This is a genomic window from Nonomuraea spiralis, from assembly GCF_014648435.1.
GTDB lineage: Bacteria > Actinomycetota > Actinomycetes > Streptosporangiales > Streptosporangiaceae > Nonomuraea > Nonomuraea spiralis.
Genome location: NZ_BMRC01000006.1, coordinates 450,567 through 508,237, shown reverse-complemented (window position 1 = coordinate 508,237; position 57,671 = coordinate 450,567). Strand labels below are relative to the sequence as shown.

Sequence of the window (57,671 nt, the reverse complement as noted above, 5' to 3'; positions counted from 1 at the left end):
GCCCGACCACACGCACGCCGAGGCCATCCTCACCGGCCTGGCCCGCGGCCTGGCCGTGGTGTCGGAGAAGCCCATGGTCACCACCGCCCGCGACGCCGCCAGGATCGTCGCGGCCGACCCCGGTGGCAGGGTCCGCGTCACCCACAACCTGCGCTACGCCCCACGCCACCAGGCCGTCAAACGGCTGCTCATGGCGGGCGAGATCGGCCGGGTCGTCAGCGTCGAACTCGTCTGGAACGTCGAGACCCTGCACGGCGCCAGCTACTTCCAGCGCTGGAACCGCCGCGCCGAGCTCTCCGGCGGCCTCCAGGTGCACAAGAGCTGCCACCACTTCGACCTGGTCGGCTGGTGGCTGGCCGACGTGCCCGTCCAGGTCTTCGGGTACGGCTCGCGCGCCTACTACGGCGCCGGCAGCCCGCACGCGGCCGACGACCCCTACCGGCGGCGCTGGGCCGAGGAAGGCGTGTCGCTGCCCGACAGCCCCCTCGGTCACATCTACGACACGGAGATCGACATCGAGGACAACTACGCGGCGCTCGTGCGCTACCGTGGCGGCGCTCATCTGTCGTACAGCATCCAGTTCTCCGCCCCGTGGGAGGGCTACCGCCTGGGGATCAACGGCACGCACGGCCGCATCGAGGCCACACTCGAATACGGCAGGCAGGCGTCGGGCCCGCCCGAGCCGATCGTCGTCTTCCCGATGTTCGGCGACCGGCGGGAGCTCGTGGTCGAGGGGGAGGTGGGCGGCCATCTCGGCGCCGACGAACTCCTCGTGCGCGACCTGTTCACCGGGGGCGGCGACGACCCGCTCGGCCTGCGTGCCGGCAGCCTGGACGGAGCCAGGGCCGTGGCCGTCGGCGAGGCCGTCCGGCTGTCGTCGCGTACGGGTCAGCCCGTGGACGTCGAGGCCCTTCTCGCAAGCGGTTGCCCGACATGAGCGCGGCAGATCGAGCGGCCGAATCGGAAACCATGCGCAACCGCTTGCGCTAGCGTTGCACCCATGAAGGAAAGATGTCCATGACCGTCACGCTGGCCGATGTCGCCAAGGCATGCGGCCTGTCGCCGTCCACGGTCTCCCGCGCCCTGTCCGATCCGGGCAGGGTCAGCGCGCAGACCCGGGACAAGGTGGCGCGGGTCGCGCGCGAGATGGGCTACACGCCCAACCGGGTCGCCAGGTCGTTGTCGATGGGACGTACCGGCACGATCGGCCTCATCGTGCCCGACGTGGCCAACCCGTTCTTCCCGCCGATCATCAAGGCGGTCCAGGCCCGCGCCGCGCGCAAGGACCTCGTCGTGGTGCTGGCCGACACCGACGAGCGGGCCGCCGACGAGCTCGACCGGGCCCGGGTGCTGAGCAAGCAGGTCGACGGCCTGATCATGGTCTCGCCCCGCTCGCCGGAGCCGCGCATCGCCGAGATCGGGCGGCTCGGGCCCACCGTGTTCGTCAACCGGCGCGTGCCCGAGCACCCGTCGGTGCTGATCGACAACGCCGACGGCATGCGCCAGGCGGTCGAGCACCTGGTGGCGCTCGGCCACCGGCACATCGGCTACCTGGCCGGGCCCCGGCGCTCGTGGTCCAACCAGCAGCGCCACGCCGCGATCACCGAGGCGTGCGCGCAGCTCGGGGCCGAGCTGGTGACGTTCGGCCCGTTCGAGCCGCAGGTGCAGGCCGGGGTGCAGGCGGCCGACCTGCTCCAGGGCAGCCCGGCCACGGCCGTCATCGCCTACGACGACCTCATCGCGCTCGGCGTCATGGCCCGCATGTCCGAGCGCGGTCTCAGCGTCGGGCGCGACCTGAGCGTCATGGGCATCGACGACAGCCCGCTGTCCGGCATGGCCTACCCGACGCTCACCTCGATCCACGTGCCCGGCGCCGAGGCCGGTGCCACCGCCGTCGACCTGCTGCTCGACGTCCTCGACGGGCTCCACGGTGAGCCCCCGCCGCCGTTGGTGGAGCTGGAGACGTACCTGGTGGTGCGCAGCTCGACCGGGCCGGCGCCGCGCCGGTGATCCCCGGGTTCGGGCCGTTCCTCGACGGCCGCTTCGACGTCACGCACGACCTCCAGGCCCACGTCTACCGGCGTACCGAGCGGCTGTTGTCGCGGTGGGAGGCGGTCAACGACGCGCTGTCCAGCCCGGCCGAGGTCCGCGCCCGGCAGGCGGCCGTCCGCGCCGCCCTCACCACGAGCCTGTACGGCACGTCCCTCCCGCCCTTCGCCGAGGGCGCGGCCCCGCCGGAGGCCGAGCACCTGGGCAGCGTGCGCGCCGGCGACCTCGTCGTCGAACGCATGGTGTTACGCACCGCGCCCGGCGTCCTCGTGCCCGCGAACCTCTGGCGGCCCGCGCGGCGGTCCGAGCCCGCGGGGGCCGTGCTGTTCGTCTGCGGGCACGGCGGGCAGGCCAAGGCGCACCCCACCTACCAGGCCGTCTGCGCCCGCCTGGCCGGGGCGGGGCTGGTCGTCCTCGTCATGGACCCCGTCGGCCAGGGCGAACGCGCCCTCGCCGACCGGGGCGACGGCGGCGTCGCCGAGCACACCGACGCCGGGGTGACCTGCTGGCGGGCCGGACACTCCCTGGCCGCCCACTTCGTGCACGACGCCCGGCGCGGCATCGACTACCTGTGCGCCCGCCCCGACGTCGACCCGGCGCGCGTCGGCATCACCGGCAACAGCGGCGGCGGCGTCCTCACCACGCTCATGATGGCCCTCGAACCCCGGCTGGCCGCCGCCGCGCCCGGCACGTTCGTCACCAGCAGGCGCGCCTACCTGTGGGCCGGGCAGGCCCAGGACGCCGAGCAGATCCTGCCCGGCGGCACCCTGCTGGGCGTCGGCCACGAGGACCTCCTGCTGGCCATGGCCCCGCGCCCGGCCCTGGTGCTGGCGGCCGACTACGACTTCTTCCCGCTGGACGGCACGCTGGAGACGGTGTCCCGCGCCGCCCGCGCGTACGCCCTCCTGGACGCCCCCGACGCGCTGTCCGTCGCCCGCGCCCCGGTGGCCCACGGCTACCACCCGGAGCTGGCCCGCGCCGCGACCGCGTTCCTGGCCCGCCACCTGGGCGGCACCGTCCTGTCCGACGCCGAACCGGAGATCCTTCCCGCCGAGGCCCTGGCCTGCACCCGCGACGGCGTCTTCCACGACCGCCCCGGCACGACGCACGTGCCCGAGCCGCCCGCGCGGCCGGCCACGGTCGAGCAGGTCCAGGCGCTCGTGCACGCCCACCGCGAGCCGCCCGCCGAGTTCTTCCCTCGCTGGTTCGACCGCCCCGAGGCGCCGGTACCCGTACGGCACGTCTTCTGGCGTTCCGAGCGCGACGTGTGGAACGCGGGTGTCCTGGCGGGACCGCCGGACCCGGCCGGCACCCTGGTCATCGCCCTGTTCGAGCACGGCACCGCGTCCCTCCCCGAACGCCAGGAGTGGATCGGCGCGAGACTCGGCAGCGGCCGGGCCGTGCTCGCCCTGGACGTTCGCGGCGTGGGCGCCCTCGCACCGGCCCCCGTCACCGCCCGCCCCGACGGGGCCTACTTCGGCACCACGTACAAGCTCATGACCGACCTGCTCTGGCTCGGCGACAGCCTCGGCGCCGCCCGGATCCACGACGTGCTGCGCGCCTTGGCCTTCGCCCGCCACGAGCGCCTCGGCGCCAGGATCGAGTTGTACGGCGAGGCGGGCCAGGCCGTCTACGCCCGATGGGCCGCCAGACTCGACGACGCGGTGGCGGCCGTCGAGCTGCGCGACCCGGTGGACGGCTGGGAGTCGGTCATCCCCGGCGTCACGGGATGAACAGCGACCCGCTCACCCCGACCGGCTCCCACAGGTCGAGCGCCCGCAGCAGGTTCCTGGCCAGCGCGCGGTGGCCGTACTCGTTGGGGTGGCAGCCGGAACCCATCCAGTGTTCGCCGCCGTCCCAGGTCGCGTGGTGGTCCACCAGCACGTCGGCGTCGAGCGAACGCACCGCCTCGGCGTAGGCGGGCAGGTCGGCCCAGCCGGACTCCGGGGCCCGGTTGGGCGTCTGGAGCACGACCTTCGCGCCCGCCCGCCGTACGCGGGAGATGACCGCGGCGTAGTCGCGGACGAAGGCGGGCAGGCCCGCGGGCCCGGCCGCGCAGTCGTTGAGCCCGAACATCAGCACGACCACGTCGGGCCGGTGGCGCAGCACCGCGCCCTCGACGTCGAGCTCGGAGACCTTCTGACCGCTGACACCGGTGTTGATCACCGCGTCGGCCGGCCGGTTCAGCTCGAAGCGCACCCGCTCGGCGAACAACTGCGTGTAGTCGCGCCAGCCGAAGGTGTGCAGCGCGCCCTGGGTCACGCTGTCGCCCGTGAACAGCCACACCGTGCTCATCCCTTGACCGCCCCGATCAGAATTCCCTTGGCGAAATGACGTTGCAGGAAAGGGTAGACGATCAGGATCGGCACCAACGAGATGACCAGCACGGCCATCTGCAGGGCCTGCTGCGGCGGCGGCAGCTCGCCGGTCAGGGCGGTGTTGTCCACGCCCATCGTGGCGTTGTCGACCACGTAGGTGCGCAGCACGAGCTGCAACGGCCAGTTCGCCGAGTCGTTGAGGTAGAGCATGGCCGAGAAGAAGCTGTTCCAGTACGACACCGCGTAGAACAGGCCCACGACGGCCAGCACCGCCTTCGACAGCGGCAACACCACCCGGCGCAACACCTGGAACTCGCCGGCCCCGTCGATGCGCGCCGAGTCGAGCAGGTCCCTGGGCAGGTCGAGGAAGAACGAGCGCACCACGATCACGTTGAAGCCGTTGATCAGCACCGGCAGGATCAGCGACCAGTACGACTCGAGCAGCCCGAGCTGCTTGACGATCAGGTAGCTCGGGATCATGCCGGGCGAGAACAGCAGCGTGAACAGCACGAGCAGCAGCAACGGCCGGGAGCCGAAACTGCCCGGCCGCGACAGCGAGTACGCCAGCAGCGTCGTGCAGGTCAGGCTGAGCAGCGTGCCGACGACCGTGACGCCCAGCGACACGAACAACGCCCGCGACACCACGCCTCCGGCGAAGATCGCCCGGTAGGCGTCGAGCGTGGGGTGCTCGGGCCACAACACGTACCCGCCGGCCAGGTTGATCTGCACCTGGTCGGCCAGGCTGGTGGCGATCACCGCGACGAACGGCAGGATCACCACCAGACACGCGGCCAGCAGCACGACGCCCTTGAGCGCCCTGATCGGACGGCCCGCCGGCTCCAGCCCGTTGCGCAGCTCCCTGGGACGCGCGTCGCGGCGGCCGGCCGCCCTGGTGATGTGCGCGCTCGTCATCGCGAGTACACGCCCCTCTCGCCGAAGATGTGCGCGATCTTGTTGGCGGCCAGCACCAGCGCCACCCCGATCACGCCCTTGACCAGCCCGACCGCGGCCGACACGCCCCAGTTCCCGCCGGTCACGCCGTTGTTGTACACGTAGGTGTCCAGCACCTCGGAGGCGTCCACGCCCACCGCTCGCTGCTGGAGCTGAATCTGCTCGAACCCGACGGTCAGCACGTCGCCCAGCTTGAGGATGAGCAGCAACACGATGACGCCCCGGATCGCGGGCAGCGTCACGTGCCACATCTGCCGCATCCGGCTCGCCCCGTCGACCGCCGCCGCCTCGTAGAGGGCCAGGTCGACCCGGGACAGCGCGGCCAGGAACAGGATCGTGCCCCAGCCGGTGTCCTTCCAGATCACCTGTGAGGTGATCACGACCTTGAACAGCTCGGGGTCGCCGATCAGGTCGAACCCCTCCATGCCCTTGCTGCGCAGCCAGGCGTTGAGCAGCCCGCCGTTGCCCAGCATGTGCTGGAAGATCGCGACCACGATCACCCACGACATGAAGTGCGGCAGGTACAACACCGACTGCACGACCCGCTTGATCCGCTCCGACAGCAGCGAGTTCAGCAGCAGCGCCAGCGCGATCGGCACCGGGAAGACGAACACGACCTGGAGGAAGGAGATGACCAGCGTGTTCACCAGGGCGTTGACGAACGCCGGGTCGAAGGTGAAGATGCCCTCGAAGTTCCGCAGGCCCACCCACGGCGCCTCGAAGATCCCGATGTAGGGCTGGTAGTCCTGGAAGGCCACCACGTTCCCCAGCAGGGGGACGTAGTGGAACAGGATCACGATCGTCATGCCGGGCACTGCCAGCAGCAACAGGAACCTGTCCCGCCGCCAGCGGCTCTCCTGACGTACGGCAGGCGGCCTTCTGAGCAGCATGCGCACCCTTTCTCAGCTGATGAAACTGGCCGAAGCGACCCTGGCGTACGGCAGGCACTGGGCGATCGCGCCGCCGTCCGGGTAGGGGTCGTGGCGTTCGTAGTCGGGGGAGCCGTGCTCGGCCAGGTGGTCCAGGCGGGCGAGCAGGCCGCCGTAGCGGCGGTCGATCACGTCCCAGCCGAACGGCTTGTTGTCGCCGCACCAGACCCGGCGGTGCAGCTCGCGCAGGCGGCGCACCCCGTCGGCCAGGGCGGGCAGGTCGGCGCCGTCACCGGTGTGCAGCCGGACCTTGGCGGCCAGCACCTCGGCGAGCAGGGCGGGGAAGTCCAGCCGGGCGTCGCCTGGCCTGACCCGCGCGGCCTTCCTCAGCCGGACGGCCAGGTCGTCGTAGTGACCGGCCAGCCAGGGCGGCAGGGCGGAGGTGAGGAAGCCGAGCACCGGGTCGTGCCAGAGCAGCCACTTGGCCGGGTTGCCGCGCCAGGCCACCGGGTCGCCGGAGCCGGGCAGCAGGTCCAGTTCGGCCGCGGCCAGCCAGCCGTCCAAAGTGGCGTCGCACGACCCGGCGAAGTTGGCCGCCAGGTCCGCGTCCGTGCCGCCGTACGCCAGGTCGGTGAAGGACTGGACGGCGGGAAGGGCGGAGAACAGGTCGCACTCGGTGCCGTCGTTGCCCCACATGGTGATGGCCACCTCGGCGAGGCCGGCGTCGCGGGCGGCGGCCATCCCGGCCGACAACGTCGCCAGGGCCTTCGGCAGCGCGGCCCACATGCGGTGATGCGTCCACCCACTGGCCGCGAAGACCGGGTCCTTGCCCAGGCCCTCGCGGTGCCTGCGGATCCACTCGTCGTAGAAGGCGCGCTCGCCGTGCTCGTAGTCCCAGTAGACGAGCTCGACCGGCGCGGGGATGCCGCCCGCGACCCAGGACGGGATCTCGGAGCCGGGGTCGTAGTAGTGGTCGAGGGCCGAGCCGAGCCGGAAGTACATGTCGCTCCAGATCATCGGCCGCAGCCCGCGCTCCTCGCAGATCGCCACCACGCGCTCCAGATGCGCGGACAGGATCTCGAACGAGGGCCGCTCGCCGAAGCGGCGGCGGTACTGGCCCGAGCCGATGCCGTGGGCCTCGTCCATGCCGACGTGCACGCGGCGGCTGCGGAAGCAGGAGGAGACGGTCTCGATCATCCGGCCGATCAGCGCGTAGCCGTCGTCGTCCGCGGCCAGCAACACGCGCTCGGTGTCGCGCAGCGGCCAGAAGCGCGGCCACTGGAGGATCTGTTCCAGGTGACCGAGCGTCTGCACGCACGGGATCACCTCGATGCCCAGCCGGTACGCCTGGTCGTCGATGGCACGCAACTCGTCGGCGGTGTACGCGCCGCGGGCGTAGCCGAACATGGGCTCGCCGGGCAGTTCGTAGACGTCCTCCATGTACAACCAGAGGGTGTCGATGCCCATGAGCGCGCATCTACGCAGGTAGGAGGCGATCGACGCGGGACGCATGACGGCGTTGCGCGACACGTCCAGCATGAGGGCCAGCGATCGGAACGGGCTGGACCCGGCGCTCGGTGACAGGCCGCCCATCGCGACGCCCAGGGCCCGGTAGGCGTCGCGCGGGCGGTCGTAGGTCAGGCGCCAGCCACCCTCCTCCCGCTCGATCGCGTAGCCGGGCGCGTCGCCGGGGACCATCCGGATCCGGGTGGCGTCCGGCCCGTCGCCGAAGCGATGCGGGTACTCGGCGGCGATCTCGGCCAGACCGGGCAGCGGCTCGCCGGAGGAGGTGAGGTGGAGGCGCACGTGGTCTTCCTTAGCTGGTCAGGATCAGGCCGGAATTGGGGATCAGGGTGACCTGGCCGGTGTGGGCCACGCCGTGCGAGTCGGTCCAGGTGCCCGGCGGCAGGGTGACGGTCGCGCTCTGCGTCGAGGACGGGTTCACCAGCGCCTTGCCGAGCTGGTAGTCACGCCGCCAGGCGCCCGAGGCGTCCTGGACGGGCGCGCCCGCCGGGGTGCCGAGGTCGATGTTCAGCTCGGGCCGGTCCAGCCAGACGCCGTACTCGTTGCGCCCGCACAGCGTCAGCATCGTCTGCTGCTCGCGTACCAGCAGGTAGTTGGCGATGATCCAGTCGACCTGCTGCTGACTGGCGTTGGCGAGCGCGGTGGTGGTCGTCTGGTTCACTGTCACGACCGGCTTGACGCCCACGACCGAGCGGTAGAGGGCGAAGGTCTGCGCCCACTCGTCGTCGGTGATGTTGGCGTCGCGGGCGCGGGTGAAGCCGCCCTCGTGCAGCCACAGGTCGACGATCTGTACGGCCTGCGCCGACTGCTGACGCTGCCAGGCGTTGACGCCCAGAGGGCTGATGTTGCCCGCCAGGGCCAGGCCCAGCTTGTGCATCTCCTTCTTCATCCAGCACAGGTAGTCGAGGAAGGCGGCGGCGTAGGCGGGGTCGTCGGTGCCGGAGGCGTACTGCTGGACCCAGGTGCCGTTCTGGTCGTAGTGCCCGGAGGCGGCGGTCCAGTTCCACGGCACCACGTTGTCCATGGCGATCACCTTGTAGCCGAGCGCGGCGGCCGGCTTGACCAGGTTGTCCAGCATGAACTGCCGGGCCGCCGGGTTGGCCATGTCGAGGGTGACGGCCTGGGAGCTGCCCGACTGGAAGACCGGCGTGACCCGGTCCTCCTTGTACATGATCCAGTCGGGGTGGTTGGCCTGGTACCACGACAGGGGACGGTCGGGGCTGTTGTCGCGGATCACCGGCATGTAGCGGCTGGGGACCAGTCCGGCGGGCTGTCCCGTGATGGGGAAGGCGCCCCAGGTGAAGGAGACCTTCCCCTGATACACCGACTTGTCCGGCACCTGGCTGTCGAACACCTGGGCGCGGGCGATGCCGTTCGCGGGCGGGTCCGGCAGCACGAGGGCGGGCCCGCGGGCGGCGTACGCGGTGCCGGGCAGCGCGAGTGTCACGGCGAGGGCGGCCAGCACTAATCGGATCATCAGTTCCTCCCTGATTTCTGCAGCGCGTCCTGGTATTCGGCGCGCGTCTTGTCCCCGCCGCCCGACTTCCAGGCGGCCACGCCCTCGTCCCACGCGGAGACGGGCTTGCGGCCCTGGATGATGTCGGCCTGCAGGTCACGCATCCGCTTGTCGAGCGTGGCGCCCTGGCTCTGGTCGGTGGCCGAGTAGAGGCCCCCGATCGGCCAGGACTCGGCGTTGACGAGGGCGGCCTTCTCGGCCTCGTACTCGTTCCTGGTGATGTCGGGGAAACCGGGCGCGTAGTGCACGACCGGCGAGGCCGCGATGTAGAGGGTGGGCACGGTGGTCTCCGACTTGCCCGCGTCGGTGTGGATCGGGTCGCTGCCCTTGAGCGTGAAGTCCCAGTCCTTGACCCCGTAGACACGCTGGCGGTGCTCGGCGGTGCCGAAGGGCGAGACCAGCCAGTTGAGCACCCGCAGCACCTCTTCGATGCGCTCCTTGGGCGCCTTCTTCAGCCCGGTGATGGAGAAGACGGCCGGGCCGAGGTAGGTGGGCGCGGGGCCGCCGCCGTCGAACTTCGGCGGCTGCAGGGCCTTGAGCTCGGCCTTCGGGTCGGCGGCGCGGGCGGCGATCGCGATGTTGGACCAGGTGGACGCGCCCACGTGGATCTTGGTGGCGCCGCTGGACATCCAGGCGACCTTCTGCGCGCCGGTGGCGGTGAAGGCGTCGGGGTGGAAGACCTGGTCCTTCCACAACCCGGCGACGACCTCCAGGGCCTTCTTCATCTCGGGCTGCTCGTAGTTCTTGGTGAAGCGGCCGCCCTCGACCTTCCAGTTGTTGGCGACGCCGAGCATGGCGCCGACGAACTCCAGCGTGCTGAGCGGCTCGTCGATGGCCCACTTGTTGGCGGAGGGCTCGGTCAGGCCCTTGAGCAGGGCGATGAACTCGGCGCCCGACCGTACGTCCAGGCTCAGGCCCTTGGCGGCGACGATGTCGGCGCGGGCGGAGGCGGCCAGGCGGATCGCCGGCAGGTGGATGGGGATGCCGTAGATGCCGCCGTTGTAGACCGTGGACTGCCAGCTCGTGGTCGGGATGTTGGCGAGGCCGGGGTAGTCCTTGATCTTGTCGCCGGAGAGGAATTCCGATAATTCCTGAAATTTCGCCTCAAGGAGGCCGGGGAGCTGCGGGGTGTTGGCCCGTACCTCCATGGTGTCCGGCAGGTCGCCGCCGGCCATCATGGTCTGGAACTTGTTGACGTAGTCGGCGGTGGGCGCGCCGGTGATCCTCAGCTCGGCGCCGAGGGCCTGGTTGAGCGCCTGCCAGTAGCGGTTGCCGGCCAAGGGGGTGGGCGGGGTGTTCATGGTGCAGAGGGCGTGCACGGTGCCGCCGCGCGCCGGGACCTCGGTGGTGAACTTCACCGGGTCCGCCGGATAGGCGAAGAACGCCGGCAACACGCCGTCGGCCGTGGCCGGCAGATCCGCCTTGAGCCCGGTGAAGGGCACGTGGCGCGGCAACGTCACCTGAGCGTTGGCCCGAGCGCCACTGGTACCGCTGCCCGCGCCACCGCCGCCCGAGCCGCACGCGCCCAGCGCGCCCAGCGCGCCCAGCGCGGCGAGCCCGAGCGCGCCCTGCAGGAGCTGCCGCCTGCCCAGTCGGTTTGCGTCCATACGGTCGCCACGTCCTTTCGTGATCGCCCGCTCGTCGGGGGGTGGGCACACGATCGCAAGCGCTTGCCTATATTGTCAATAGAGGTCTCAGATAGCCCGCTTCTGGGCACAAAGCCGGTTGGCAATCGCTTGCCATCGTTGCGCACACGGCAACACTCGGACAGGACGCGACGCGCTCACACCCCACCCCTGGACCACGGCGCCCCAACCGCCGTGGACCCGCCACGCGCAGTCGCGGTTTCCGGAACGCCGTCCAGAAAAAGGGCTACCGGGCCCGAAAAAAAAGCGCCTCCCGGCCGATCAAGCATCGGCCTGAGGGAGGCGCTGATTTCTTACTGAGATGTTCTCAGCGAACGACCATGAATGCGTCCGGCAAACGAACGACGGCGGCACCGGACTGGGACTCGCCGAACCCCCAGCCCGCGACAACGGAACAGCCGGCGAATTCCAGGACATCGGCCCACGGCCAGTGCCCGGTGCCGCAGTAGAAGCCGCCCTCGCTACGCGCGTCGTCCTCGGAGAGGCAGAGCATTCGGAGATGGTCGCGGAGCGCGGGATGCGTGACCGCGCCAAGCCTTTCCTCCCACGGCTCGCCGGCGGAACGCACGCGGTTCATGTCGTGAATCGACACCAGGTGTTCGGGCCCGCGTTCGGTGAACGTGGCGGCCCGCATCGCGTCGGTCAGAGTGCCGTCGGTGGCGACGCGCAGCAACACGGTCAGCCAGCTGTTCAGCTTCCCGGAGTTCGTGCCGGTCAGGTCGACGCCATGGCGGCCGAGGAGCGGTCCCAACTCCGCGCCGAGCACCAGCGATTCACCGGACTCGGCGACCGAGGAGACGGTCCGCAGGTCCGCGACGAACGCGTCGTCGAACGGCCGGGGGCCCTTGTGCCCGCCGTCGCCCCACGGTCCCGTTCCCGCCAGGAGATCGGCGTCGAAGCAGAACAGCGACTCGCTCAGGTTGAACCGCCATGTCCAAGGGGAGAAGGGATATTCGCCGTCCGAATCCGGAAGGTGTCTCGGCTCCCGGCTTGAAAGCGCGTCGGGGGTGGCCCAGGGATTCGGGAACAGGAACTCGTCGAGGGGGTCCGAGGCGTAATACACGCCGTATCCGGCGGCGGGGTCGGCGGCCGGTTTTCCGTCGAGCAGGATCTCGAAGGCGCCGTCCAGAGCGGCGCCCCACCCGCCGAGGTCCGTCTCGGAAGTCACGATGAGCACTCCTTCATGTCGTGTCGCATGGATTGACCGCTGCTTTTCGGCGCCGGTAAAGCCGCATGACGCGGATCCCGGTTCACAGGAGCACCCACGGCTTCAGGAACGGATCCCACTTCACCGCCACGAGCCCGCCGTACCGCTCGGCCAGCCTGCGGCGCAGAGCCTGGTCCAAGTCGTTCGTCTCAAGGACGATCCGGTTCGTCTCCGCGTCGATCCCCGCGCCGAGGGCGCTGGGCTCCTCACGCAGGCCGAGCCTGTCCTCGAACAGCTGCTTCAGCGCGGCCTGACTGTTCGTGACCCGCCGTACCTCCGGGACGATGTCGTATCTGACCTGCTGTCCCTCGGACCAATACGTCCCCGAGAGCACCGGAGCGGCCAGCGCGCGCCCTCGTGCCGTGACGTAGGGGGCGACGAGCCGGTACCGTCCGCCGTGGGCGATGTACGGGGGAGCGAGGTCGTACGGATTGGCCTCGGCCCGCTGCTCGGCGAGCAACTGCGCCTGGTTGAAGGACTCGATGTCCGCGTACGACCTGAGCAGCACGGGCGAGACGGGCTCGTAGTAGACCTCGGCCGCCTCGTCCGTGGCCGGTTGGACGATCACCCGCAGCTCGCCGGGCAGGAACAGGGGCGCCGCCGTGACGGCGTAGACCAGCAGCAGCATGCAGATCGTCTTTAATCGCATGCGCGCAGAGCTTAACGGGAAGCCGCACCGCCGTAATGATCAAGCGGGATTCCGGGTGTGCTCGTCCCGGAGCTTTGCATGATCAAGCGGGATTCCCGGTGTGCTCGTCCCCGAGCTCTGCGCGCGCTGAGCGACTAGCCGCCCGCTGTCAGGCGATCCGGTAGGCGCGGATGATGGTCTGCTCCACGGTGCCGCCGCCGCCGGTGGCGCGGGCGCGCAGGGACACGAAGCCCGCCGCGGCCGGGTGGCGCAGCCGTACGGCGCCGCCGGTGACCGGTGCCGGCTGCCAGGTGCGGCCGTCGTCGTAGGAGACGTCCACGGACGGCTTCCGTACCGTCCCCGCCGGTCCGCGCACCACCACCGGCACCGCGAACGCCCGCCCGGCGGGCGCGGTCCCGGCCGGGTCCAGCGCGGGCGAGAAGGCGACGACCGGCAGCGGCAGCGCCCCGTCCCGGCCGCCGGCCGAGCGGAACGTCCAGGTGACCGCCGTACGCGTGGAGATCGGCCGCGAACCGCGCTCGGCCTCCACCTCCAGCCGGTACGCCGCCTCCCCGGCGGGCACCCCGAACTTGGCCCCCATGTACGGCTCCTCCGCCACGAGCTCGCCGTCACGGTAGAGGGCGATCCGCGCCCTGGACACCTCCGACAACCCCGGATGCCCGGCCCCGTCGGCGTAGAGCAGCGGGAACGCGGAGATCACGTCACCCTCGCGGGAGATCAGTGGCGTGTCCTCTTCGTCGATCGGCGCGGGGCCGAAGACGCCGCGGTTCCAGATCTCGTCGTACGCGCGTCCCGCCTCGTACCTGGTGGCGGCCGAGTCCAGGAAGCCTCCCCAGGTCGGCCCCATCTCCATATAGCCGTTCTTCCAGCGGATCCCGCCGTCGGTGTTGACGTACTCCGTGTGCCTGAACGGCGGCCGGAAGTCGGTCGAGAACACGATGTTGAAGTACGGCCGGTCCGCGGGCCAGGCGCCGCTCGCGATCTCCGCGTACGTGTCGGGCATCGGCGCGCCGTAGTCCCTGCGGACCGTGGCCAGGTCCTCGCGCCCGACCCGGCGGCTGAAGCCCGTGGGCACCTGTCCCCGGACGAACCACGCCAGCCGGTACGCCTCGGCGCTGCCCGTCAGGTCACCGCCCGGCCCTGGCACCGCCCAGTTCCCCGCGACCGTGGTCAGCAGGTCGTACCGGCCGGACCCGACCTGCGCGGTACGGATGCGCGGCGCGGCGTCGAACAAGGTGGCCGTCACGCTCATGTAGTAGGGGGCGCCGTCGAGCGTACGGCCGCTGTAGATCACATCGGTCAGCAGGTGCCTGGCCGCCGGGTCCGGCGCCGCGATGGACACCGGCCGCGCCTCGGCCGGATCCAGCCGTACGGACCGGTCCCGGTCCAGGCGCAGGCCGGGGTGGACCAGCATGGTGAAGCCCTGGTCGTCGACGGTCTGGCTGTCGATGACGTAGGTGCCCTTGGCCAGCCGCAGCGTGACCTTGCCGCCCGGCGGGACGGTGACCGGGTTCAGGTCCTTCCTGTCGACGTCGGTCCGGTAGACAGTGGTCGTCGCCTCCGCAGCGCCCGTCCGGTCGAGGGTCAGCTCGTAGCTCTCGACCTCCTTGACCACGGCCAGCGGCGTGCTCACCGACGTGCCGCCCTCGGCGGTGGCCTCCAGGTACCCGCCGAGCGGCCCGTCGGGCGCGTCGCCGCGGGTGTCGGCGGTGACGGTCGCCTCCGCCCGGCCGCCGGCGGGCACGGTCAGCGTGCTGGGCGTCACCGTGAACACGGACGCGCCGGCCCGCGGCGACAGGCGCAACGTCACCGGCTCGGGCCCGTCGTTGCGGTAGGCGATCTTCCTGGTGACCGGCTCGTCGTCGTCGTGCGGCCAGGCGACGCGGCCGAAGCTCACGGACGCCGGCGACGTGGTCACCGTCTGGCCGATCGCGCGGGCCACGTCGACCCGGCCGGCGCCCTGGGTGAAGATCCCGGTGTCCGGCTGCGGCCGGGCTGTGGCCGTCAACGCGCCCTTGAGCTGCTCGGGCGTCCAGTCCGGGCGCAGCCCGGCCAGGATCGCGGCCGACCCGGCCACGTGCGGGGTGGCCATGGAGGTGCCGGACATCGCGACGTACGGGCCGTCGCCGGGTGAGTCCTTGCCGCGCGCCGCCGTGATGGCGACACCCGGCGCGGTGAGGTCGGGCTTCAGCGCCGAGTCGCCCGGACGGGGACCGGCGCTGGAGAAGAGGGCCGCCCGGTCCGACCGGTCCACCGCGCCGACCGACAGGGCCGCGTCCGCGGTGGAGGGCGAGGAGACGCTGCCCGGCTTGCCGGTGTTGCCGGCGGCCACGACGAAGAGGATGCCGTACCGCTCGGAAAGCGTCTGGACGGCCTCCTCCAGAGGGTCCAGGCCGGGGGAGTCCGGCGAGCCGAGGCTGAGGTTCGCCACCTTGGCGCCCTGCTCGGCGGCCCACTGCATGCCTGCCAGGATCGCCGAGTCGGCGCACCAGCGCTCGGCGCACACCTTGGCGTCCAGGAGCGTGGCGCCCGGCGCGACGCCGCGGTAGCGCTCGCCGGTCCCGGCGATGGTCGAGGCCACGTGGGTGCCGTGCCCGACGACGTCCGCGTCTGTGTCGGTGCCGGCGAAGTTCCGGCGGGCCACGACCTTGCCGGCCAGGTCGGGATGGGTGTCGTCGATGCCGGTGTCCAGGACGGCGACCTTCACGCCGGCCCCCGTGTAGCCCTTCGCCCAGGCGGTGGGCGCGCCGATCTGCTTGACGCTGGCGTCCAGGGAGAGCGTCGCCCGGCCGTCCAGCCAGACCTTGGCGGTGCCGGCGGACAACGAGTTCCGTAGGTCCGCCCAGGAGCCGGCGGCGGCGTCGTAGCGTACGGCGGCGCCGTTCACGGCGGGCAGGTCGAGGGTCACCGCCATGCCCTTGGCGGCCAGGCCGGGCCGCCGGGCGCCGTCCGGGCCCGCGACGATGAGGGGCAGGGCGCCGGGGCCGTACTCCAGCAGGGTCGTCACGTCGAACAGGCGCGGGTCGAGCCGGCCGCCGGCCAGCAGGGGAGAGGCGTCGCCGGGGACGACGCGCAGCCGGTCGCCGAACTTGCGCGTACTGAAGACGACGTTCTTACGGCCCTTGCCCGGCGAGACGCGCACGGCGTCGGCCGTGACGGTCACCCGGTCGCCCGTGATCAACGTCACGGTACGGGCAGGGCCGCCCGGCGGCGGCGGCGCCGCCGCACTGGGCTGGGTGGCTCCGAGGAGCATGACGGTCAGCGAGATCGCTGTCGTTCTGAAGATCACATTCCCTATTGGCGGGACGCGCGTCCCTTCTTCACGGGCCGACCGGGCGCGGGTGATCGCTCGGACACCACCCCGCCGGCGCCGTGCACGAGGCCGCCGGACGATCGCACGCGGTCAGGCGTGCCCTCCCGCGCGAAAACCCGTGGCGACATCGATGATCGCCCCGAGACAATGGCCGGCATGGAGGAGCTGGAGGTCGTCGTCGCCCACAACGAGCGTGCGACGCTGCGGGTTGGGGACGTGTTCCTGAAGATCGATACCGATCAGACACGTACCGACGTCGAGGTCGAGGCGATGGCCATCGCGCCGATCCCGACTCCGGAGGTCCTGTGGCGCAGGCCGCCCGTGCTCGCGCTCGCCGCCGTCCCCGGGACGGCGCTCGGCCGCCTCGGCGAACCGTCCACCGCGTCACCGGCGGCCTGGGCCGCCGCTGGCGCCGCCATACGGACGTTGCACGACGCGCCCCTGCCGCCCTGGCCCGGCCCGAGCCTCGACGAGATCGCCTCGCGCCTCGACGGCGAATGCGAACGGCTCCTCGCGGACGACGTCCTTCCCGCCGACCTGGTCACCCGCAACCGCAAGGTCGCCGAGGCCGCACTCCGGCCGTGGACACCGGTGTTCACGCACGGCGACCTGCAGATCACCCACGTGTTCGTCGACGGTGACCAGGTCACCGGCGTGATCGACTGGTCCGAGGCGAGCCGGGGCGATGCCATGTTCGACCTGGCCATCCTGACGCTCGGGCACGAGGAGCGCCTTGGCGACGTCCTGGCCGGCTACGGCACCGACGTCGACCTCGACGTGATCCGCGCGTGGTGGTCGTTGCGAAGCCTGGTGGCGGTCCGCTGGCTGGTCGAGCACGGCTTCGACCCGTTCGCGCCGGGCTGCGAGGTCGACGTACTCCGCTCCCGGATGTGAGCCTTCCACACTGCGTGACAAGTTCGTCACTCAAATGGCTATGGTCACGTTTAGTGATCTCTCGACAGCATTGAGTCTCCCGAAAAATGGAGGCGAATGTGGCCAGTGAGTTCCAGCGGAGAAAGGTCGGCGGAGTCTTCCGGGCGATGGACGCGGACGGCGACGGCCTGCTGACCCAGGCCGACTTCCAGGCGCTCGCCCAGCGCTGGACGGCCGTCGCGGGGGCCGTCGACCCGGAGCGACTGGCCTCCGTCATGACCGGTTGGTGGCCGGTGCTCCGGGCCGCCTCCGTCCCCGGCGGCGACGAGGGCGTCTCCCTCGACGAGGTGCTTCGCGTCGTGGAAGGGCTCGGTGACATGGCCGACGCGGTCTCCGGCACCGCCGACGCGATGTTCGAGGCCATCGACCTCAACGGCGACGGCCGCATCTCCCGTTCGGAGTACGGCGCGCTCATCGAGACGTGGAACGGGACGCCCTCGGCGACCGATGAGATCTTCCCGCGCCTCGACCTGGACGGCGACGGCCACCTCACCCGCGACGAGTTCCGCACCCACTGGACCGAGTTCTGGTCCGGCGACGACCCGAACGCCCCCGGCTCCTACGTCTTCGGCGCACTGACGGAATAACCCGTCCTCCACCAGCGCGCGACCACCTGACGATCTACGTGAAGCCGCGAAGACGACGCCGCCCGTCTTCGCGGGGATCCGCGACGGCATCCCGGACCCGCCGTAGCAAGACCGCCACCGGACTGCCGCAGTACGGTTTGACCGTCTTGTGAACGCCCCGGTTCCGAGAGACGGGAAACCGCTCGTTACGGCTTGTTCGCCGTTTCGTCGAGGATGCGGGTGAGATGCTCGGTGAGCTCCCGCATCCCTGCGGCGTCCAGATTCTTGACTCCGGTGGCGGAGACCTCCAGGCTCGACTGTCCTTCGCGGGTGAACTTGACCGTCACCGATCCGCGCTGTGCCCGCAGCCAGGCGATGATGACGGTCGCCGCCGTTGCGAACGCTCCACCGCTGCCCAACGCAAGCTGCAGGCCGTCCACGACCGGGCCCAGCGCGCCCGGCTCGGGATCGTGTTGCACGACCCGCACGTTGCGGCGCAACTCCGGCTCGTCGGACAGCCAGGTGTGCAGGTCCCATGTCATGTCGGCGGTGTCGTCGCTTTGGAGGCTCAGCTGAACGGCCAAGGAGACTCCTTCATTCGTCGGTGATCGGGGTGAGTCTTCCGTTCTCGCAGGGCGGGTCATACGGCAGGCCAGGAACGTAGCGCTGCCATTCCTCCTCGGTCATCATGGTCACGTTGAGCGCGCAGATGCGGGCGGCCACGCGGTTCTCGTCCAGGTCCCAGAGTCGTACGGTGTTGTCCTCGCCGACGCTGGCCAGGAGATCGTCCACCGGGCTGAAGGACACCGCGCGCACCGGCCCCTCGTGCGCCTGAAGTGTGATCGCCAGGCGGGGGCTGCCGGCCACATCGAAAACGCGGACGGATCTGTCGTCGCCTCCCACCGCGAGCAACGTGCCGCGCCGGTCGAAGGCCAGTTTCAGGGCACGTCCCATGACGTCGGGGAGCACGGCCTTCGGCGCCGGCCGCGCGGGATCGGAGATGTCCCAGAGCCGCACCGGCTGGTCGTCCGCCGCCACGGCGAGCACCTTGGCCGCCGGGTCGATCGCGATGTTGTTGATCGCCCTTTTGCCGCCGGTGAGATTGGCGATGCCCCGAGGCCGCTTGGGGTCGGAGACATCCCAGACGCGGATCGAGCCGTCGTCTATGCCGCCGATCAGGATGCGTCCCGTCGGGTCCATGGCGAGGGACACGGGAGCCGGTGGATTGTCGCCCGTTCCGAGACTGATCGAGGACAGTTGGCCATCGAGGCGGCCCTGTGCGTCGAGGGACCAGATCTGGATGGGCACGGCTCCGCGCAGCGTGGTTCCGGTGCCACCGCTCGGCTCGGCGCCGAGCGCGAGGATCCGCCGGTCCTTCGCCACGACCAGGCCGGCCGCCTGCCCGAAGTCGACTGTTTTACGTTGCCTTATCTCTGACGGCTTCCCGTCTTTTGAGGAGTCATACAATGACTGGCCGATGCTTCCGGAAAAATACAGGCGCTTGCCGTCCGCCGTGAAGGCGAGCACGGATTCGGTGTTGTTGGTTCCTCCCTCCAACATTGCTGATGAGTGCAAACCGCCTTCCGGCGTGATGTCCCAGATTCGCACGCCGTCCATTCCCGCCGATGCGAGGGACTTTCCGTCCGGCGAGAACGTGACCACATTGGGGAGGTCGGAGTGCGAGGCGATCGGCCACTGGGCCAAGGTCCAGATCCGCACCGCCCCGTCGTTCCCCGCTGTGGCGACCGAGTCTCCGGAGGGAGAGAAGTCAAGAGCCTGAACCGGTCCGACCTGTGGCAGCGAGTAGACGACGCGTTTGGCGGCCACGTCCCAGATCCGCACCATGTCCTCATTCTGGTAGGCGGCGGCAAGCAGGGATCCGTCCGGGCTGAACGAGACGCTCGTAGGTCGTTCCGATGTTTTCTGATTGAGTTTCAGATCGGCCAGCTTCTTCGGCTCGGCGGGATTCTCTACGTCAAAGACGGCCAGTGAGACGAGCATATCGGCAACGGCGAGCCTGGTGCCGTCGCTTGAGAAGTCGGCGGTGCCCGCCCCGGCCGAGCTCGGCAATAGTGAATAAGATTCCGGACGATAAGGGTCGCGGACATCCCAGAGCTCCGCGTTCCACGAGCTCTGGGTTACCAGGAGCGTTTGCCCGTTCGGCGAGAAAGCGAGAAACCAGGACCCGCCGATGGAGAACCCGCCGAGCTGGGCGGCGATCCGGTCCGGGGTTCTCGCGTCGAACAACACCGTCGGCCCCGACGGCCCCGAAGCCGCGATCAGCTGCCCGTCATGGCGGACGGCCGTCGTCCAGGCGCCCTTGGTCTGCGACAACGGGCCGATCAGCTTGGGACGGGCGACATCGCTCACGTCCCACAACTGGGAGGCGGCGTCCCCTCGGTAGTTGACCAGGACCGACTTGCCGTCGCCCGACCAGACGGCCTCGTAGACGGTGCCGTGCGGCAGATCAGGCTCCTTCAGCATGCCCACCTGGCGCTGCCGCGCGACATCCCAGAACCGCACCGTGTTGTCGGAGCCGATGCTCGACACCACGCGGCCGTCAGGCCGGAAGGCGACGCCGATCACCGGACCGGTGTGTCCGCTCAGCTTGATGCCTGTGGGGGTGCCGGACGCCGAGAGGAGGCTGCTCTGAGCCTGCTCGGTGGGGGAGATGCGATAGGCGATCAGGCTGAGCTGCGCTGCCGTCCCGGGGTCGCGTCCACGCATGGCGTCGGCGCGGAAGGCCCCTTGCCGGGAGAGCGTGAGAATCTGCTCGCGCCGGGTATCGGCCTGCAGCTTCAGAGCGATTCCGCCGCCCGCCGAGGCGAGGACGGTCAGCATGGCCAGGCCCGCGATCGCCCAGCGGCGCAGGACCACCCGCCTGCGCTCGAGTCGCCGTTCGTTCTCGCGGTTCTGGACGCCGGCGTGCAAGAACTCCTGCGTCTTCGGATCCAGCTCGCCCGCCCGGGTCTCCGCCCAGGCCAGGGCGTTGTCCAGGCGCGGGCCGCGGTCGAGGAGACTGGGATGCCGTCCGTCGTCGTGCCAGGCCTTGGCCGCGTCCTCCAGACGTTGCCGAACGAGCTCTCCAGCCCTGTCGTTCTCGATCCAGCCCCGCAACGTCGGCCAGTGCCGCAGCAGTGCCTCGTGCGCGATCTCCGCGGTGCCCGCGTCCAGGGTGATCAGCCGGGCGGTGACGAACGCGCTGAGCACGCGCTCCGCCTCGGTCCGCGCGACCGTCCCGGAGGCGGGCAGGAGCTCGGTCAACGCCACTGATCTGCGTGTGTCCGCCGTCCCGTCGCCGAGGCGTACCAGACGGATCATGATCCGGCGTGCCAGCAGCTCTCTGGACGTGCCCAGCCTGCGCATGACCTCGTCAGCCGTGTTGGCGATGGCCTGGGTGATCCCGCCGGTCGCCCGGTAGGCCGCCAGGGTCAGGACGTCGCCCACGCGGTGCTGCCAGGTGACGAGCAGGGCGTGGGAGAGCAGCGGGAGGTTGCTGTGGGAGCCGGGTGCCTCGCTGTACGCGCCGAGGTCCTCCAACAGCAGCTGGACGAGGCCCGCTTCCAGCGCGAGACCTTTGACCTGGGCCGGTTTCTCGATCACTTCGCAGAGCTCGGCCGTGTTCATGGCGCTCACGATGAACGGGCTCGCCATGGCGGCGAGGAGTTCGGGATGGGCGGCGCAGTGGCCGAAGAAGTCGGAGCGCAGGGCGATGACCACGACGGAGCTGGTCAGGGCCGCCAGGGCCGCGACGAAGCTCCTGCGCCGGCGTTCGTCGGAGCAGTCCGTGAACGTCTCCTCGAACTGGTCGACGATCACATGGAGCCGGTCGACGGCGGGGTTGGCGCTGATCGCCTCGGCGAGGAGCCGGTCTGCGACGGCGGCGTTCTCCTCTATCTGCCGGACCAGTTCCGCGGTGGACGGCTGCGACTCTTCCGGGCCGCGTCCGAGCGCTGTGACGCGCCTGACAAAGGAGGTGAGAGGGTCGGGGCCGGGGCTGAGGATCAGCGACCTCGCACGCGGGTCGGCGGCCCGGAGCGCGGGGACCACCCCCGCGCGCAGCAGCGACGACTTGCCCGAGCCCGAAGGTCCCGTGACCAGGATCGGGCCGTGGCCCGGGTCGGTCGTACCGATCCTGGCCGCCAGGTTCTGAGTCAGCTCGTCCCGGCCGAAGAAGTACCGGGCGTCCTGCGCCCCGTACGCGGCCAGTCCTCGATAGGGGCTGTCGTCGTCCCCCGGGGTCCGAGAGGGGACCGGCGGCGGCTCGGGTGATCGGTAGGCCACGTTCGGCGCGAGCACCTGCATGCCGCCCAGATCGAACGCCTGCCGCCGCGGGCGCGGCAGTCCCATCTCCGGTAGAACCCGGGCGAGGTGCCGGTAGACGTGGTCCAGCGTGAGCCCGGGAGGCCCGGCTGGATCACCGGAGTCGAGCAACTCGATGAGTGCACTGGTGAACGCCGTGTACGGCTTCCCCGGCAACACCCATGCCCGCTCGCCGGCGCTCGACGCGCTCAACAGATAGGCCCCCGGCCACGGGGTGTCCAGCAGATCCAGCCCCGCGGGCGACCCGATGGGGTTCGCCCTGCCGGCGAAACAGCAGTCGAGCACGATCACGACGAGCTCGGCGGGTGACTGCGACAGTGTGAGCCGCAGCGACGAGAAGGGCAGCGCCTGGTATGCGGGGTCGCCCACGCTGAGATCCATGCTCGCCTGCGTCGCCAGGTAGAGCTTGCGGTCCGGGCCGATGACGCCATGGCCGACGAAGTGGAACAGCATGACCGTCGTCGCAGCCGCCGCCATGCGGCTGACGGCGTTGATCAGCCGCGCCGGGTCCTCGGGGTCGAGGAGGGTCTTCATCCGGGCGGGGGCCAGCCCCGCATGTTCGGTGAGGCACCGGCCGAGCTGGATCACCGTAGGGGCCGCAGCCGGCACCTCGGGGAACCGCGAACCCTCACGATGCGCCCCACTGCCGACGAGGAGCGCCCTGGCGCCCGCCGACTCTAAGAACAACCCGGCACCGTTCTGGGATGAAGGCATGGCAGTCAACTGCGGCTCCCCTGCGGCCGACGACGGTCCACGAAGCTCACATGTGCATGAGCATGGACGCGCTGGGTGAGCCGTGCAATACGTAGCGGAGGTTGCGGATCGGTATCGGTGCGCGGGCCCCAGGGGTGTCGCCGGGTGTCGTCCTTCCTTTGGCCGGAGGCGGGTCCTCCCTCAGGCCGCAGGATCGACCTCTGGGAGGAGTCCGGGTCGCGATCACTGGCCGAAAATCGGCAGGACGGCATCGGAGATGATCGGGGCATCCGGTGGCCGCCACAGATGCAGGACCCGCTCCTCGCGTACGTCGCGACCTTCACCGCAGGAGTCCATGTGACCCGTCTCCGTCCCGCAATCACCGTCGCGCTGCTGGCCGCGGCCCTCGCGGGGGCAGTGTCCCTGCCGGCCCAGGCGACCGGAAGCGAGTGGTGCACCACCGGCCCGAACGGTCCCGCGTGCCATTCGCCCGGTTGGGGCACCAAGTAGCAGGAAGGATCGTCATGCGTCACGTACGTCGCCTCGTCATCGCCTCGTTGCTGGCCGCCGCATGGGTCGTCCCCGCCACCGTTCCCGCCCAGGCCTCCGCCGAGTGCTATCAGATCTACAACAACAACTACCAGCACCTGATCCAGAAGGGCTGGAGTCACGAGAAGGCGTCCGCCGAGGCGCTCATCGTCTATGAGGAGTGCCTGCGCCTCAACGAGCTTCCCGCGACGGACCACCCGACGGACTGATACCCAGGCGAACTGTTCTGCGGCCGCGCCCCCTCAGCGAGGGCCGCCGCCGGAAGGCCGCTGCGGCGGCGGCCCATGCGTCCCCCATGGGCCGCCGCCCGGACGCGAGGTAAGCGCTCGCGTCCATCGGGCCCCGGGCCGTACGGCCCGGTCGGCGTCCACGGGGCCCACCTCCGGCTCCGGGTTGACGGCCATGCCCCGGAGCCGGACGCGGCCGAGGATCATCCGCTGCGCGATCGGCTCCGCCCGGGGCAGCCTTCACCGCTCAGCGCGAACCGGCTTCCCGAGCTGCGACAGCTTCCCCTCGGGGATCTTCTCCCCGGCCTGAAGCGCCCCCCCGAGGTACGGATCACCGGCCCGCTGCGGGTCGCCCCTCCCTCGTGCCCTGGCGGCAGCCCCGTCCCTACACACGACCTGGCCGTGAAATCCCTCCCGGAGGGGATCGTCACCGCTTCGATGTCGTCTCGCCCGCCCGATGGTGCGCCCGCTTGGGAGCGCGTGCAAGGGCTCCGCGTACGGGGAGGCGCGGTTGGCCACCGACGTGGGTGACACCAGCACCAGCTGCTGACGGCACACCGTCGCAGGGCCCGGCATCGCGCCGGAACCGTACGCGCCGCCTGCCACCGCCTGCCTCCCGGCGCGCGGGTCAGCGGGGTGTGGGGAGGGGGGCGTCCGGGGTGAAGTGCTGGTCGTCGAGGTGGGCGACGGCGTAGTCGATGGCGCCGGTCACCACGCACTCGTCGCCCAGCGTCGAGGCGCGCAGGTCGGGCAGGCGCATGCAGGCGCGTTCCAGGCGGGCGCGCAGCGGCGGCAGCAGTACGTCGGCCGACCGGGAGAACCCGCCGCCCAGCACGACGACCTGCGGGTCGAGCAGCAACACCATCGCGCTCGTGCCGACGGCCAGGTCGCCGGCGTACCGTTCGACCGCGGCGAGCGCCACCGGGTCGCCCGCGCGGGCGGCGGCCAGGGTGTAACCGGCGGCGTCCGCGGGCGGGGTGCCCTCGGGGATGACCGCGCAGCTCTGCAGATGCTCGGAGGCGTCGAACAACCGCGCCTGCGGCAACATGGCGATCTCGCCGGACGCCGCGCCGAACCCGCGGTGCACCTTGCCGTCGATGATGACGGCCGTGCCCATCCGGCGGCCGACGTGCAGGTAGACCGCGTCGGCGACGTCGCGTGCGGCCCCGCGGACCGCCTCGGCCCTGGCGGCCAGGCGGCTGTCGTTCTCGACGAGCACCTCGCAGGGGAACAGCCGGCGCAGGTGCCCGGCCAGGTCGAACCCGGTCCAGGCGGGAACGGCGGCGCAGTACAGGATGCGGCCTTCGGGGGTGATCACGCCGATCGTGCCCGCGGCGAGGACCCAGACGTCCTCGATGGTCTTGCCGCCCAGCGCGAGGCAGCCCGCGACCGCGTGTTCGATCGCGGCCAGCCGTTCGTCGAGGGGGGTGTCCGGCTCCACGGGCCGGCGGGTCTCGGAGATGATCACGCCGTTCAGGTCCGCCAGGGCGGCCCGGATGTTGTGACCTCCGATGTCGAGCCCCACCAGGTGGCCGCTCCCGGCGCGGAACCGGTAGCGGCGGGCCGGTCGGCCGAGCGTGCCCTGTGCGGGCGGGGTCTCCTCCACCCAGCCGAGCCTCATCAGCTCGTCCACGACCTCCTTCGTCGAGGGGCGCGACAATCCGGTCCGTCCGGCCAGGGCCGAGAGTGTCAGGGGTCCGGCGGCGCGCAGTGCCGCGATCGCGGTCAGGACGTTGAGCTGCCTGAGCCGTGACAGCCCGCCGCCGCGGAGTGTGGGGACCATCGTCTCGTCCTAACGCAGGTCTCCTCGATAAGTACGGCACTCATTATGCCCGCCCGGAGCTCCAAGGGTGATCAACGAGGGCTGATACGAGCATAAATGAGCATTGACCCTCCCGTCAGGCCAGTGCTACTAATGAAGTGCTCCTTCGTAAAGGTGGTCGGGCGCAGTTCGGCGCGGACCTCCCGCCGTCGGTCACGCCCGGGAACGCGCCCGAGGCGAAGAGTCTCCTTCATCAGTTCCGAGAGGCCGCCTAATGATCGTCCCCAAGCCCCTGCACCACGAGGTCAGACCGGGCCGCTTCGTCATCGACCGCGACACCGCGCTCACCGCCGATCCCGCGCTCGGCGAGGTCGCCGCCTGGCTGCGCGCCGAGCTCAGCGCGGTCACCGGCGGCGAGCTGCTGCCCGGCGATCCCGGAGCGGCGATGATCAGGCTCGGCCTCGACGACCTGCCCCCCGACGCCTACCGGCTGACCGTCGCGCCCGACGGGGTCGCGCTCGACGCCGGATCAGCGGCCGGCGCGTTCTACGGTGCCCAGACGCTGCGCCAGCTCCTGCCGCCCGCCGCCTTCCGCCGGGCGGGCGCCGGCGGGCCGCTGGAACTGCCGGCCGTCCACGTGGAGGACCGCCCGCGCTTCGCCTGGCGCGGCGCGATCCTCGACGTGGCCCGGCACTTCATGACCAAGGCGGACGTGTTGCGCTTCATCGACCTGATGGCCCTGCACAAGCTGAACGTCCTGCACCTGCACCTGACCGACGACCAGGGCTGGCGCGTCGAGATCAAGCGATACCCGCGCCTCACCGAGATCGGCTCCTGGCGCGAGGAGAGCCAGGTCGGCTGGCTGGGGGAGATGGACGGCCGGCCGCACGGAGGCTTCTACACCCAGGACGACCTCCGCGAGATCGTCGCCTACGCCGCACGCCGCCACATCTCGGTCGTGCCCGAGATCGACCTGCCCGGCCACACCCAGTCGGCCATCGCCGCCTACCCCGAGCTGGGCAACCTCGACACCCCGATCGGCGTGGGCACGACCTGGGGTGTCGGCCACAACGTGCTCAACGTCGAGGACTCCACGATCACCTTCTTCAAGAACGTCTTCGACGAGGTGCTCGACCTGTTCCCCAGCCCGTACGTCTGCGTCGGCGGCGACGAGTGCCCCAAGGAGCAGTGGCGCGACAGCCCGGCGGCCCGCCGCCGCATCGCCGAGTTGGGCCTGCGTGACGAGGAGGAGCTGCAGAGCTGGTTCATCCGCCAGTTCGACGACTACCTGACCGAACGCGGTCGGCGCCTGGTCGGCTGGGACGAGATCCTGGAGGGCGGGCTCGCCCCCGGCGCGGTGGTGGCCTCCTGGCGGGCCGACCTGGGCGCGGTGGCCGCCGCCCGCGCCGGGCACGACGTCATCAACTGCTCCAACACCGCCGTCTACCTGGACTACCGGCAGAGCGAACGCGACGACGAGCCGATGCCGTTCAGGACCGTGCTGACCGTCGAGGACGTCTACGCCTTCGAACCCGTCCCGCCGGAGCTGCGCGGCGACCCGGCCGCGGAACGCGTCCTGGGAGCCCAGTGCGGGGTCTGGACGGAGCTGATCGACTCCACCCGGCACGTCGACTACATGGCCTTCCCCCGGCTGGCGGCGTTCGCGGAGACCGTATGGTCGGGACCCGAACGGGACCTGGACGACTTCCGCCGCCGCCTGGCCGCGCACCTTGAGCGCCTGGACGCGATCGGCGTGGAGTACCGGCGCGAGTCCGGCCCGCTGCCCTGGCAGCGACGCCCCGGGGTGCCCGGCATGCCGGCCGGGCGCGACGAGTGGCAGGCGACGCTCGACTCCTGGACCGCCAACCTCAGGAACGCGCCATGAAGACGCTCGCGGCAGGCCGGATCGCCGACCTGTGGGAGCGCACCGTCCCCTGGCGCTGGCTGACGCCGAGCACGCTGCTTATCGCCGGTGTCGTCGGCTTCCCGGCCCTGTACATGGTCTGGATGTCCTTCCTCGACATCAGCAGGATCGGGCAGGTCAGGGGCATGGCCGGGCTGGACAACTACGCCAGGCTGCTGAAGGAGGACGCGCTCGGCCCGGTGGTCGGCAACACCCTGCTGTGGCTGGTGATCGTCGTCGGGCTGACCATGCTGCTCTCGCTGGCGCTGGCGCAGTTCCTGTCCAAGCCGTTCTTCGGCCGCAAGTTCGTCCGGCTCGCGCTGGTGGTGCCGTGGGCGACCTCGCTGGTGATGACCGCGACCGTGTGGCGCTTCATCTACGAGGGCGGCAACGGGCTGCTCAACCGGCTGCTGATGGACCTGTCGATCATCTCCGCGCCCGTCGACTGGTACAAGGACCCGGCCACCGCCCTGTACGCGATCATGGCGGTCGGGATCATCACCTCGATGCCGTTCACCACGTACGTGCTGCTGTCCGGGTTGCAGACGGTGCCGCACGACGTGCTGGAGGCCGCGCGGATGGACGGCGCGAGCGCGTGGGCGACCTGGCGGCGGGTGACGCTGCCGATCCTGCGGCCCTCGCTCATGATCGCGCTCGTGCTCAACATGTTGCACGTCTTCAACGCGTTCACCGTGATCTGGGTGATCATGGGGAAGACGGCGGGGAACCACGCCGACACGACCGTGACGTGGCTGTACAAGATCGCGTTCACGGCGCAGCTCGACTCGGGCGAGGCGGCGGCGCTCGGCGTGCTCAACGTGGCCTTCCTGCTGCTGCTCATCCTGGCCTTCGTGCTGGTCCTGCGTCCCTATCGCAACCCGGCGGCGGAACCTGCCAAGAAGGAGTCCGCCGGCGGGGAGTCCTCTGTCGAGGAGCCTCCCGCCGTCGCGCCGCGTGTCCCGGCCCCCGCCGGGCGGAGCAGGCCGGTGCTGGTGCGGGCGGGGCGCGAGTGGGCGCGGGTCCGTCCCGTCGTGCTCCCGATCATCGGGTTCGCGGTGGCGCTGTTCTTCCTCGCCCCGTACGCCGCGATGTTGTTCGGCTCGCTCAAGACCGACGCCGAGCTGTTCGCCGTCCCGGCGGACTACCTGCCCAAGAGCTGGGCGTGGTCCAACTACGCCGACGTGTGGCGGCGCATCCCGCTGGCCGACTACTTCCGGGTCAGCCTGACCGTCGCGCTGGCCTCCACGGCCCTGGTGCTGGTGGTCGCCGCGCCCGCCGCCTACGTCCTGGCCCGCTTCAGGTTCAGGGGACGTACGGCGTTCCTCAGCGTGATCCTCGTGACGCAGATGTTCCCCGCCGTCGCGCTGCTCATCGGCCTGTACCGGCAGGCGGTGTTCGTGGACGGCGTGAACAGCTACTTCGTGATCATCGCCATCAACTCGGCCTTCAACCTCGCCTTCGCCGTATGGATCCTGCACGCCCACTTCGGTGCGATCCCGGAGGAGATCGACGAGGCCGCCATGATGGACGGCCTCGGCAAGTTCCGGATCATGCTGCGCATGATCCTCCCGCTGGCCGCGCCGGGCCTCGTCACCGTGATGATCTTCACCTTCATCCAGGTGTGGAACGAGTTCGTCATCGCGCTGACGCTCTTCAACGACCCGGCGGGCGGCCGCGTGCCGCTGACGGTCGGCGTCCAGCAGTTCATCGGCCTGTACGAGACCAACTACCAGTACCTCTTCGCCGCGGCGCTGATGGCGATCGTGCCCGCGGTGATCCTCTTCGCGCTCATCGAGAAGCATCTGGTGAGCGGCCTCACCGCGGGCAGCACCAAGTGACAACGAGAAAGATCGGTGTGAGATGACCCCCACAAGACGACGACGGCTCGGCGGCCTGGCCGCGTTCACCGGTCTCGTTCTCGCGCTGACCGCCTGCGGCGGCGGGTCGGGTGGCAGCTCGGGCGGCGGCGGACAGAACTCCATCAAGCTGGTCGTGGCCCAGTACACCGAGGGCACGCGACCGTACTGGGACGAGCTGATCGCCTCGTTCGAGGCCAAGCACCCCGGCAAGAACGTCGACCTCCAGGTGATCGACTGGGGGAACCTGCAGAGCCAGGTCAACACCATGGTCCAGACCAAGCAGCTCCCCGACCTGCTGAACATCAACGTCTTCGCCGACTACGCCGAGGCCGGCCTGCTCTACCGGGCCGAGGAGGTGGTCTCCAAGGAGGTGCTGGCGGACTTCCTGCCGTCCTTCGCCGAGAACGCCTCCTACGACGGCGCCCAGTACGGCCTGCCGTTCGTCGCCACCGTCAACGGCATGTACTACAACAAGAAGATCCTCAAGGAGGCCGGCCTCGACAAGCCCCCGGCCACCTGGGACGAACTCCGCGCGGCGGTCAAAGCGATCAAGGCGCTGCCCGGCGGGTACGTGCCGTACGCGCTGGCGCTCGGCGCCGAGGCCGGCGGCTACGAGTTCGGCACCTGGCTGCGGGCCGACGGCGGCGACTGGCGTACCGACGGGAAGTGGACCGTCAACGGCGAGCGGGCCGTCGAGACGCTGCAGTTCCTCAAGTCGCTGACCAACGACGGCTACACCCAGCCGAACCCGGGCCAGACCAACCGCGCCGACGGCACCTGGCCGCTGTTCGCGCAGGGCAAGGCGGCCATGGTGTACGCCTCCTTCGGCACGCGGGCCTTCCTCGACCAGGTGGACAAGGCCGGCATCGAGTACGGCACCGCGCCGTTCCCCACCAACAACGGCGCCGAGCAGGCCACGCACGGCATCCAGGACTACCTGATGGCCTTCAAGAAGGACGGCAACCAGCAACTGGTCCGCGAGTTCCTCGACTACTTCTACCAGGCCGACAACTACACCAAGTACCTCAAGGTCGAGGGCCTGCTGCCGACGACCACGTCCGCCTCGGCGCTCATGCGCCAGGACCCGAAGGTCAGCTCCATCGTGGACATGGTGGCCAAGGCCCGCTTCGACCCGACCTCCGAGCCGGTCTGGGCGGAGTTGCGCGGCACGCTGGCCGCCGAACTGGGCGCCGCGCTGGCCCCCGCAAGCGACCCGCGTGCCGTGCTGACCAAGTTCCAGCAGATCACCGACCACTCCTGACCGCTCCGCCCGCCCCCCGCCGTCTCAGTGGGCCGCGCGGCGGGGTGACGGGCCACGCACCCAGAGGTACCGGCACCGGGTGTGATCGCCTGCGGGTCAAATTTGGGCGATGAGGATCTAAGTGCTCTACCGGTAAGTACCGCCGCCGCTGGACGATGACGACGTGAGAGGGACATTCTCGCTGGGCGCCGTCGCCGGGGTCCCGGTGCGCGCGCACTGGTCGGTGCTCGGTCTCGCGGCGCTCATCGTGGTGCTGCTCGGCGATGCCGTGCTCCCGCGGGCCGTACCCGGGCTCGCGCGGGGGCAGTACTGGTCGACGGCCGTGGTCGGCGGATGCGTGTTCATGTTGTCCCTGCTGATCCACGAGATGGCCCACGCGCTGGTCGCGCGGTGGTGCGGTCTCAAGGTCGGGTCGATCACCGTGTGGGGCCTCGGTGGTTACACCGAGGTGGAGGAGAAGGCGAAGAACCCGCGCGTCGAACTGGTGGTGGCGGCGGCGGGACCGCTGGCCAGCGTGGCCCTCGGCGGGCTGGGCTTCCTCGTACTCATGATCATCCCCGGCAAGAGCCTGACGGCCTCCGCGGTGACGTGGCTCTCCAGCATGAACCTGCTGATCGGCGCGTTCAACCTGCTGCCGGGCGCCCCGCTGGACGGCGGGCGCGTCCTGCACGGGCTGCTGTGGTGGCGGTTCAAGGACCGCTCGCGCGCGGACCGGGCGTCGGCGCGGGCGGGACATTTCGTCGGTACGACGCTGGTCGCGGCAGGGCTGTTCGGCACCGTGTTCGCGGGCTGGCTCGGCGGCCTGTGGCTGGTGCTCGTGGGCTGGTTCATCGTCGCCGCCGCCCGTCAGGAACTCACCGTCACGATCGCCTCCGCGGGACTGCGCGGCATGCTGGTACGTGAGGTCATGACCGCGGATCCGGACCGGGCGCCCGCGTGGATGACGGTGGGGGAGTTCATCGGGAAGACCGCGCTCACCTCCCGCCAGTCGATCTTCCCGGTCGTCGACCTCACCGGCGCCCCGATCGGCAGCGTCACGCTGGCCGCCCTGATGGCGGTGCCCCGCCAGAGCCGCGGCGTCACCCGGATCGATGCACTCCCGACCCGGCGTCCCGTACGAGCCGTGGAAGCCGGCGGCGAGGCCACCGAACTGCTTCAGCCCGCGGGAGGGCAGCTGATCGCGGTGGTCGAGGCCGGGGTCCTGGTCGGCATGGTGACCGCCGCGGACCTGGACCGGATCGTCGGCCAGGCGATCCTGAGAGCCGGACCGGACACGGCGGACTGATCCCCCGGGCCGGTCCCGGCCTCAACTCCCGGCCGGCCTGTTCGACCGGATTTCGTAAGCACGAGGCTAAGTATTCTCATGCTGCCGAAAGGGCTCGGAGAATGGTGATGCCCCAAATGCCCGTTTTCGTTTTTATGCCCTATAAGTCGTACGTGTAGTGCTTATTGGCCCCGGGGATGACAAATCCAGCTATTCGCTACTCAACCACCATGAGTCCTTTCGGGGGAGATAGTTCTATGCAGGCAACCAGGGCCTACCGGGTTATCGGGGGCGCCGTTCTCACGGCTGCCGCGTTCGCGGCCGGAACACCAGCGGCCGGCGCGAATGTCGCCAACGTGCCATGCGCCGGGGCCGCGCTGGTCAACGCGATCAACACCGCCGCGCCGGGCGCCACACTCTTTCTGACGCCCGGCTGCACGTACGTCCTGAACAATTCGACCGGTCCGCTGCCCTCCATCAACACGCCCCTCACCATCCACGGCCAGAACAGCACGATCCGGCGGGACCCGACGGCGGCCCCGTTCCGCCTGTTCACCGTCAACACCAACTTCAACCTTGACCGGGTCAAGCTCATGGGAGGTGACGCGACGACCTCCCCGGGAGGATTCGGCGGAGCCGTCGCGGTCAACAACGGAACCACGAACCTCGACCGAATTCTTGTCCTCAAGAACACCGGCACATTCTCCGGCGGCATCGGCGGCATCGGCGGAACCATCGTCAACGTGTCGAACAGCACTATTCAGTTCAACTCGGTGACCAGGAACGGCGGCGGCGCGGCCAATGACGGTCGGATGACCTTCACCAACAGCGTCATCAACAACAACCGCGCCGGAGAAAGAGGCGGAGGGATCGCGAACGACGGGATCCTCACCGTGATCCGCAGTGTCATCAACGACAACACGGCCAACGTCGGGGGAGGCGTGGCGAACTTCGGGCCCGGCACCGTGACGATCAGCCGTAGCGTGATCAACAACAACAGGGCGAACAACGCCCCGGGCGGGATCGACAACGAGGGCGCTCCCGGCTCCGTGACGCTGACGGCCTCGGTCGTACGGGGCAACGTCCCGACCAACTGCTCACCCACACCGGTCCCGGGCTGCATCAACTAGGTGCATCGGCTTGAGGGTGTCCACCCTCGGGTCATGACCACCGAACCGGCCACGCCGACCACACCGTCGGCGTTGCCGGCAGGGCGGGGTGACCCGACCGTCACGCCTCCGGCGGCAGGCGACCCCGCGGAACCAGGGCGCCGCCGGCACGGCAACCGCCGAGATCGAAGTCGATGAGAGCGGCCCCACTGCACCGTCCCGCGGGTGGGTCCCGGCGGCTCGGCGAGACGCGGTGAGAAGTGGAGGTGGAGGGGTAGGCGCAGGTGGGGGCCGGGGGACGGTGAACGGAGGATCCATGCTGGGGCTGCCTGAGGGCATCCGGGGGTGCCTGTTCGACATGGACGGCGTGCTGACGCGCACCGCCACCGTGCACGCCAGGGCGTGGAAGACGATGTTCGACGACTTCCTGCGGGCCTGGGCCGAGAAACACGGGACCGAGTTCGTGCCCTTCGACGCGGTCGCCGACTACGACCGCTACGTCGACGGCAAGAAACGGCTGGACGGCGCGCGGAGTTTCCTTCAGTCGCGAGGCATCGGCCTGCCGGAGGGGACGCCGGACGACCCGCCCGGCACGATGACCGTGTACGGGCTGAGCAACCGGAAGAACGCCCTCGTGCAGGCCATCATCGACAAGGAAGGCGTGGACGTGTTCCCGGGTTCGGTCCGCTACCTGGCCGCGGTCCGGGACGCGGGACTGCGCCGGGCGGTCGTGTCCTCCAGCGCCAACACCGAGCAAGTCCTCGCGGCCGCCGGGCTCGCCGCGCAGTTCGAGGCCCGGATAGACGGCGTGGTCGCCCGGGAGCGCCACCTCGCGGGCAAGCCGGCTCCGGACATGTACCTGGCGGGCGCCGAGGCGCTGGGCCTGGCCGCGGCCGAGGCGGTGGTGTTCGAGGACGCCCTGGCGGGAGTGGCCGCCGGACGGGCGGGCGGATTCGGCTTCGTCGTCGGCGTCGACCGGACGGGACAGGCGGACGCGTTGCGCGACCACGGCGCCGACGTCGTGGTCAACGACCTGGCCGACCTGCTGGGCCGGGGCAGGTCGTCGCGGAGGGCCGGATGATCCGGCACCCCGCGTTCACGGTCGAGCCGTGGGCGGTCCGGGAACGGCACCTGGACCTGCGGGTGCTGGCGCAGACCGAGTCGGTGTTCACGCTGTCCAACGGGCACATCGGGCTGCGCGGCAACCTGGACGAGGGCGAGCCGAACGGCGAGCCGGGCACCTACCTCAACGGGTTCTACGAGGGGCGGCCGCTGCCGTACGCGGAGGCGGGCTACGGGTACCCCGAATCCGGGCAGACGGTGGTGAACGTCACCAACGGCAAGGTGATCCGGTTGCTGGTCGGCGACGAGCCCTTCGACCTGCGGTACGGAACGCTGCACCGGCACGAACGCGTTCTCGACCTGCGCGCCGGAACCCTGACGCGCACGGCCCACTGGAGCTCCCCGACCGGGGCCCCGGTCCGGATCAGGTCCACCCGGCTGGTGTCCTTCACCCATCGCGCGGTCGCCGCCATCCTGTACGAGGTCGAGGCCGTCGACCGGCCGCTGCGCGTCGCCGTGCAGTCGGAGCTCATCGCCAACGAGACCCAGACCTACGCGGGCGGCGACCCACGCGCCGGAGCCCCGTTGCAGGCGCCGCTGGTCGCGGAGGAGAACGTCCCCAGCAGCGAGGGAACGGCGATCATGGTCCATCGCACCCGGACCAGCGGCCTGCGCGTGGCCGCCGGGATGTGCCACGAGATCGACGGGCCGGACGGCACCCTGGTCGAGGCGCAGGGTACCGACGACGTCAGCCGGGTCACCGTGGCCACCCGGCTGACGCCCGGCCAGACGTTGCGGCTCGTCAAGTTCTTCTCCTACGGGTGGTCGGCGCAGCGCTCGCGGGCCGCGCTGCACGACCAGGTGGCCGGGGCGCTGGCGTCCGCCCGCCTGGACGGATGGGACGGCCTGTACGCGGACCAGCGGCGTTTCCTCGACGACTTCTGGCAGGGCGCGGACGTCGAGGTGGAGGGCGACCCCGAGGTGCAGCAGGCGGTCCGCTTCGGGCTGTTCCACCTGCTGCAGTCGGCCGCGCGCCTGGAAGAGCGTGCCATCCCGGCCAAGGGCCTGACCGGCTCCGGCTACGACGGGCACGCCTTCTGGGACACCGAGATCTTCGTACTGCCGGTGCTCACCTACACCCATCCGACGGCCGTCGCGGACGCGCTGTCGTGGCGGCGGACCACGATCCCCCTGGCACGGGCCCGCGCCAGGCAACTCGGCCTGCACGGCGCCGCCTTCCCCTGGCGGACCATCCACGGCGAGGAGTGCTCCGGCTACTGGCCCGCCGGAGCCGCGGCCTTCCACATCAACGCCGACATCGCGCACGCGGTCATCCAGTACGTCGACGCCAGCCAGGACATGTCGTTCGAACGGCAGACCGGCCTGCCGCTGCTGGTCGAGACGGCCCGGCTGTGGTGCGCGCTCGGCCACCACGACGCCGCCGGACGCTACCGCATCGACGGTGTGACCGGCCCCGACGAGTACACCGCCGTGGTCGACGACAACGCGTACACGAACCTGATGGCCCAGCGGAACCTCCGCGCGGCGGCCGAGGCCGCGGCCCGCCATCCGGAGCAGGCGAAGCGGCTCCAGGTCACCGCGGAGGAGACCCGCCGCTGGTGTGACGCGGCGGAGGCGATGTCCGTGCCGTACGACGAGCGGCTGGGGGTTCACCAGCAGTGCGAGGGCTTCACCGAGCACGCGCTCTGGGACTTCGCCGCCACCGGGGCCGGGCAGTACCCGTTGCTGCTGCACTTCCCGTACTTCGATCTCTACCGCAAGCAGGTGGTCAAGCAGGCGGACCTGGTGCTCGCCATGCATCTGCGCGGGGACGCCTTCACGGCCGACCAGAAGTCCCGAAATTTCGCCTATTACGAGGCGCTGACCGTACGCGACTCGTCCCTGTCGGCCTGCACCCAGGCGGTGATCGCCGCGGAGGTGGGCCATCTGGAGCTCGCCTATCGCTATCTCGGCGAGGCGGCCCTGATGGATCTGGAGGATCTGGAGAAGAACACCGTGGACGGCGTGCACATGGCCTCGCTGGCCGGCGCGTGGATCGCCCTCGTCGCGGGCTTCGGCGGAATGCGCGCGGGACACGGACGGCTCTGCTTCGCCCCGTCCCTTCCGGCCGACATCACCCGGCTGGCCTTCCGGCTGCGCTACCGCGGCAGCCTGCTGAGCGTCGTCGCCACCCGGGAGGCGACGTCGTACCGGCTGCTGCACGGGCCGCCGCTCGCCTTGACCCACCACGGCGAGCAGATCCACCTGGACCGGACGGAGATCACCCGGCTCAACCCGCAGCGGCCGGCGCCGGAACAGGAGATCCACCAGCCACCCGGCCGCGAGCCAGCCCGCCGCCATCAGCCGCCCGCCACCGCCGCCGCCGAGTGAGGAACCGTTCATGGACCGTCTGAAGGACAGGGCCGCACTGATCACCGGCGCGGGCAGCGGCATCGGCCGCGCCGCCGCGCAGCTGATGAGCGCGCAGGGCGCGCTGGTCGCCGTGGCCGACCGTGATCGGAGCGCCGTCGAGGAGACGGGCCGGCTGATCGAGTCCGCCGGCGGCCGCGCGCTGGCGATGACGGTCGACGTCACGGACGAGGGCTCGGTGGCCGACATGGTGAGCGCCACCGTGCACGAGTTCGGCCGCCTGGACGTGCTCTGCAACCATGTCGGCGGCACGAACCCGCGCCTGGACCTGGACCTGATGCGGCTGGACATGGCCGAGTTCGATCGTGCCGTCGACCTCAACGTACGCAGCACGCTGCTGGGCACCCGGCACGCCCTTCCCCACATGATCCAGGGCGGCGGCGGCTCGGTCATCAACACCGCCTCGGTGGCGGGCCTGATGGGAGACGTCCTGCAGATCTCGTACGGCGCGGTGAAGGCCGCCGTCATCAACCTCACGAAGTCGATCGCCGTGCAGTACGGCCCGGACCGCGTCCGCTGCAACGCCGTGGCGCCGGGAGCGGTGGTCACGCCCGCGCTCCTGGACAACCTGCCCCAGGAGGTCGTCGAGGGGCTCAAACGTACGAACGCCCTGCCCTATCTCGGCAGCCCGGAGGACATCGGCCACACCATGGTCTTCCTCGCCTCCGACGAATCGCGGTACATCACCGGCCAGCTCTTCGTCGTCGACGGCGGGATGACGATCCAGTCCCCGGCCGCGCCGGGCCGCAAGGCCATGCTCCCGCCCCGTCGCTGACCCGCGGCCGTGCGTGCCGCTCCCGCCCTACGCGCGGCGCAGGCGTGCGCGGAACCAGTCGGGGGCCATGAGGAGCAGGCCGACGCCGGAGCCGATCGCGGTCTCGGCGAGCCGTTCCAGCAACAGCGGACCGGTGATCGGCATGATGAAGGACATGCTCATGAACACCATGACGGTGATGAAGACGAGCGCGAGCGCGTAGGCGTTCACGACGAAGAGCTGCGTGAAGAACTGGCAGACGACCATGATCACGATGATCGGCGCGGGCTGGAGCCGGAGCGGCTCCAGCAGCCAGACGACCCCCAGCCCGACCGCCGTGCCGATGACCCGTTCGATCGCGTGCGCGGCCGAGGGCCGGGCCCGCGCCGGGGCGATCACGCAGACGACCGTGAGGACCGCCCAGTACGGATGCGCGCCCCCCAGCGCCACGCCGATCGCGTAGGCGAGGGCGGCTCCGGCCACGTTCTCCGCGACGGCCCGCCACACCAGCGGGTCCCGCAACACAGTCCGGTCGACGACCGGCACCCGGCTCAGGTCCTTGAAGAACGGGCGGAAGACCCGGCTCGACGTCTCAGCGTGCCCCGGCCAGGCACGCCTGACCACCCATCCGGACAGGCTCAGCAACCACGCGAGCACGGTCGCCGCCGCGGCGACCCCGGCGCGCAGCCCCACCTCCCCGGGCGGCGTCGGGATCGCCGCGCAGATGAGCAGAGCGATGACGTCGAAGAACGGCGGCGCCGGCACGAGGCCCATCATCGTGTTCACGACGACCCCGCCCACCAGGACCAGGAGCGTCACCACCCCGGTCACCGCCAGGGGCGCCGAGGTGGCCGAGAGCAGGATCCCGGCGACGATCGCGACGAGGATGCCCGCCCCGGCGACGCCCACGGTCCGCGCCCGGACCCGGTAGGGCTCGTTGAACCCGTACACCGCGCAGAACGCGCCGAACATGCCGTACGAGGCGAGGTCCAGCCGCCCGGCGCAGGCCAGGGCGACGAGCACGATCCCGAGCGTGACCGCCGTCCGCGTGGCCACCTCGACGCCGTGCACCCATGGCCGCCCCGCCGGCTTCGTCCGCACGTCCCCATTCTCGGAGAGGCCGGGACGGGGATCCGGGAGCGACATCCGCGAGCCGGTTCGCGGGAAGGTCAACCGGCGAAGGGGAGGACCAGGTTGTACGTGACGGCGACGACGCTGAACAGCAGCGCGCGGACCGTGGTCAGGGTGTGGGCCGCCCGGCCCCTGAACGTCCACCAGCCCTTCGGTGGCGCTGGAAGTCCTTCCGAGAGCGACACCGGGGGACATCGCCGAGCAGTGCGAACCTCCGCCTCCCTCACAGGAGGGAGAGCGGCTCGGAGACACGGGTGAGGGCGGCCGCTTTCAAGGGCGAGCGGAATCAGCCGGCGGGCTCGCCGAACCAGCGGGCGAGGTGGTCGTCCAGGTCCCGCTGATCGTCGCCGATCCAGGCGACGTGGCCGTCGGGGCGCAGCAGGAGGCCGGGAACGTCCACCGCCGCGGTGGGATCGGCGAGCTGGTCGACCCGGTCCGCCCAGCCGCCGACGGTCAGGCGTTCGGTACGGTCCAGCAGCAGGCCGCGGCCACGATGCAGCAGACCGTACAGACGGCCCGCCTTGACGTCGATGTCGCGCAGGCGGCGGCCGAGCAGGTCGGGGCCCGCGCCGAAGTCGTAGCGGACGCCGATCGCGGTGATCTTCTCGATCAGGTGGCGGTTCACCTCCTCGAAGTCCATGAGTTCGGTGAGCAGCCTGCGCACGGCCTGCGGGCCCGGTTCGGCGGACAGCAGTTCCATCTGGGCGCGGGTGTTGTCCAGCACGTCCTCGGCGACCGGATGGCGTTCGGCCTGGTAGGTGTCCAGCAGCGGTTCCGGCGCCCAGCCGCGGACCTGCGCGGCCAGCTTCCAGCCGAGGTTGAACGCGTCCTGAACGCCCAGGTTGAGGCCCTGTCCGCCGATGGGGGGATGGATGTGCGCCGCGTCGCCGGCCAGCAGCACCCGCCCGGCCCGATACCGCTCGGCCAGCCGGGTGGCGTCGCCGAAGCGGGACAACCAGCGCGGGGAGTGCACGCCGAAGTCGGTCCCGGCGACGGCGCGCAGCTGCCGCCGGAAATCATCGAGGGTGGGCGGTTGCGCGCGATCGCCGACCTCCGCGGCGGGGACCACCACGCTGTAGATCCCCTCGCCGAAGGGCCGGAGCCAGAAACGGTGATGGGTCCGGCCGAGGTCGCGCACCCTGGCGGTGATCTCCTCCTGCGGCACGCCCACCTCCATCTCGCCCATGAGCGTGTCGGTCCTGGAGGGCTCGCCGGGGAAGCCGACGCCGAGCAGTTTGCGTACCGTGCTGCGGGCGCCGTCACAGCCGACGAGGTAGCGCGCACGCAGTCGTTGCCCGTCGGCCAGCTCTACGGTCACGCCCTCGTCGTCCTGCGCGAGACCGGTCACCGTACAGCCGTGCCGGACCTGCGCGCCCAGTTCGATCGCGTGCTCCTCGAGCAGGCGTTCGATGACCGGCTGCGGGATGCCCAGCAGATAGGCGTGCGCGGAGTCCAGGCCCTGGGGGGCGGGTTTGTGGATGGCGGCGAAGAAGCCGCCGGCCGGACGCCGTCTTCCGTGCTGGAGAACGCGGTCCAGGAGTCCGCGCATCGCCATCAGTTCGAGGCTGCGAACGTGCAGACCGACGATGCGGACGTACGACTTGGGCTCGGTCTCCTTCTCCAGCACGAGCACCCGTACGCCGTGCAGCCGCAGTTCGGCGGCCAGCATCGCGCCGGTCGGCCCGCACCCGGCGATGATCACGTCGTTCGACGCAGGTCCGGCGGTGACTTGAGAGTTCATCGGTGTTGCCCCTTCGGGAGTGCCTTGTGGCTCGGCGCTCCCGGCGACACCTACGTCAGTCGCCGGCCGTGACGGGAAGGGGGAGCACCCGCATCGATACGTCGTTCATGGGGCTCACCTCCTCGGGCGATGTCACGGTCGCTCGCAAGCTACAAGCCCGCGCGTCATCCCGTCCAACCATTTTCCGGCCACGTGTCCACGACCCCGGACACGCCCTCAGCGAATCCGGGGCCGCGGTCCGTAGGGATCCGCCCTGGCCTGTCACTTCTTGGAGATCATGACCTCGTGGCCGTCCGGGTCGGTGGCCTTGATGTAGGTGCCCCAGGGCTCCTTCACCGGGTCGGTCACGGTGACGCCGGCCGCGCGCAACTGACGCACCGTCTCGTCGATGTCGTCGCAGGCGAAGGTGAGGTACGCGCCCTCACCCGGCTTCTTGCCGAACGCCTCCGCGCTGTGCAGGGTGATCGAGGTCTGCCCGTCCGGCGGTCTGACCTCGACCCAGCGCGCTCCCGGCCACATCTCGGCGTCGACGGTCTTGGCGAAGCCGAGTTTGTCGACATAGAAGTCCACCGACCGCTGCTGGTCGGCCACGTACATGACGGCGACGTTGACATGGGTGATCATAAATATGTCCTTTGCCGGCTCGGCCGCATCGGATGTCGGCGGTGGTGCACGGCGCCCGGCCCGGGTCCGGGTCCGGGCCTGGCCCAGCGCGACATGCAGGAGTGTATGTGAGGAATCCGGGTCGGAGGGGGATCCGTCAGGCTGTGCCGTGGGGGTTGTCGATGACGTAGCGCCACCGGCCGTCGGGGCCGCGGCGGACGACGTCGGTCGCGGTGCCGCTCATGTCGATCTCGCTGCCGTCGCCTGCCGTGCCGCGCATGGACCAGTCGACGACGAGCAGGGCGATGTCGCCGGCCACGTACGTGTGCCTCGTACGGGCCTCGATCGGCAGCCCGAAGCTCTGCAGGTGCTGGTTGGCGGCGAGGCGCGCGGGGCCGGTGACGGGATGGCCGGGCACCGGTACGAGGACCGCGCCGTCCTCGTAGACCTGGTCGAGTGCGTGAGGATCACCGGCGTTCATGGCTGCGGCGTACCGGGCCACGGGGCCGTCGGGGTCTCCGGCGAGAAGCATCTGAGGCTGGGAATTGTCATGACTACTCATGACAAAATGATCATATCACATTTCAGCCCCTCGCCGGGGCGGCTCGGGGGTTCCGCGCCGCCTGCCGGACGGCTTGTCGTCGGTCGGCATCAGAGCACGAATGAGAAGAGAGAGTCGTAGACGAACCAGGGGGAAAGCGCCCGGCGGCGTGTCACAAATCGGACGTTGGCACACTCCCGCTGGAGTGCTTGTGTTGAGGCCACCATCGTTTCACCAGGGGCGGGAGCATACGATGGATCTCAAGAACATGATGGCTCGGGTGATAGACGAGCTCTATTCCGGTCTCACCGGAGGGGACGCGGAAATCCCCCTGCCCGGCAACATGGTCATCAATTTCATCCAACCCGGAATGGTCTTCCACCCGAGCGAATTCGACTTCGCCGTCGCGGGCCCCTTCTCGGGTCCGTCGCCGCTGACCCTCGACTTCTTCAGGAAGCTGGCCGAGACCATCCAGGGCGACAACCCCGAAATCGCCCGCGAGGAGGTCATCAAACAGGCGAAGGCCATGTACCAGGGGTTCCTCCTGGGCACCTGGGAGAACTGGTCCAGGCTCGTCGACTTCATCCCCCTCGTCCAGCCCGGCCCGGCGCAACACAGCTGGCGGCTCGACCGTGACCAGGGCAGACAGCGGCACGCCCAGGTGGTGTACGGGCAGGAGGGCCGTACCCTCTCCCAGGTCTACGGCGACGTGCTCTCGCTCTGCGAGGTGGCCGACGACGAGCTCAGCCCGGAGAAGCTGGCGCTCATCCAGAAGATGCGCGCCCTGCTCCAGGAGACCGTGGAGACGACCGACTTCCTGACCGGCGAGAAGCGTACGGTCATCCAGGAGTCGCGCATCCTGAAGACGTACGCCGACTACCGCACACGCTACGAGAACGCCGTCATCGACTACGCCGGCAGGCTCGCCCGTTCCCAGTCGGGATCGGCCGCCGACCTCATCGAGTGGTCGCGCAGCGGCGGGATCTACCGTTCGCGGGCCCAGCGGGCCAGGGCCGACTGGGAGGCACAGGGCTACAAGAACGACGTCGAACGGGCCCAGGCCGTCCTCGACCAGATCCTCGGCACGAGCATGGTGCAGTGGGTGGCCAAGCTCCGTTCCGACGTCGACGCGATCGAGGACAACGTCCAGGGCGCGTTCGGCTACCCCTTCTTCCCCGCCACCGTGGTGCCGGGGAGCTTCGCCAGGAACGACGGCTGGACCACGTTCAAGAACCTTGAGCTGCACTCGTCGAGCCAGTACACCGCCAGCTCGCGGGGCGGCGCCGCGCACGCGGGCTTCCCCCTCGGGATCGTCAACTTCTCCGGCGGCGGCAGCGCCGGTCAGACCGAGACGGACCTGAGGTTCAAGTCCAGCACGTTCGGCATGGAGTTCGAGTACACCCAGGTCGAGATCGTGCGGCCGTGGTTCAACCCCGGCTTCTTCGCCTCGCGCGGCTGGCGGCTCAAGACCGAGTTCGTGGACAGGTACCGTACCGATCGGCTCTCGGACGGCAAGGCGGAGCAGCCGGCCGGCGCCCTGGTGGGCTACCCGACCAAGGCGCTGTTCGTCCGCAACCTCACCTTCCACTCCAGCGACCTGGCCGGCTATATGCACACCAAACGCGACGACATCGTCGCCGGCGGCGCGGTCGCCATCGGACCCTTCGTGGTCGGCGGCGGCTACCACCAGTCGCGGGTCAGCCGCGAGTCCGCCTTCGACCTGACCGACACCTCGATCACGATGCGCGGACTGCAGCTCGTGGCCTTCATGAGCGCGCTGACCCCGATGGGCCCCGACCCTTCGCCGAACGTCAAGAAGTGGCTCTGACCACCGATGCTCCCCGACGGCATGCACGTCGCGATCGCCGCCTGGATCGACGCCCGTCGAACCTATCCAGGCTTCCTGTCGGTGCCGCCGCGGCCGCTGCCGATCCAGCCCTCACTGCTGGAGGCGCTGGTGACGCGGCAGAATCCGGCGGTGGAGGCCGACTTCGCGCTGATGGCCAACTTCGTCCCGCGCCGAGGTCGCCCCGCCGAGCCGTACGGTCCGGCGCGTGCTCTCTGGATCGTCCACCGGGAGACGCTCGCCGGCATGCGGTTCGCGCTGGAGCCGCTGACTCCCGAGGAGGCCGCGGCGCTGGCTCGGGCCCGGGCGCTGCTCTACCCGCCCGACGCCTCGGGACGGCCGGCTATCTCGGAGAAGCTGCTGGCCTACCGCGAGATGAAGGCCGTGGTGGACCGGCTGGAGCTGGACCGGCGGCCCGCCGACGAGATCGAACAGGCGTACGCCGACTGGCTGGTGCTCGGGTTCAAGTCCGAGGTGGAGAGCGCGCTGGCGCTGCTGGCCCGGCTGGCCCGGCGCTCGTCGGTCGACGACGCCGTACGCGAGCGCGGCGACCTGGCGGAGGAGGCCCTGCCCAGGGCGGGGGAGGTGAGCTTCGCGCCGACGTACTTCGCGCCGCTGGCCGCCGTCCAGGAGGCGACCTGGGCGAGGAACGCGGTCTCCTTCTCCGAGCTGCGCGCCGCCGTACCCGGCGAGCTGACGGGGCTGGGTGGCACCTTCCTCAGCAGCCAGGCCGAGGGGACCTGCGAGTTCGGCCACACCGTGCTGGAGCTCGGCCGGCCCTGGTTCTCCGCGAGCCTCTACGAGGCGGACGACTGGCGGCTCGCGCCCGGTGAGATCGTCTCCGACGGCTTCGGCGGCGCCGGGCGCATGCCGGGGTACGTGCAGTCGGTCTACGTCGTACGCCCGCAGGCCGGCGGCGGCAAAGGGGTGAGCGGGCCGTCCCGGCCGATCGTCGCGCGCCCGCCGGTCGACGGCCCGGCCTTCCCACGGCCGGGCGTCGTGGGCGGCCTCCGGCCAGGTGTCATGGGCGGTCCGCTGCCGCGGGTGGACCGGCCGCCGGTCGTGATCGGGCCGCCCCGGCCGGTCTCGTGGGGTTCGCCCGTACTGAGACGTGCCGACTGGATCGAGCAGATCGACCGGATCAGGAAGCTGGCCCGGCTCGGCACCGCCACCCCCGTGCCGTCCGCGCCGTCGGAGTGCCTGGTCGTGGGGTTCGGCTGCGCGCAGCTGCCGTCCTCACCCCGCCCGAACCCCGCCTACACCTGGTGACCTTCCCACGATCAGAAAGAAGAGTGGTCCCCGTGCTGACGTCGCATCGTTTCACCGTGACGCCCACCGATGACACCCGTGCCCGCCTGGAACTCGTGGCGAGCAACGACAAGCCCATGGGCCGGGGCGAGACGCAGCGCAGCGCGGTGCGTGCCGTACAGACCGCGCTGGCCGACCTGAACTCGTCCTACATGCTGCCCGTGGAAGCCGACGGCTTCTACGGCGCGCGCACCGCCACGGCGGTCGAGGCGTTCCAGCGCGACTACGGGCTGTTCGCCGACGGCGTCGTCGGCAAGCAGACCATCGTGCAGCTGGACGCCATCTACTCGACCGCCGTGAACCGCGAGCCGATCGGGATCAGCGTGCACATCGGCGTGGACCGACTGGACGCCGGCCACTACGGCGAGTCGTTCCCGCTCTCCTCCTGCGTCAACGACGCGCGCGGGATGGCGGCGCTCGCCGAGGCCCTCGGCTACCGCGCCACGATCTTCGAGAACGAGAACGCCACCGTCGCGAACTTCAGCGCGTTCATGCGCTACGCGGCGGTCAACCTGTTCGCCGGCGACACGCTCCTGTTCACCTTCTCCGGTCACGGCTCGCAGATCCCCGACACCGGCTCGGACGCCGAGGCCGACGGGCTCGACGAGACCTTCTGCTTCCACGACAGAATGCTGGTCGACGACCAGTTCTACGCGCTGGTGGCGGAGCTGCAGCAGGGGGTGCGGATCATCGGCGTCTTCGACTCCTGCCACAGCGGCACGGCGGCCAAGAAGATCGGGTCCCTCGGCGTGGAGCAGGATCGCCGGCAGCGGCGTGCCGAGCGCCTGGACCAGATGGAGAAGGCCGCCACGGCCTACGAGGAGAGCTTCAGAAGCGTGGTTTCGGGTGGTGAGGCGTACAGCGCCGTCCCGCTGACCGAGGAGGAGCTGCGCTCCCAGCTGGACGAGGACCTGCCGCCGGCGCCCGCGGCCGACGGCGCGGACCTCGCCCCTCTCGCGCCTCTCGCCGTCGGCGAGGGGCTGGAGGTGCTGGCCGATCTCTACGCCGACGGTACGACCGGCAAGGGCAAGCTGCTCGACTCCCTGACCGGGATCTACGACAAGAGCCAGGACCTCTACGACTCCGTCCGGGACGCGGCCGGCCCCAAGGAGCAGGCTGAGATCCAGGCCACCATGATCACCCTGTCGGCCTGCAACGACGCGCAGACCACCCCGGCCGGAAGCGTGTACAGCCTGTTCACCTACAACATCATCACCGCCTGGGACCGCGGCGGCTTCACCGGCAACTACCGCCAGTTCCACCAGGCGCTGCTGGACCGCAGCCGGGCCGACGCGACCCCGGTGCTGACGACGTACGGCAGGGGAGCCGAGAACCTGATCTACGTCCGCCCGTTCTCCACCTGACGCCGCACCTGGCCCGCGACGGCGCGGGCCAGGCACGGGGTCACACCCGCAGTCGCCGCTACAGGCGGCCGGGACGGCGAACCCGCCACTTCTCCTCCACTCGCACCAGCGTCTGTCCCGAGATGGCTCGCGTCGGCGCGGACGGGCAGCGTCCGAGCTGGAGTGAATAGACTTGTCGTCATGTTCGACGACAAAACGCAGGAGACCCTGCGGCGCCTGCTGGACCTCGCCGAACACCCCTCCACTCCGGACGCCGAGCGGGCGCTGGCGTTCACGCGGGTCCGCGCCCTGGTCGCCATGCCGGCCGACGACAGCCGCCGCAAGGCGCCCGTGGCCGGGATGGACGCCAAACTGCTCGTCAAGCTCAAGCCGCTGCTGCGGCACGTGGACGAGGACCTGGTCGACGACGTCCACGGCGACCTGCACTCCTTCGGGATCCGCTACCGGGTGGTCTCGGAGGTCGCCGGGCAGCTGGCCCACATCCTCGACCTGCGCTCCCGCCTCGCTCCCGACAAACGCCACCGGCACGACGACGGCGTACGCCAGACAGCGGCCCGGCTGGCCTTCCTCCTGGAGCGCTCCGACGGCTTCCGCACCTCCCGCTGGCGCAGCAAACGCAGCTGACCCGCCCCACCCCCGGACTTCTGGCCGTCAGACAGCCCGGTAGCCCGTGGTCCACGGTTGAAGTCCGCGGCGTTGAAGCGGGCGTTCCAATCCGTGAAGACCCTGATCAGGGGAGAGTAGCGAAACCGACGGCGGCTGCTCAGACTCGCCGGCTGACTCGGGCAGGCGGGCGCGGTGCGGCAGGACGCACTTCTTCACCGCGTCGCACAGGTTGCGCGTGGAAACGGCCGGCGACCTGCACGGCGTCGGGTGCGAGCGGCGCAGTCTCGGTGCGCGGCGGGCGAACCGCTCGGTCGAGCCCTTGACCTGCTCCACAAGCGTCGTGCCCTCGCACGCCTCCCCGAAGTTCCTCGGCGGAGACGACCAGGCCGGGTACGGCGAGCAGGCATTCGAGCAGAGCGAACTCCCCGGGCGTCGCCCGGTCTGGTGCCATGGCCACTGTGGACGTGAACCCGTCACTGCTGGCCGGCTATTACCCACTCCCACCATCATGGGCAGGTTGGCGGGTGACCTGCGGGTAGCCGCCGCCCGCATCGATTAACCCGATGTTTGCGTACGACCTGCGCTGGAGGATCAGGCCCTGTGCGCGCAGCTTCGCGCACAGGGCCTCACCGCGCTCGTTCGGCTGCTCTTGCCGGGGTGGGCATGTTGACGCCGTTGGTGCGGCGTGTTGTGATCCACACATGCGAATTTCGTACTTATTTAGTAGGAAATGAGGCGGTTGTGGGGTTCCTCCAGCGTGCCGCCGCGGTTGTCATGCTCCTGGTGAGCGCGGCGGGCATCCAGGCCGTGCAGAGTGGACCGGCGCAGGCGGCCCTGCCCACCGCCGCCGTCGCGCTCGGCGACAGCTTCATCAGCGGGGAGGGCGCGGGGGACTACCAGCCCGTCGTCGACGCCTCCGGTACGGCACAGGCCTTCCCCGGCTGGTCGGCGGCCAACAGCAACGCCTACTTCTGTCACCGGTCGGCGAACGCCTCGGTGTTCAAGGCGTCGCTCCCGGGCATTCAGCAACGTTTCAACCTCGCGTGCTCCGGCGCCCAGCCCGCCGACATCGCCGCCCCCGCCAGTGTGCGGCCCGAGGGCCGCACCGTCGCCGCGCAACTCGATCAGCTGCGCGCCCTCGCGCAGACGTACGACATCGACGTCGTCCTCGTCGGCCTCGGCTCCAACAACACCCAGTTCACCTTCGGCGACGTGGCCACGCTGTGCGCCAACCGGTTCATCGCCGACGCCTGGACGGGCTGGTGGGAGTTCTGGGCCTACCTGAAGGGCGAGGTGCCGCAGAAACCCTGCACCGCCTCGGACCTGGCCACCGACACCGAGGTCGCCGCCGCCACCACCGAGACCACCGCGGCCCTTCGCCAGATCCTCGACACTCTCGACCAGATCGACGCCGACGGCACCCACCAGGTGATTCTGCAGACCTACACCAACCCGCTGCCGCCCGACATCGCCCCGCAGTACTACGACGAGGACGGCCGCACCGACACCCGCGACAAGTTCCGCGCCCTCGGCGCCGAGCGCTACGCCGCCGGGTGCCCGATCCACCGTGCGAGCCTCGTCCCCGGGCACGTGTTCTCCCAGAACCTCGGCTCCCTGGTCAAGAACGCGTACGCCACGCTGGCAGCCGAACGCCCGGCCGCCGACCTGCGCGTACTGGACGTCCAGAAGGCCTTCGACGGGGCCCGGCTCTGCGAGAACCCCGGCAGCCCGGCGGGTGCGCTGGCGACGCCGGTCCGGGTACAGGACGGGCCGTCCGGCACGTTCATCACGAGCCTGTCCGGCTGGGACAAGATCGGCATCCAGCGGGCGGCGAACACCTGCGTCACCTACTTCCAGACCTGCCAGGAGTCGTGGCACCCCAACGTCGCGGGCCACACGGTCCTCGGCCAGTGCCTGACCGGCGCCTTGGCCGCGGCGCCCCGCACGATCGTCACGTGCGCCCGTAACGCGAACGGCACGCTCACCATCTCCTGACGTCCCCCGGCTCACGTCCGGCTCTCTGGAGCCGGACGTGTCGCCCGGGATCCGGCCGGCGGCTACGCGTCGCGCATGCGTAGGAGCAGCCCGCCGGCCAGGAGCGCCGCGGTGGCCCAAGCGGCGAGTACGCCCAGGCCGGCCCATGGGCTGAGGGGGAGACCGGCGAGGTCGGTGGTGGCCTGGATGGCGAGCCCGGCATTCATCGGGGAGATCTGCCAGAGAAGCCGCTGCCAGTCATCGTCGGCGATCATGAGGATGAGGGCGGGGAAGAGATAGAGCAGGCCGAGTACGACCCCGATGGCGGTGGCGGAGTCCCGTACGGCGGTGGCGACCCCCACGCTGAACAGGGCGATCAGCGCCAGGTAGAGGACCGAGCCGACGGCGGCGCGCAGCATGGGACCGCTGGTGAGGAGGAGCACGTCGGCGGGGAAGCCGTTGTCGAGCAGGATGCGCCGCGCGGCCAGCGCGGAGGCGAGCACGGCGACACTCCCGGCGATCAGGGTCAGGCCGGCCAGAATGATCGCCTTGGCGGCCAGGACGCCTGTCCGGCGCGGCATGGCGGTCAGGGTGAGGCGGATCATGCCGGTGCCGTATTCGCCGGTGATCGCCAGGACGGCCAGGACGGCGACGACCGCCTGGCTCACCTGGACCCCGAAGAGGCCGATCTTGGCGGGGTCGTAGCCGCAACCCTGCGAGGCACAGGACACGACGGCGGAGGCCGCGATGCTGACGGCGACGGTCAGTACCACGATCGCGAGCAGCAGCCGGCCGGTGCCGGCCAGGGTACGGAGTTTCGTCCACTCCGCATGCAGGTGCTCTCTCACGCGCTTCTCCCGCGGCACCGGAAGAGGTCCCGATGGGGATGTCTCATGCGTCCCTCCGGCGGAGTCGAAGGACGGCCAAGCCGAGGGCGAGCGCGGTATATCCGGCCAGCACGGCCAGACCGGCCCACGGCGGCAGCGGATAGAACCCGGCGATGGGCGCGTAATGGCCGAGCACGTGCCCGTACTGCGGGATGCTCTGCTGCGTGGCGAAGCCGGCCGCCGGGGTGAGGCGCAGCAGCCACTGCGCCGCGCTGTCGGGCAGGACCGAGGTGGTGGCGAGGACGTGCGGGACCACGATCACCGCGATGGCGGTGATGACCGCCGCGACACTGCGCCGCAGCAGCGCGCCGAGGGCGAGGGCGAGCACGGCGGCCAGCGCGAACAGCGCCGCCATGCCGACCACGATGCGCACCTGGGTGAGCCCGGACACCGGGAGTACGGCGTTGCCGTTGTCGCGCAGGATCCGCCCGCCCACGGTGAAGGTGATCGCGGTGGCGGGCAGGGCGGCGGCGAAGGTGACCAGGCCGAGCGCCAGCGCCTTGGCCGCCAGCGTCCGGCCGCGCCGCGGGCCGGCCAGCAGGGTGATGCGGATCAGGCCGTGCCGGTACTCGGCGGTGATGAACATGACCGCCACCACGATCACCAGGATCAGCCCGGTCAGCGCGCTGCTGAGGGGACGTTCGGGGGTCGGGCCCTCGATGGCCGGCGCGATGTCGCCGACGCCGGTGACCGAGAAGGTGCCGCCGGACCGGCCGGCGCGGCCCGGGTGGTGCTCGGCCCCGTCGGGCGCGACGGTGACGCCGATGTCGTCGTTGCGCCATGCGCCGGACGCGTTGCCCTGCAGCTCGACCTGGTCGAACTCGCCGGTTGCTTCGGTGAAGCGGGCCGCCGCGACGGACCCGCCGAGATCCCCTTGTGTGACCGTCAGATCCCCGGGGGAGGTCGCGAACAACCCGATCTGGACGGTCGCCGGTAGCCCGGCCAGGGCTGCGGTGCCGATCTCGGTCCAGTGCGTGCCGTCGGCGGACTCGTACCCGGTGAGGGTGTCGCCGGCGCGGGTCAGCCGCAGCCAGCGCGGCGATCGCGGGGAGACGCCGCCCGGCCGGCCGGCCATGTCGCGGGTGAAGTTGTGCTGCATCCGCACCCCGTGCGCGCCGGTCATCATCACCGCCGCGTACGCGGAGCCCTGCTCGGTGCTCTCCTTGATCATGACTCCGGCCTTCGCCCACGGCACGAGCCCGGCAACCTCGTTCCGCACCCCTGGGGTGACGTCGGGCTTACGGATCTTGCCGGTCATGGAGGTGAGGCGGACGGTGATGCCGCCGTCCCCGGCCAGCGGCCGATGCACGAAGTAGAACTTGTCGTCCACCGCTTCGCCGTCCGGCCCCGTCGGAGGCGGTGGACAGGCGACCTCGACCGGACCGGCGCCGCACGAGGCGTGGTTGCTGGACGCCGACAACAACCCGAGCAGCACGGTGACCAGCGCCGCTGCCGTCAGGGCGACCACCCAGCCGCGCACCGTCCTGAACTTGGTCCACTCGGCGCGCAGCAACCGCCCGAACCCCCCGCGCCCGGCCTGCGGTTCCGGGCGGGGTGAGGAGCGGGGTGAGGAGCGGGGTGAAATGGTGCTCATCGTGCCGCTCCCCGGTATTCGACGGCGTCGGCGGTGAGGTCCATGTAGGCCTGCTCCAGCGTCACCCGGTGCGTCGCCACCTCGGAGAACGGCACCTCATTGGCGTTGAGTACGGCCACGATGTGCTCCGGCGGCAGCCCTGAGACGACGATCGTGTCGCGATCGGTGACGGCCGTCGTGGCGCCGGCGTGGCCCAGCGCCGACATCGCCGCCGAGCTCGCCGCCGTCCGCAGCGTGACCCGGCCGCGGGAGGCGGTCGTGATGAGATCGGCCACGCTGGTGTCGGCGACGACACGGCCCTTGCCCACCACCACGAGATGGTCGGCGGTGTCCTCCAGTTCGCTCATCAGATGGCTGGACACCAGCACAGCCCGCCCTTCGCCGGCCAGCGACCGGAGGAAGCCGCGCATCCACACGATGCCTTCGGGATCAAGGCCGTTGACCGGTTCGTCCAGCATGAGCACCGGCGGGTCCCCGAGCAGCGCGGCCGCGATGCCGAGCCGCTGGCGCATGCCCAGCGAGAAGCCGCCCGCCTTGCGCCGGGCGGCGGACCGCATCCCCACCTGTTGGAGCACCTCATCGACCCGCCTGCCGTCCAGGCCCTGGGAGTGGGCCAGCCACAGCAGGTGGTTGCGCGCGGTGCGGCTCGGCTGCAGAGCCCCGGCGTCCAGCAGCGCGCCGACGTGGGTGAGCGGGTTGCGCAGGCTGGCGTACGGCCGTCCGCCGATCAGCGCGTGGCCCTCGTCGGCCGCGTCCAAGCCGAGGATCACCCGCATCGTGGTGGACTTGCCCGCCCCGTTGGGGCCGACGAACCCGGTGACCTGGCCGGGCAGCACGGTGAACGACATGCCGTCCAGCGCCAGGGTCGGGCCGAATCGTTTGCGCAGCCCGCTGACTTCGATGGTTGCTCGCATGCGATCGGTTGTACGGACCCGGCTCTAACACGGGCCGAACCGAGGCTGTCACATCGCTGTTAGGTCCGGCACGGCATCCTGGACCCATGCGAAAGTGGCGACGACCGGCGCATACCGTACGACTGCGCCTCACCCTCCTGTACGGTGCCATGTTCCTGCTGTCCGCCGTCGGGCTGCTGGCCATCACCAATCTTGTGGGCCTCGGAGGGACGCGAGTCAGCCGGTCGGCGCCCCCTGAGGCCCTGCCGGTCGAGCCGGCCACGCTCGCCGCCGCCACCGATCGCATCGCATGGCTCCAGGCTCAGCTGTCGGATACCCACGCGGCTCAGGCACGCCAGCTCCTGATCGGCTCGGCGCTGGCACTCGCGGTCATGGCCGTGTTGTCGCTCGTCCTGGGCCGCCTCATCGCCGGCCGGGTGCTGCGCCCCCTACGGATGATCACCGCGGCCACCCGCCGGATCTCCGCCGACAACCTGCACGAGCGGCTGGCCGCCCAGGGCCCGGCCGACGAGGTCAAAGATCTCGCCGACACCATCGACGAACTGCTGGAACGACTGGAGAACTCATTCGCCGCACAACGCCGGTTCGTCGCCAACGCCTCCCACGAACTCCGCACCCCGCTGGCCACCATGCGCGCGTCCCTGGACGTGGCTCTGGCCAAGCCGGAGCCCGTACCGGTGCAGACCGCCGCGCTGGCCGACCGGCTCCGCACCGAGCTCGACCAGGTCGACCGGCTGCTCGAAGGTTTCCTCATGCTCGCCCGCACCCAGCACGTCGCCCTGACCGACCGCACGACGCTCTCGCTCCGCCATCTGGCGACCGACGCCCTGGACGCCCGGGCCGCCGACATCACCGCCGGCAACCTCACCGTCCACTCCGCGGGCGTCGTCGACGACAGCGCGTGGACGCAGGGAAACGGCACACTCCTCACCCGAATGATCGACAACGTCATCGACAACGCGATCACCCACAACCACGAAGGCGGCTGGATCCGCCTCGCCGCCACCACCGACGGCACAACAGCTCAGCTCGTCGTCGAGACCGGCGGACGCCTCCTCGACCAGCATCAGGTCGACCGGCTGGCTCAGCCCTTCCAGCGACTCGGCGCCGACCGTACCCACTCCGGCAACGGCTCCGGGCTCGGCCTTTCGATCGTCGCGACCATCGCCGCCGCACACGGCGGGACCCTCGACCTGCGGGCCCGGCCAGAAGGCGGTCTCCGCGTCGCCATCTCGCTGCCGGCGGCGGCCGTGCCGGCGGAGGTCGCGGCATGAGGGTGCTCGTGGTGGAGGACGCCCGCTCCCTGGCCGCCGTGCTCGTCGAAGGTCTGAGCGATCAGGGCATGGCCGTGGACGTGGCCCACGACGGCCTGGAGGCCGCCGCCAAGCTGGACCTCAACGCCTACGACGTGGTCGTCCTCGACCGCGACCTGCCGGGCATCCACGGCGACACCCTCTGCCAGATGATCACTCAACGGGACGACCGCGTCATGGTCCTGATGCTGACCGCAGCCGACGCGCCCGTCGACCGCGTCACCGGCCTGACCATGGGCGCCGACGACTACCTGGCCAAGCCCTTCCACTTCCCCGAGCTGGTGCTGCGCATCCGCTCTCTGGCCCGCCGCCAGCCTGCCGCCCGGCCCCGCACGCTGCGCGCGGCCGGCATCGAGCTCGACCCGCTGCGTCGTACCGTCACCCGCGACGGCCGCCACCTGGATCTGTCGGTCAAGGAGTTCGCCCTGCTCGAAGCCCTCCTCCGCGCCGCTCCCGCGTTCCTCAGCGCCGAGGACCTGCTCGAACAGGTGTGGGACGAGCACGCCAACCCCCTGACCAACACCGTCACGGTCACCATCGGCCGCCTCCGCCGCAAACTCGGCGAGCCCTCGGCCATCACCACCACGCCCGGGGTGGGGTACCGGATCACGGCCCACGATCTCCGCGGAGATCCGTCATCTGACTCCCCGGCCGGCGCGTGAGAGTCCGCGATGAGACATCGACCATGGATCACGACAGACTCGGCGCCGATGCCTCTCGCAGCGGCCAGGCCGGCCTTTCTCCTGGAGCGCTCCGGCGGGTTCCGCACCTCCCGCCGGTGTAGCGGGAGTGGCTGACCCGGCCGGAGCTGCGAACTGCCCCTGGGCCGCGCCCCTGGAGGCCGCGGCCTGCCGTGTGGTGGAGTCGAGGCGGCCGGTCGGCTACGGGTGTCCCGGCATGTCGGCCAGCTGCCAGACCGGTGTGCCCGAGCACGGCACCAGTTCAAGGACGGCTCCCGCGGCGGTGCTCTGGTCCTTGGCGGCGACGCATCTGGAGTTGCTGAGGGACACGAGCTGCTGCCCGTCCCCCGACGGACGCAGCTCGAACTGGTAGTCGGTGATCCCGGGCGCGCACCGGGCGCGGGTCAGGGTGTTCTGGATCCCCGCCCTCGGGGTCCCCACCTTGAGGCACTGGTCTCCGGACGGGTCGGAGATCTGGTAGGTCTTCGTCGCCACGCGGCGGAACAGCAGCCGCTGGTCCGCCCCGCACACCGCCTGGACGGCCTGCGTGCCAGAGAAGGACAGGCACTTGCCGGAGTGGCTCGCGACGGCGTTCGAGGTGAAGTCCCGGTCCGTCAGTCCGGACCGCAGCTGGAGGTAGGCGGGCTTCTTGCCCAGCTTCTCGTCCAGAGGGTGGGCCGCACCCCAGCCGGGAACCCCGGACGGCACCCACGAGTACTTGTCGGTGAGGCTCCACATGGTCAGCGACACGCAGCGGGCGACAGCGAGGCACGCCCCGGCGGCCCGGCGATAGACCTCGCCCTGGGCGGCCAGCTTGCCCTCGTCCACCGGCAGCTTGAGCCGGACGTCCAGCTCGGTGACGGCCACGTCGACGCCCAGCCCGGCGAACAACTGCAGAGTGCTCTTGAGCTGCGTCAGCGGCGTCGTGTCGGGCATCGGGTCCTGGATCAGGGAGTGGGTCTGGAAGCCGACGCCGTCGATCGGCACGCCCTGGGCCCGCAGGTCGCGTACGAGGTTGTAGAGGCCGGCCCGCTTGGGGGTGCTCCACTCGGCGCCGAAGTCGTTGATGTACAGCTTGGCGGAGGGGTCGGCGGCCCTGGCCCACCGGAAGGCGTCGGCGATGTAGCCGGGGCCCAGGCGCTTGAGCCAGATGGATTGCCTGAGGGTGCCGTCCTCGGCGAGGACCTCGTTGACGACGTCCCATACGGCGACCCGGCCGGCGTAACGCTTGACGGTGGTCTGGATGTGCCGCTGGAGCGCGGCGCGCAGTTCCTGGTCGCTGAGTGAGCCGTTGCTGACCCAGGTGGGCAGACCGCCGTGCCAGACCAGGGTGTGGCCGCGGACCATCTGCTTGTTCTCTTGGGCGAAGGAGACGATGGCGTCCGCCCTGGCCCAGGTGTACACGCCGGGTTCGGGCTCCACGTTCACCCATTTCATGGCGTTCTCAGGGGTCACGCTGTTGAACTCGTACTTGAGCTTGTCGCGGTAGCCGTTGTCGGTCTCCAGGGCGCGGTCGTTGACGGCCGCCCCGATGCGCAGGTTTCGGGCCGCCGCCACGGTACGCAGGGTCTCCTCGGCGGCGGCGGAGGCGGGGATGACGGCCGTCGCCACGACGCCGAGCAGAACGGCGCCCGTACCGACGAGGGACAAAAGGGATAGTTTCATCTCTTCTTTCGCAATGAGTCATTCCGCGCAACGGATTAGTTACTGAACGTTGTCATGTTGTGCGGTGTGGTCGAAGTGTAGGAGCCCGAGAGCCGCGGCGACGATCTTTCCGATGCCTCATGGGTTCAGGCCGGTCCAGACCCAGGTGTCATGATCGGCCCAGCGTTGTCCGGGCTCTTGGTCAACCGGGTCTTCTGGCGAGAAAGTTCTCGATGCGCCGGGCGAGAGCGGCGGGTGCTTCGAGCATGGGTAGGTGTCCGCTGTCGAGGGATTCATTCCAGCTCGTGTCGAGGTTGCGCGCGAATCGCTGTTGCAGCCCGATCGGGAGCGCAGCGTCTTGGCTGGTGGAGAGGTAGCCTCGGCGTTCGGGAAAACCGCCGCCTTGCGGCGCGTCCCGGTAGAGACGCACAGACTCGGGCTTGAACTCCGTCACGATGCGATCGGCCGTCTCCGTGTCGACCCGGCCGGCCACGCCTCGCCGGATAGCGGCATCGGGCGGTCGGGTGCCGGCCAGCCGCATCACCAGGCTCAGCACGAGCCGGTTCGGCAACGGCATCGACGTGACGAAGCTGCGTCCCGGTTTCGGCACGACGGCCGTGACCGCCAGGAACGCGCCCACCCGGTCAGGTGCGAGGGTGACGATTTCCGCTGCGACAGGCCCGCCACTGGAGTGCGCGACAATCGCGAATCGCTCCCACGGTGCCGAATCCAGTGCCGCGGCGGCGTATTCCGTGAGCGAAGCGCGATCATGACGCGGTCGCTCAGCGACCACCGTCGGGTGCGATGCGGCGAGTTCTTCGCGCACCTGATCCCAGATCCAGACGGGAAGACCGGCACCGCTCAACAACAGGATGGGTTCTCGCGTCTGTGTCATGCTCCGATTCTGGAGACGCTGGATGTCACCGTTATGGCACCATTTATGCGTGAACCGCACCGACCGGCTCTACGCGATGCGCGAAGATCTCCGCCGTGCCGGTCCCCGAGGCCGCACTGCCGAACAGCTCGCCACCGCATTCGAGATCAGTGTCCGCACCGTCAAGCGCGACATCTCCGCTCTGCAGCAGGGCGGCTTCCCAGTCTGGGCACGCACGGGCCGGATCGGCGGATACGTCGTCGATCGTGCCGCCACCCTGCCGCCGGTGAACTTCACCGCCGCCGAAGCCTCCGCGCTCGCTGCGGCGATCGCAGCACACCGTGGACAACCATTCGACAGGCAGGCCCGAGCCGCCCTGGTGAAGGTGCTGGCGGTGATGGACCCGCAGGCGCGGCGGTACGCGGACGACTTGACCGAGCGCATCTGGCTCGACCACAGCACGACCGAGGCGGCTGATTCGCGCCGACGCAACGCGATCGAACATGCCCTTCAGGAGCGCAAGGTCCTCTCGCTGCACTACCGCGATCGTCACGGTGCGCAGACAACGCGCCGGGTTGACCCCCAGTTGCTCGCGTTCACGGCCGGGCACTGGTTCCTCCTGGCGCGCTGCCACCGCCGCGAGGCCATCCGGTGGTTCCGCCTCGATCGCATCGAACGCGCGAGTCTCACCACTCAGCCTGCCATCGACATACCCGTCGAAGAGCTTGGGGCACCTCCCCCGACGGCGGCCTCCGTCCGGGTACGAGTTGCGATGTGATCCCGGCGAGGGCGCTGCCACTGAGCCATTGAGCCTTTCCGCGTAACGGATCACCGAGGAGAGTGATCTACGGTCAGGCGTGCCTGCTGTGCCCGAGACGGAGGATGACGAGCGCGGCGGCGACGATCGCGCCGATCCGCCAGGGATCGAGACTGGCTCGCCGCAACGCTTTGCATGTGGTCTTGAGCAGGGAGTTCGCCCGTTCGGCGATGGCATGAACGCCGCGGATGACCTGGTCGTATGCCTTCTGCTCATCGGTGAGCTGGGCGTTCTTGGGCTTCTTGGCCGGGGTGCGGATGGCCGGGCTGACGTTCTCGCTGGGATCGGACAGAACCTGGATGTTGCCGCCGTGGTGTTCATATTTCCCGCTCCACCAGAGGTCAGCCCCGTTGGGGCCGGGCGTGCTGATCCGGTCGGTGCGGATCACGGTGCCATCCAGGGTGAGGTGTCCCGATTCGGCCGCTTTGGCCTCCGCCAGTGCTGCGGCTGATGGTGTTGCCGGCGGCAAGTTGCCGTTTGCGGGTGCCGCTCCGGGGGCCGACGGTCCGTACGCAAGAGCGACCACCGAGCAGCCAAGCATGATCAACAACGCGATCAGAGGCCGACTGAAACCGAGAAAGCCCAGGTCGGACGCGGTGTTGGTGAGTAGGGCGGGTGGGGCTTGAACCCACGACCCACGGATTATGAGTCGGTTCCCTGAGTGTCGCTCAGCGTCGCGGAGTGACCTTTTCTATCGCTGTGGACGGCATTCTCCCAACCGTCGTGTCGGGACGTGATGACGGGTGCTGTGCTGCATCGCGTACACGCGAGCAACCACCGAGCAACCATGTGTTCTTGACCATCACCATTATGTGCCGCTTACCCCTTCGTCCAGGTGTTGGAGCACGTGCCGAGCACGCTGACCGCCATCTGTACGTAGTGCCCACTTGCACTGACGGAGAATTCTTCGGCGTGGCGCCACCTGTGATGATCGAATCAGGGTGTCAGCCGTTCGCCTGTGTTGTTCTTCTCGTTGGGCCATAAACGGGCGCGACGACATCGGAATTCGAAAACGGCTCTGAACCGCTCGCGTGACCCTTGATGCCGTAGAGAAAATCGGTCCCGCCCTTGTCGTGAGCAGCCGGTAAGCGCGGGGA

44 protein-coding genes and 1 pseudogene (1 of these 45 only partly in view) are annotated in these 57,671 nt (G+C 70.4%); 22 read left to right on the top strand and 23 right to left on the bottom strand.

The genetic code is table 11. From position 1 onward, the window contains the following. The 3 genes from IEZ27_RS18205 to IEZ27_RS18195 all read left to right on the top strand — a co-directional run. Positions 1-937, top strand: partial view of a Gfo/Idh/MocA family protein gene (locus IEZ27_RS18205; protein ID WP_229824086.1) — the 3' portion only. The gene continues 227 nt to the left of window position 1, outside the view; the window shows 937 of its 1,164 coding nt (coding positions 228-1,164); its start codon lies off the left edge, out of view; the stop codon is at positions 935-937. 80 nt (positions 938-1,017) lie between these two features. Further along, positions 1,018-2,010, top strand: coding sequence for a LacI family DNA-binding transcriptional regulator (locus IEZ27_RS18200; RefSeq protein WP_189648281.1), 993 nt, complete (start codon positions 1,018-1,020; stop codon positions 2,008-2,010). After that, on the top strand, positions 2,007-3,782 hold the full coding sequence (locus tag IEZ27_RS18195; RefSeq protein WP_189648280.1) for an alpha/beta hydrolase family protein: 1,776 nt from the start codon (positions 2,007-2,009) through the stop codon (positions 3,780-3,782). Before IEZ27_RS18200 ends, IEZ27_RS18195 begins: the two co-directional genes overlap by 4 nt. Here IEZ27_RS18195 and IEZ27_RS18190 read toward each other — a convergent pair. The 9 genes from IEZ27_RS18190 to IEZ27_RS18150 form a co-directional block, all read right to left on the bottom strand. Then, positions 3,772-4,344: an SGNH/GDSL hydrolase family protein gene (locus IEZ27_RS18190; RefSeq protein ID WP_189648279.1), complete on the bottom strand. Its 573-nt coding sequence runs from the start codon at positions 4,342-4,344 to the stop codon at positions 3,772-3,774. The genes IEZ27_RS18195 and IEZ27_RS18190 overlap by 11 nt on opposite strands. After that, the gene (locus tag IEZ27_RS18185) at positions 4,341-5,279 is read right to left on the bottom strand and encodes a carbohydrate ABC transporter permease (protein ID WP_189648278.1); all 939 of its coding nucleotides are present in this window, start codon (positions 5,277-5,279) and stop codon (positions 4,341-4,343) included. The genes IEZ27_RS18190 and IEZ27_RS18185 overlap by 4 nt, the downstream gene beginning before the upstream one ends. Next, positions 5,276-6,208 carry an ABC transporter permease gene (locus IEZ27_RS18180; protein WP_229824085.1) on the bottom strand — a complete coding sequence of 311 codons (933 nt, stop codon included), beginning with the start codon at positions 6,206-6,208 and terminating at the stop codon, positions 5,276-5,278. The genes IEZ27_RS18185 and IEZ27_RS18180 overlap by 4 nt, the downstream gene beginning before the upstream one ends. 12 nt (positions 6,209-6,220) lie before the next feature. Next, a complete protein-coding gene (locus IEZ27_RS18175) occupies positions 6,221-7,993 on the bottom strand; it encodes a beta-N-acetylhexosaminidase (protein WP_189648277.1) in 1,773 nt (590 codons plus the stop codon). Between the two features lie 10 nt (positions 7,994-8,003). Continuing rightward, positions 8,004-9,188 (bottom strand): alpha-amylase family protein, encoded by a 1,185-nt coding sequence (locus IEZ27_RS18170; RefSeq protein WP_189648276.1) that lies wholly within the window; start codon positions 9,186-9,188, stop codon positions 8,004-8,006. Further along, positions 9,188-10,834 (bottom strand): extracellular solute-binding protein, encoded by a 1,647-nt coding sequence (locus tag IEZ27_RS18165; RefSeq protein ID WP_189648275.1) that lies wholly within the window; start codon positions 10,832-10,834, stop codon positions 9,188-9,190. The genes IEZ27_RS18170 and IEZ27_RS18165 overlap by 1 nt, the downstream gene beginning before the upstream one ends. 346 nt (positions 10,835-11,180) lie before the next feature. Further along, the gene (locus tag IEZ27_RS18160) at positions 11,181-12,041 is read right to left on the bottom strand and encodes a hypothetical protein (protein ID WP_229824084.1); all 861 of its coding nucleotides are present in this window, start codon (positions 12,039-12,041) and stop codon (positions 11,181-11,183) included. Between the two features lie 82 nt (positions 12,042-12,123). After that, the gene (locus IEZ27_RS18155) at positions 12,124-12,729 is read right to left on the bottom strand and encodes a hypothetical protein (protein WP_189648273.1); all 606 of its coding nucleotides are present in this window, start codon (positions 12,727-12,729) and stop codon (positions 12,124-12,126) included. Between the two features lie 148 nt (positions 12,730-12,877). Beyond that, positions 12,878-16,018 carry a S8 family serine peptidase gene (locus tag IEZ27_RS18150; protein WP_229824083.1) on the bottom strand — a complete coding sequence of 1,047 codons (3,141 nt, stop codon included), beginning with the start codon at positions 16,016-16,018 and terminating at the stop codon, positions 12,878-12,880. A gap of 180 nt (positions 16,019-16,198) precedes the next feature. On the opposite strand from IEZ27_RS18150, the gene IEZ27_RS18145 reads away from it, so the two are divergent. Further along, complete coding sequence (locus IEZ27_RS18145) at positions 16,199-16,936, top strand: phosphotransferase family protein (protein ID WP_189648272.1); 738 nt, start codon at positions 16,199-16,201, stop codon at positions 16,934-16,936. Positions 16,937-17,034: 98 nt separating this feature from the next. Continuing rightward, positions 17,035-17,562, top strand: a complete 528-nt coding sequence (locus IEZ27_RS18140; protein WP_189648271.1) for an EF-hand domain-containing protein — start codon at positions 17,035-17,037, stop codon at positions 17,560-17,562. A gap of 185 nt (positions 17,563-17,747) precedes the next feature. Here IEZ27_RS18140 and IEZ27_RS18135 read toward each other — a convergent pair whose 3' ends face one another. Beyond that, positions 17,748-18,125 (bottom strand): effector-associated constant component EACC1, encoded by a 378-nt coding sequence (locus IEZ27_RS18135; protein ID WP_189648270.1) that lies wholly within the window; start codon positions 18,123-18,125, stop codon positions 17,748-17,750. Between the two features lie 10 nt (positions 18,126-18,135). Continuing rightward, complete coding sequence (locus IEZ27_RS18130) at positions 18,136-22,578, bottom strand: caspase, EACC1-associated type (protein ID WP_407672840.1); 4,443 nt, start codon at positions 22,576-22,578, stop codon at positions 18,136-18,138. Between the two features lie 503 nt (positions 22,579-23,081). Between IEZ27_RS18130 and IEZ27_RS18125 the strand changes: the two genes are divergently transcribed. Continuing rightward, complete coding sequence (locus IEZ27_RS18125) at positions 23,082-23,315, top strand: hypothetical protein (protein WP_189648268.1); 234 nt, start codon at positions 23,082-23,084, stop codon at positions 23,313-23,315. Positions 23,316-23,961: 646 nt separating this feature from the next. On the opposite strand, the gene IEZ27_RS18120 is transcribed toward IEZ27_RS18125, so the two are convergent. Continuing rightward, positions 23,962-25,116 carry an ROK family transcriptional regulator gene (locus IEZ27_RS18120; RefSeq protein ID WP_189648267.1) on the bottom strand — a complete coding sequence of 385 codons (1,155 nt, stop codon included), beginning with the start codon at positions 25,114-25,116 and terminating at the stop codon, positions 23,962-23,964. 253 nt (positions 25,117-25,369) lie between these two features. Between IEZ27_RS18120 and IEZ27_RS18115 the strand changes: the two genes are divergently transcribed. The 8 genes from IEZ27_RS18115 to IEZ27_RS18080 all read left to right on the top strand — a co-directional run bounded on the left by IEZ27_RS18115 (position 25,370) and on the right by IEZ27_RS18080 (position 36,758). After that, a complete protein-coding gene (locus IEZ27_RS18115; RefSeq protein ID WP_189648266.1) occupies positions 25,370-26,980 on the top strand; it encodes a beta-N-acetylhexosaminidase in 1,611 nt (536 codons plus the stop codon). Next, positions 26,977-28,836: an ABC transporter permease gene (locus IEZ27_RS18110; protein WP_189648265.1), complete on the top strand. Its 1,860-nt coding sequence runs from the start codon at positions 26,977-26,979 to the stop codon at positions 28,834-28,836. The genes IEZ27_RS18115 and IEZ27_RS18110 overlap by 4 nt, the downstream gene beginning before the upstream one ends. Positions 28,837-28,858: 22 nt before the next feature. Next, positions 28,859-30,118: an extracellular solute-binding protein gene (locus tag IEZ27_RS18105; RefSeq protein ID WP_189648264.1), complete on the top strand. Its 1,260-nt coding sequence runs from the start codon at positions 28,859-28,861 to the stop codon at positions 30,116-30,118. A 163-nt stretch (positions 30,119-30,281) separates the two neighbouring features. Next, entirely contained in the window at positions 30,282-31,403 is a 1,122-nt protein-coding gene (locus IEZ27_RS18100; protein WP_189648263.1) for a site-2 protease family protein, read from the top strand. Between the two features lie 176 nt (positions 31,404-31,579). Then, complete coding sequence (locus tag IEZ27_RS18095) at positions 31,580-32,512, top strand: hypothetical protein (RefSeq protein ID WP_189648262.1); 933 nt, start codon at positions 31,580-31,582, stop codon at positions 32,510-32,512. Positions 32,513-32,807: 295 nt separating this feature from the next. Continuing rightward, positions 32,808-33,572 (top strand): beta-phosphoglucomutase family hydrolase, encoded by a 765-nt coding sequence (locus tag IEZ27_RS18090; protein WP_189648261.1) that lies wholly within the window; start codon positions 32,808-32,810, stop codon positions 33,570-33,572. After that, positions 33,569-35,944, top strand: coding sequence for a glycoside hydrolase family 65 protein (locus tag IEZ27_RS18085; RefSeq protein WP_189648260.1), 2,376 nt, complete (start codon positions 33,569-33,571; stop codon positions 35,942-35,944). The genes IEZ27_RS18090 and IEZ27_RS18085 overlap by 4 nt, the downstream gene beginning before the upstream one ends. A gap of 10 nt (positions 35,945-35,954) precedes the next feature. Then, positions 35,955-36,758 (top strand): SDR family NAD(P)-dependent oxidoreductase, encoded by an 804-nt coding sequence (locus IEZ27_RS18080; protein ID WP_189648259.1) that lies wholly within the window; start codon positions 35,955-35,957, stop codon positions 36,756-36,758. Between the two features lie 27 nt (positions 36,759-36,785). On the opposite strand, the gene IEZ27_RS18075 is transcribed toward IEZ27_RS18080, so the two are convergent. The 5 genes from IEZ27_RS18075 to IEZ27_RS18055 all read right to left on the bottom strand — a co-directional run bounded on the left by IEZ27_RS18075 (position 36,786) and on the right by IEZ27_RS18055 (position 40,774). Continuing rightward, a complete protein-coding gene (locus IEZ27_RS18075; RefSeq protein WP_189648258.1) occupies positions 36,786-37,838 on the bottom strand; it encodes an FUSC family protein in 1,053 nt (350 codons plus the stop codon). Positions 37,839-37,906: 68 nt separating this feature from the next. Then, the gene (locus IEZ27_RS18070) at positions 37,907-38,053 is read right to left on the bottom strand and encodes a hypothetical protein (RefSeq protein ID WP_189648257.1); all 147 of its coding nucleotides are present in this window, start codon (positions 38,051-38,053) and stop codon (positions 37,907-37,909) included. 101 nt (positions 38,054-38,154) lie between these two features. Next, complete coding sequence (rox, locus tag IEZ27_RS18065; RefSeq protein ID WP_189648256.1) at positions 38,155-39,609, bottom strand: rifampin monooxygenase; 1,455 nt, start codon at positions 39,607-39,609, stop codon at positions 38,155-38,157. A 261-nt stretch (positions 39,610-39,870) separates the two neighbouring features. Next, positions 39,871-40,233 carry a VOC family protein gene (locus IEZ27_RS18060; protein ID WP_189648255.1) on the bottom strand — a complete coding sequence of 121 codons (363 nt, stop codon included), beginning with the start codon at positions 40,231-40,233 and terminating at the stop codon, positions 39,871-39,873. A 136-nt stretch (positions 40,234-40,369) separates the two neighbouring features. Beyond that, complete coding sequence (locus tag IEZ27_RS18055) at positions 40,370-40,774, bottom strand: YybH family protein (protein ID WP_189648254.1); 405 nt, start codon at positions 40,772-40,774, stop codon at positions 40,370-40,372. Between the two features lie 232 nt (positions 40,775-41,006). Here IEZ27_RS18055 and IEZ27_RS18050 point away from each other — a divergent pair, with 232 nt between their 5' ends. The 5 genes from IEZ27_RS18050 (at position 41,007) to IEZ27_RS18030 (ending at position 47,872) form a co-directional block, all read left to right on the top strand. After that, positions 41,007-42,581 carry a hypothetical protein gene (locus IEZ27_RS18050; RefSeq protein ID WP_189648253.1) on the top strand — a complete coding sequence of 525 codons (1,575 nt, stop codon included), beginning with the start codon at positions 41,007-41,009 and terminating at the stop codon, positions 42,579-42,581. Between the two features lie 21 nt (positions 42,582-42,602). After that, a complete protein-coding gene (locus IEZ27_RS18045; RefSeq protein WP_189648252.1) occupies positions 42,603-43,868 on the top strand; it encodes a hypothetical protein in 1,266 nt (421 codons plus the stop codon). Positions 43,869-43,924: 56 nt separating this feature from the next. Then, entirely contained in the window at positions 43,925-45,271 is a 1,347-nt protein-coding gene (locus IEZ27_RS18040) for a caspase family protein (protein ID WP_189648251.1), read from the top strand. A gap of 180 nt (positions 45,272-45,451) precedes the next feature. Continuing rightward, positions 45,452-45,895, top strand: a complete 444-nt coding sequence (locus IEZ27_RS18035) for a hypothetical protein (RefSeq protein WP_125647854.1) — start codon at positions 45,452-45,454, stop codon at positions 45,893-45,895. A gap of 723 nt (positions 45,896-46,618) precedes the next feature. After that, a complete protein-coding gene (locus IEZ27_RS18030) occupies positions 46,619-47,872 on the top strand; it encodes an SGNH/GDSL hydrolase family protein (RefSeq protein WP_229824082.1) in 1,254 nt (417 codons plus the stop codon). Between the two features lie 62 nt (positions 47,873-47,934). Here IEZ27_RS18030 and IEZ27_RS18025 read toward each other — a convergent pair whose 3' ends face one another. Genes IEZ27_RS18025 through IEZ27_RS18015 form a run of 3 tightly spaced genes read right to left on the bottom strand, consistent with a single transcriptional unit; the run spans position 47,935 to position 51,246 of the window. Further along, positions 47,935-48,699: an ABC transporter permease subunit gene (locus IEZ27_RS18025; protein ID WP_189648250.1), complete on the bottom strand. Its 765-nt coding sequence runs from the start codon at positions 48,697-48,699 to the stop codon at positions 47,935-47,937. Positions 48,700-48,742: 43 nt separating this feature from the next. After that, positions 48,743-50,332, bottom strand: coding sequence for an ABC transporter permease subunit (locus tag IEZ27_RS18020; protein WP_189648249.1), 1,590 nt, complete (start codon positions 50,330-50,332; stop codon positions 48,743-48,745). Further along, positions 50,329-51,246 (bottom strand): ATP-binding cassette domain-containing protein, encoded by a 918-nt coding sequence (locus tag IEZ27_RS18015; protein ID WP_189648248.1) that lies wholly within the window; start codon positions 51,244-51,246, stop codon positions 50,329-50,331. Before IEZ27_RS18015 ends, IEZ27_RS18020 begins: the two co-directional genes overlap by 4 nt. An 86-nt stretch (positions 51,247-51,332) precedes the next feature. On the opposite strand from IEZ27_RS18015, the gene IEZ27_RS18010 reads away from it, so the two are divergent. Together IEZ27_RS18010 and IEZ27_RS18005 are read left to right on the top strand one after the other, a co-directional pair. Next, complete coding sequence (locus IEZ27_RS18010) at positions 51,333-52,520, top strand: sensor histidine kinase (protein ID WP_189648247.1); 1,188 nt, start codon at positions 51,333-51,335, stop codon at positions 52,518-52,520. Then, positions 52,517-53,221 (top strand): response regulator transcription factor, encoded by a 705-nt coding sequence (locus tag IEZ27_RS18005; protein WP_189648246.1) that lies wholly within the window; start codon positions 52,517-52,519, stop codon positions 53,219-53,221. The genes IEZ27_RS18010 and IEZ27_RS18005 overlap by 4 nt, the downstream gene beginning before the upstream one ends. 219 nt (positions 53,222-53,440) lie before the next feature. Here the strand turns inward: IEZ27_RS18005 and IEZ27_RS18000 are convergent, their stop codons facing one another. Together IEZ27_RS18000 and IEZ27_RS17995 are read right to left on the bottom strand one after the other, a co-directional pair. Next, positions 53,441-54,904 carry an endo-1,4-beta-xylanase gene (locus IEZ27_RS18000; RefSeq protein ID WP_189648245.1) on the bottom strand — a complete coding sequence of 488 codons (1,464 nt, stop codon included), beginning with the start codon at positions 54,902-54,904 and terminating at the stop codon, positions 53,441-53,443. Positions 54,905-55,085: 181 nt separating this feature from the next. Beyond that, positions 55,086-55,778, bottom strand: coding sequence for an alpha/beta fold hydrolase (locus IEZ27_RS17995; protein ID WP_189648244.1), 693 nt, complete (start codon positions 55,776-55,778; stop codon positions 55,086-55,088). Positions 55,779-55,827: 49 nt separating this feature from the next. Here IEZ27_RS17995 and IEZ27_RS17990 point away from each other — a divergent pair, with 49 nt between their 5' ends. Next, positions 55,828-56,535: a helix-turn-helix transcriptional regulator gene (locus IEZ27_RS17990; protein WP_189648243.1), complete on the top strand. Its 708-nt coding sequence runs from the start codon at positions 55,828-55,830 to the stop codon at positions 56,533-56,535. Between the two features lie 73 nt (positions 56,536-56,608). Here IEZ27_RS17990 and IEZ27_RS17985 read toward each other — a convergent pair. Further along, a pseudogene (locus tag IEZ27_RS17985) lies at positions 56,609-57,022 on the bottom strand (transposase family protein); the annotation flags it as partial. Positions 57,023-57,671: the final 649 nt, after the last annotated feature.

Coding starts and splice junctions, on each gene's coding strand:
- IEZ27_RS18155 (WP_189648273.1), bottom strand. CDS start 12,729: ATGCGATTAAAGACGATCTGCATGCTGCTGCTGGTCTACGCCGTCACG.
- IEZ27_RS18060 (WP_189648255.1), bottom strand. CDS start 40,233: ATGATCACCCATGTCAACGTCGCCGTCATGTACGTGGCCGACCAGCAG.
- IEZ27_RS18110 (WP_189648265.1), top strand. CDS start 26,977: ATGAAGACGCTCGCGGCAGGCCGGATCGCCGACCTGTGGGAGCGCACC.
- IEZ27_RS18190 (WP_189648279.1), bottom strand. CDS start 4,344: ATGAGCACGGTGTGGCTGTTCACGGGCGACAGCGTGACCCAGGGCGCG.
- IEZ27_RS18015 (WP_189648248.1), bottom strand. CDS start 51,246: ATGCGAGCAACCATCGAAGTCAGCGGGCTGCGCAAACGATTCGGCCCG.
- IEZ27_RS18055 (WP_189648254.1), bottom strand. CDS start 40,774: ATGAGTAGTCATGACAATTCCCAGCCTCAGATGCTTCTCGCCGGAGAC.
- IEZ27_RS18035 (WP_125647854.1), top strand. CDS start 45,452: ATGTTCGACGACAAAACGCAGGAGACCCTGCGGCGCCTGCTGGACCTC.
- IEZ27_RS18170 (WP_189648276.1), bottom strand. CDS start 9,188: ATGATCCGATTAGTGCTGGCCGCCCTCGCCGTGACACTCGCGCTGCCC.
- IEZ27_RS18115 (WP_189648266.1), top strand. CDS start 25,370: ATGATCGTCCCCAAGCCCCTGCACCACGAGGTCAGACCGGGCCGCTTC.
- IEZ27_RS18165 (WP_189648275.1), bottom strand. CDS start 10,834: ATGGACGCAAACCGACTGGGCAGGCGGCAGCTCCTGCAGGGCGCGCTC.
- IEZ27_RS18200 (WP_189648281.1), top strand. CDS start 1,018: ATGACCGTCACGCTGGCCGATGTCGCCAAGGCATGCGGCCTGTCGCCG.
- IEZ27_RS18105 (WP_189648264.1), top strand. CDS start 28,859: ATGACCCCCACAAGACGACGACGGCTCGGCGGCCTGGCCGCGTTCACC.
- rox (WP_189648256.1), bottom strand. CDS start 39,609: ATGAACTCTCAAGTCACCGCCGGACCTGCGTCGAACGACGTGATCATC.
- IEZ27_RS18085 (WP_189648260.1), top strand. CDS start 33,569: ATGATCCGGCACCCCGCGTTCACGGTCGAGCCGTGGGCGGTCCGGGAA.
- IEZ27_RS18120 (WP_189648267.1), bottom strand. CDS start 25,116: ATGGTCCCCACACTCCGCGGCGGCGGGCTGTCACGGCTCAGGCAGCTC.
- IEZ27_RS18000 (WP_189648245.1), bottom strand. CDS start 54,904: ATGAAACTATCCCTTTTGTCCCTCGTCGGTACGGGCGCCGTTCTGCTC.
- IEZ27_RS18005 (WP_189648246.1), top strand. CDS start 52,517: ATGAGGGTGCTCGTGGTGGAGGACGCCCGCTCCCTGGCCGCCGTGCTC.
- IEZ27_RS17995 (WP_189648244.1), bottom strand. CDS start 55,778: ATGACACAGACGCGAGAACCCATCCTGTTGTTGAGCGGTGCCGGTCTT.
- IEZ27_RS18090 (WP_189648261.1), top strand. CDS start 32,808: ATGCTGGGGCTGCCTGAGGGCATCCGGGGGTGCCTGTTCGACATGGAC.
- IEZ27_RS18185 (WP_189648278.1), bottom strand. CDS start 5,279: ATGACGAGCGCGCACATCACCAGGGCGGCCGGCCGCCGCGACGCGCGT.
- IEZ27_RS18145 (WP_189648272.1), top strand. CDS start 16,199: ATGGAGGAGCTGGAGGTCGTCGTCGCCCACAACGAGCGTGCGACGCTG.
- IEZ27_RS18010 (WP_189648247.1), top strand. CDS start 51,333: ATGCGAAAGTGGCGACGACCGGCGCATACCGTACGACTGCGCCTCACC.
- IEZ27_RS18130 (WP_407672840.1), bottom strand. CDS start 22,578: ATGCCTTCATCCCAGAACGGTGCCGGGTTGTTCTTAGAGTCGGCGGGC.
- IEZ27_RS18180 (WP_229824085.1), bottom strand. CDS start 6,208: ATGCTGCTCAGAAGGCCGCCTGCCGTACGTCAGGAGAGCCGCTGGCGG.
- IEZ27_RS18050 (WP_189648253.1), top strand. CDS start 41,007: ATGGATCTCAAGAACATGATGGCTCGGGTGATAGACGAGCTCTATTCC.
- IEZ27_RS18020 (WP_189648249.1), bottom strand. CDS start 50,332: ATGAGCACCATTTCACCCCGCTCCTCACCCCGCTCCTCACCCCGCCCG.
- IEZ27_RS18080 (WP_189648259.1), top strand. CDS start 35,955: ATGGACCGTCTGAAGGACAGGGCCGCACTGATCACCGGCGCGGGCAGC.
- IEZ27_RS18125 (WP_189648268.1), top strand. CDS start 23,082: ATGCGTCACGTACGTCGCCTCGTCATCGCCTCGTTGCTGGCCGCCGCA.
- IEZ27_RS18095 (WP_189648262.1), top strand. CDS start 31,580: ATGACAAATCCAGCTATTCGCTACTCAACCACCATGAGTCCTTTCGGG.
- IEZ27_RS18045 (WP_189648252.1), top strand. CDS start 42,603: ATGCACGTCGCGATCGCCGCCTGGATCGACGCCCGTCGAACCTATCCA.